The 56,899-nt window shown below is 62.3% G+C and carries 54 protein-coding genes and 1 riboswitch (2 of these 55 cut by a window edge); of the genes, 24 read left to right on the top strand and 30 right to left on the bottom strand.

The window, feature by feature from the left end; genetic code table 11:
* On the top strand, window positions 1-1,604 hold part of the coding region annotated (locus tag QN224_RS04290) for a sensor domain-containing phosphodiesterase (RefSeq protein ID WP_283975663.1) (this coding region is incomplete at its 5' end). The annotated region extends 1,144 nt beyond the left edge of the window; 1,604 of 2,748 annotated nt are visible.
* Between the two features lie 107 nt (window positions 1,605-1,711).
* Here the strand turns inward: QN224_RS04290 and QN224_RS04285 are convergent.
* Window positions 1,712-2,770 (bottom strand): putative zinc-binding metallopeptidase, encoded by a 1,059-nt coding sequence (locus QN224_RS04285; RefSeq protein ID WP_283975662.1) that lies wholly within the window; start codon window positions 2,768-2,770, stop codon window positions 1,712-1,714.
* A 113-nt stretch (window positions 2,771-2,883) separates the two neighbouring features.
* Window positions 2,884-3,489 (bottom strand): YqgE/AlgH family protein, encoded by a 606-nt coding sequence (locus QN224_RS04280; RefSeq protein ID WP_283975661.1) that lies wholly within the window; start codon window positions 3,487-3,489, stop codon window positions 2,884-2,886.
* A gap of 165 nt (window positions 3,490-3,654) precedes the next feature.
* On the opposite strand from QN224_RS04280, the gene QN224_RS04275 reads away from it, so the two are divergent.
* On the top strand, window positions 3,655-4,503 hold the full coding sequence (locus tag QN224_RS04275; RefSeq protein WP_283975660.1) for a protein-disulfide reductase DsbD domain-containing protein: 849 nt from the start codon (window positions 3,655-3,657) through the stop codon (window positions 4,501-4,503).
* A gap of 73 nt (window positions 4,504-4,576) precedes the next feature.
* Window positions 4,577-5,062, top strand: a complete 486-nt coding sequence (locus QN224_RS04270; protein ID WP_173510606.1) for a peroxiredoxin — start codon at window positions 4,577-4,579, stop codon at window positions 5,060-5,062.
* A gap of 164 nt (window positions 5,063-5,226) precedes the next feature.
* Here the strand turns inward: QN224_RS04270 and rnhA are convergent, their stop codons facing one another.
* The 11 genes from rnhA to coxB form a co-directional block, all read right to left on the bottom strand.
* A complete protein-coding gene (gene rnhA / locus QN224_RS04265; RefSeq protein ID WP_173510607.1) occupies window positions 5,227-5,688 on the bottom strand; it encodes a ribonuclease HI in 462 nt (153 codons plus the stop codon).
* The gene (locus tag QN224_RS04260) at window positions 5,685-6,665 is read right to left on the bottom strand and encodes a homoserine kinase (RefSeq protein ID WP_283975659.1); all 981 of its coding nucleotides are present in this window, start codon (window positions 6,663-6,665) and stop codon (window positions 5,685-5,687) included. Before QN224_RS04260 ends, rnhA begins: the two co-directional genes overlap by 4 nt.
* Window positions 6,666-6,744: 79 nt before the next feature.
* Window positions 6,745-7,752: a 4-hydroxy-3-methylbut-2-enyl diphosphate reductase gene (gene ispH, locus QN224_RS04255; RefSeq protein WP_283975658.1), complete on the bottom strand. Its 1,008-nt coding sequence runs from the start codon at window positions 7,750-7,752 to the stop codon at window positions 6,745-6,747.
* Window positions 7,753-7,966: 214 nt separating this feature from the next.
* Window positions 7,967-8,743 (bottom strand): SURF1 family protein, encoded by a 777-nt coding sequence (locus QN224_RS04250; protein WP_283975657.1) that lies wholly within the window; start codon window positions 8,741-8,743, stop codon window positions 7,967-7,969.
* Window positions 8,736-9,119, bottom strand: coding sequence for a DUF983 domain-containing protein (locus QN224_RS04245; RefSeq protein ID WP_283975656.1), 384 nt, complete (start codon window positions 9,117-9,119; stop codon window positions 8,736-8,738). Before QN224_RS04245 ends, QN224_RS04250 begins: the two co-directional genes overlap by 8 nt.
* Before the next feature lie 77 nt (window positions 9,120-9,196).
* Window positions 9,197-10,075: a cytochrome c oxidase subunit 3 gene (locus tag QN224_RS04240; RefSeq protein WP_269277348.1), complete on the bottom strand. Its 879-nt coding sequence runs from the start codon at window positions 10,073-10,075 to the stop codon at window positions 9,197-9,199.
* Window positions 10,076-10,139: 64 nt separating this feature from the next.
* Entirely contained in the window at window positions 10,140-10,745 is a 606-nt protein-coding gene (locus QN224_RS04235) for a cytochrome c oxidase assembly protein (RefSeq protein WP_283975655.1), read from the bottom strand.
* Between the two features lie 11 nt (window positions 10,746-10,756).
* Window positions 10,757-10,897, bottom strand: coding sequence for a hypothetical protein (locus QN224_RS04230; RefSeq protein ID WP_283975654.1), 141 nt, complete (start codon window positions 10,895-10,897; stop codon window positions 10,757-10,759).
* A complete protein-coding gene (locus QN224_RS04225; RefSeq protein ID WP_173510615.1) occupies window positions 10,897-11,853 on the bottom strand; it encodes a heme o synthase in 957 nt (318 codons plus the stop codon). Before QN224_RS04225 ends, QN224_RS04230 begins: the two co-directional genes overlap by 1 nt.
* Before the next feature lie 98 nt (window positions 11,854-11,951).
* A complete protein-coding gene (gene ctaD / locus QN224_RS04220; protein ID WP_173510616.1) occupies window positions 11,952-13,640 on the bottom strand; it encodes a cytochrome c oxidase subunit I in 1,689 nt (562 codons plus the stop codon).
* A 20-nt stretch (window positions 13,641-13,660) separates the two neighbouring features.
* Window positions 13,661-14,545, bottom strand: a complete 885-nt coding sequence (coxB, locus tag QN224_RS04215; protein WP_269277363.1) for a cytochrome c oxidase subunit II — start codon at window positions 14,543-14,545, stop codon at window positions 13,661-13,663.
* Window positions 14,546-14,900: 355 nt separating this feature from the next.
* Here coxB and QN224_RS04210 point away from each other — a divergent pair, with 355 nt between their 5' ends.
* The gene (locus QN224_RS04210; RefSeq protein ID WP_269284319.1) at window positions 14,901-15,431 is read left to right on the top strand and encodes an invasion associated locus B family protein; all 531 of its coding nucleotides are present in this window, start codon (window positions 14,901-14,903) and stop codon (window positions 15,429-15,431) included.
* Window positions 15,432-15,504: 73 nt separating this feature from the next.
* Here the strand turns inward: QN224_RS04210 and ribB are convergent, their stop codons facing one another.
* The 3 genes from ribB to QN224_RS04195 form a co-directional block, all read right to left on the bottom strand.
* Window positions 15,505-16,605 (bottom strand): 3,4-dihydroxy-2-butanone-4-phosphate synthase, encoded by a 1,101-nt coding sequence (gene ribB / locus QN224_RS04205; protein WP_283975653.1) that lies wholly within the window; start codon window positions 16,603-16,605, stop codon window positions 15,505-15,507.
* A gap of 18 nt (window positions 16,606-16,623) precedes the next feature.
* Entirely contained in the window at window positions 16,624-17,721 is a 1,098-nt protein-coding gene (gene aroC / locus QN224_RS04200) for a chorismate synthase (RefSeq protein ID WP_283975652.1), read from the bottom strand.
* A 229-nt stretch (window positions 17,722-17,950) separates the two neighbouring features.
* The gene (locus QN224_RS04195) at window positions 17,951-20,659 is read right to left on the bottom strand and encodes an EAL domain-containing protein (RefSeq protein ID WP_283975651.1); all 2,709 of its coding nucleotides are present in this window, start codon (window positions 20,657-20,659) and stop codon (window positions 17,951-17,953) included.
* Window positions 20,660-20,945: 286 nt separating this feature from the next.
* On the opposite strand from QN224_RS04195, the gene QN224_RS04190 reads away from it, so the two are divergent.
* Window positions 20,946-21,206, top strand: coding sequence for a DUF1344 domain-containing protein (locus tag QN224_RS04190; protein ID WP_173510621.1), 261 nt, complete (start codon window positions 20,946-20,948; stop codon window positions 21,204-21,206).
* A 133-nt stretch (window positions 21,207-21,339) separates the two neighbouring features.
* Here QN224_RS04190 and QN224_RS04185 read toward each other — a convergent pair whose 3' ends face one another.
* The 4 genes from QN224_RS04185 to QN224_RS04170 form a co-directional block, all read right to left on the bottom strand.
* A complete protein-coding gene (locus QN224_RS04185) occupies window positions 21,340-21,924 on the bottom strand; it encodes a histidine phosphatase family protein (protein ID WP_283975650.1) in 585 nt (194 codons plus the stop codon).
* 52 nt (window positions 21,925-21,976) lie between these two features.
* The gene (gene fabI, locus QN224_RS04180; RefSeq protein WP_283975649.1) at window positions 21,977-22,795 is read right to left on the bottom strand and encodes an enoyl-ACP reductase FabI; all 819 of its coding nucleotides are present in this window, start codon (window positions 22,793-22,795) and stop codon (window positions 21,977-21,979) included.
* A 201-nt stretch (window positions 22,796-22,996) separates the two neighbouring features.
* On the bottom strand, window positions 22,997-24,055 hold the full coding sequence (locus QN224_RS04175; protein ID WP_283975648.1) for a DnaJ C-terminal domain-containing protein: 1,059 nt from the start codon (window positions 24,053-24,055) through the stop codon (window positions 22,997-22,999).
* Between the two features lie 214 nt (window positions 24,056-24,269).
* Complete coding sequence (locus tag QN224_RS04170; RefSeq protein ID WP_173510625.1) at window positions 24,270-24,722, bottom strand: RT0821/Lpp0805 family surface protein; 453 nt, start codon at window positions 24,720-24,722, stop codon at window positions 24,270-24,272.
* Between the two features lie 141 nt (window positions 24,723-24,863).
* Here QN224_RS04170 and pdxH point away from each other — a divergent pair, with 141 nt between their 5' ends.
* A complete protein-coding gene (gene pdxH / locus QN224_RS04165) occupies window positions 24,864-25,484 on the top strand; it encodes a pyridoxamine 5'-phosphate oxidase (protein WP_283975647.1) in 621 nt (206 codons plus the stop codon).
* 12 nt (window positions 25,485-25,496) lie between these two features.
* Here the strand turns inward: pdxH and QN224_RS04160 are convergent, their stop codons facing one another.
* Window positions 25,497-26,552 carry a polysaccharide deacetylase family protein gene (locus QN224_RS04160; protein ID WP_283975646.1) on the bottom strand — a complete coding sequence of 352 codons (1,056 nt, stop codon included), beginning with the start codon at window positions 26,550-26,552 and terminating at the stop codon, window positions 25,497-25,499.
* 207 nt (window positions 26,553-26,759) lie between these two features.
* On the opposite strand from QN224_RS04160, the gene QN224_RS04155 reads away from it, so the two are divergent.
* A complete protein-coding gene (locus QN224_RS04155; protein WP_283975645.1) occupies window positions 26,760-27,986 on the top strand; it encodes a D-alanyl-D-alanine carboxypeptidase family protein in 1,227 nt (408 codons plus the stop codon).
* A 144-nt stretch (window positions 27,987-28,130) separates the two neighbouring features.
* Here QN224_RS04155 and QN224_RS04150 read toward each other — a convergent pair whose 3' ends face one another.
* From QN224_RS04150 to QN224_RS04140, 3 genes are all read right to left on the bottom strand, one after another.
* Window positions 28,131-28,634, bottom strand: a complete 504-nt coding sequence (locus QN224_RS04150) for a GNAT family N-acetyltransferase (RefSeq protein ID WP_283975644.1) — start codon at window positions 28,632-28,634, stop codon at window positions 28,131-28,133.
* Window positions 28,635-28,683: 49 nt separating this feature from the next.
* Complete coding sequence (gene tldD / locus QN224_RS04145) at window positions 28,684-30,099, bottom strand: metalloprotease TldD (protein WP_283975643.1); 1,416 nt, start codon at window positions 30,097-30,099, stop codon at window positions 28,684-28,686.
* Between the two features lie 179 nt (window positions 30,100-30,278).
* Window positions 30,279-31,478, bottom strand: a complete 1,200-nt coding sequence (locus QN224_RS04140; protein WP_283975642.1) for a winged helix-turn-helix domain-containing protein — start codon at window positions 31,476-31,478, stop codon at window positions 30,279-30,281.
* Between the two features lie 120 nt (window positions 31,479-31,598).
* Here QN224_RS04140 and QN224_RS04135 point away from each other — a divergent pair, with 120 nt between their 5' ends.
* Genes QN224_RS04135 through QN224_RS04115 form a run of 5 tightly spaced genes read left to right on the top strand, consistent with a single transcriptional unit; the run spans window position 31,599 to window position 36,155 of the window.
* Entirely contained in the window at window positions 31,599-32,279 is a 681-nt protein-coding gene (locus QN224_RS04135) for an energy-coupling factor ABC transporter ATP-binding protein (RefSeq protein ID WP_283975641.1), read from the top strand.
* Window positions 32,273-32,878, top strand: coding sequence for a CbiQ family ECF transporter T component (locus tag QN224_RS04130; protein WP_283975640.1), 606 nt, complete (start codon window positions 32,273-32,275; stop codon window positions 32,876-32,878). The genes QN224_RS04135 and QN224_RS04130 overlap by 7 nt, the downstream gene beginning before the upstream one ends.
* Before the next feature lie 32 nt (window positions 32,879-32,910).
* Window positions 32,911-33,474, top strand: coding sequence for a biotin transporter BioY (locus QN224_RS04125; protein ID WP_283975639.1), 564 nt, complete (start codon window positions 32,911-32,913; stop codon window positions 33,472-33,474).
* A gap of 4 nt (window positions 33,475-33,478) precedes the next feature.
* Window positions 33,479-34,978 carry a class I adenylate-forming enzyme family protein gene (locus QN224_RS04120; protein ID WP_283975638.1) on the top strand — a complete coding sequence of 500 codons (1,500 nt, stop codon included), beginning with the start codon at window positions 33,479-33,481 and terminating at the stop codon, window positions 34,976-34,978.
* On the top strand, window positions 34,962-36,155 hold the full coding sequence (locus tag QN224_RS04115; protein ID WP_283975637.1) for a thiolase family protein: 1,194 nt from the start codon (window positions 34,962-34,964) through the stop codon (window positions 36,153-36,155). Before QN224_RS04120 ends, QN224_RS04115 begins: the two co-directional genes overlap by 17 nt.
* On the opposite strand, the gene QN224_RS04110 is transcribed toward QN224_RS04115, so the two are convergent.
* Window positions 36,143-36,544 carry a thioesterase family protein gene (locus QN224_RS04110; RefSeq protein WP_173510637.1) on the bottom strand — a complete coding sequence of 134 codons (402 nt, stop codon included), beginning with the start codon at window positions 36,542-36,544 and terminating at the stop codon, window positions 36,143-36,145. The two genes, QN224_RS04115 and QN224_RS04110, sit on opposite strands and share 13 nt — an antisense overlap.
* Before the next feature lie 14 nt (window positions 36,545-36,558).
* On the opposite strand from QN224_RS04110, the gene QN224_RS04105 reads away from it, so the two are divergent.
* The 7 genes from QN224_RS04105 to QN224_RS04075 all read left to right on the top strand — a co-directional run bounded on the left by QN224_RS04105 (window position 36,559) and on the right by QN224_RS04075 (window position 44,043).
* Entirely contained in the window at window positions 36,559-37,527 is a 969-nt protein-coding gene (locus QN224_RS04105; RefSeq protein ID WP_283975636.1) for a zinc-dependent alcohol dehydrogenase family protein, read from the top strand.
* 62 nt (window positions 37,528-37,589) lie between these two features.
* Entirely contained in the window at window positions 37,590-38,519 is a 930-nt protein-coding gene (locus tag QN224_RS04100; RefSeq protein ID WP_173510639.1) for a histone deacetylase family protein, read from the top strand.
* Between the two features lie 3 nt (window positions 38,520-38,522).
* Window positions 38,523-38,774, top strand: coding sequence for an exodeoxyribonuclease VII small subunit (locus QN224_RS04095; RefSeq protein WP_173510640.1), 252 nt, complete (start codon window positions 38,523-38,525; stop codon window positions 38,772-38,774).
* Between the two features lie 205 nt (window positions 38,775-38,979).
* Entirely contained in the window at window positions 38,980-39,903 is a 924-nt protein-coding gene (locus tag QN224_RS04090; protein ID WP_283975635.1) for a pirin family protein, read from the top strand.
* 158 nt (window positions 39,904-40,061) lie between these two features.
* The gene (gene dxs / locus QN224_RS04085; protein ID WP_283976092.1) at window positions 40,062-41,975 is read left to right on the top strand and encodes a 1-deoxy-D-xylulose-5-phosphate synthase; all 1,914 of its coding nucleotides are present in this window, start codon (window positions 40,062-40,064) and stop codon (window positions 41,973-41,975) included.
* Between the two features lie 59 nt (window positions 41,976-42,034).
* Window positions 42,035-42,790 carry a TlyA family RNA methyltransferase gene (locus tag QN224_RS04080; protein ID WP_283975634.1) on the top strand — a complete coding sequence of 252 codons (756 nt, stop codon included), beginning with the start codon at window positions 42,035-42,037 and terminating at the stop codon, window positions 42,788-42,790.
* On the top strand, window positions 42,787-44,043 hold the full coding sequence (locus QN224_RS04075) for a class I SAM-dependent RNA methyltransferase (RefSeq protein ID WP_283975633.1): 1,257 nt from the start codon (window positions 42,787-42,789) through the stop codon (window positions 44,041-44,043). Before QN224_RS04080 ends, QN224_RS04075 begins: the two co-directional genes overlap by 4 nt.
* Before the next feature lie 48 nt (window positions 44,044-44,091).
* Here the strand turns inward: QN224_RS04075 and mcpU are convergent, their stop codons facing one another.
* From mcpU to QN224_RS04060, 3 genes are all read right to left on the bottom strand, one after another.
* Complete coding sequence (mcpU, locus tag QN224_RS04070; protein ID WP_283975632.1) at window positions 44,092-46,233, bottom strand: methyl-accepting chemotaxis protein McpU; 2,142 nt, start codon at window positions 46,231-46,233, stop codon at window positions 44,092-44,094.
* Window positions 46,234-46,593: 360 nt separating this feature from the next.
* Complete coding sequence (locus QN224_RS04065; protein WP_283975631.1) at window positions 46,594-47,340, bottom strand: crotonase/enoyl-CoA hydratase family protein; 747 nt, start codon at window positions 47,338-47,340, stop codon at window positions 46,594-46,596.
* A 10-nt stretch (window positions 47,341-47,350) separates the two neighbouring features.
* Window positions 47,351-49,132 carry an acyl-CoA dehydrogenase gene (locus QN224_RS04060; RefSeq protein ID WP_283975630.1) on the bottom strand — a complete coding sequence of 594 codons (1,782 nt, stop codon included), beginning with the start codon at window positions 49,130-49,132 and terminating at the stop codon, window positions 47,351-47,353.
* A 234-nt stretch (window positions 49,133-49,366) separates the two neighbouring features.
* Here QN224_RS04060 and QN224_RS04055 point away from each other — a divergent pair, with 234 nt between their 5' ends.
* Together QN224_RS04055 and QN224_RS04050 are read left to right on the top strand one after the other, a co-directional pair.
* On the top strand, window positions 49,367-50,356 hold the full coding sequence (locus QN224_RS04055; RefSeq protein WP_283975629.1) for a transporter: 990 nt from the start codon (window positions 49,367-49,369) through the stop codon (window positions 50,354-50,356).
* Between the two features lie 184 nt (window positions 50,357-50,540).
* Window positions 50,541-51,605, top strand: coding sequence for a glycoside hydrolase family 25 protein (locus QN224_RS04050; RefSeq protein WP_283975628.1), 1,065 nt, complete (start codon window positions 50,541-50,543; stop codon window positions 51,603-51,605).
* Between the two features lie 29 nt (window positions 51,606-51,634).
* On the opposite strand, the gene QN224_RS04045 is transcribed toward QN224_RS04050, so the two are convergent.
* Entirely contained in the window at window positions 51,635-52,735 is a 1,101-nt protein-coding gene (locus QN224_RS04045) for a hybrid-cluster NAD(P)-dependent oxidoreductase (protein WP_283975627.1), read from the bottom strand.
* Window positions 52,732-53,976 (bottom strand): aromatic ring-hydroxylating dioxygenase subunit alpha, encoded by a 1,245-nt coding sequence (locus QN224_RS04040; RefSeq protein WP_283975626.1) that lies wholly within the window; start codon window positions 53,974-53,976, stop codon window positions 52,732-52,734. The genes QN224_RS04045 and QN224_RS04040 overlap by 4 nt, the downstream gene beginning before the upstream one ends.
* 107 nt (window positions 53,977-54,083) lie before the next feature.
* Window positions 54,084-54,285: riboswitch (cobalamin riboswitch) on the bottom strand.
* 307 nt (window positions 54,286-54,592) lie between these two features.
* Between QN224_RS04040 and QN224_RS04035 the strand changes: the two genes are divergently transcribed.
* The 3 genes from QN224_RS04035 to QN224_RS04025 all read left to right on the top strand — a co-directional run.
* On the top strand, window positions 54,593-55,192 hold the full coding sequence (locus tag QN224_RS04035) for a DUF6656 family protein (protein WP_283975625.1): 600 nt from the start codon (window positions 54,593-54,595) through the stop codon (window positions 55,190-55,192).
* Window positions 55,193-55,394: 202 nt separating this feature from the next.
* Window positions 55,395-56,369, top strand: coding sequence for an L-threonylcarbamoyladenylate synthase (locus QN224_RS04030; RefSeq protein WP_283975624.1), 975 nt, complete (start codon window positions 55,395-55,397; stop codon window positions 56,367-56,369).
* A 28-nt stretch (window positions 56,370-56,397) separates the two neighbouring features.
* Window positions 56,398-56,899 carry the 5' end (the start) of an FAD-binding oxidoreductase gene (locus tag QN224_RS04025; RefSeq protein WP_283975623.1) on the top strand. 938 nt of this gene lie beyond the right edge of the window, so 502 of the gene's 1,440 nt are visible here — the first part of the coding sequence; it begins with the start codon at window positions 56,398-56,400; its stop codon lies beyond the right edge, outside the window.

The following is a 56,899-nucleotide window of genomic DNA, read 5'->3' as shown; positions in this document are numbered from 1 at the left end:
CCGACATCTCGCACCAGCTCGGTCTTTCGCTTGGAACGATGAACGGCCCCGTCCGAAATTGGGTGCCGCGCCTCCACCCGGACGATCGCGACCGCTTCCGCGCAACGCTCGACGTGCTGCTGGAGCATAGGCGCGGCCGGCTGAACCACGAATTTCGCGTACGCGCCGAAGATGGCCACTATCATTGGCTGTCGATCCGCGCCCGCCCGGTGCTCGGCGCGAACGGCGAGATCATCCGCTGCGTCGGCACCATCGTCGACATCACCGAGCAGCGCAATTCGGTCGAGCGGCTGCTGCACAACGCGCTCCACGACAATTTGACCGGCCTTCCGAACAGGCAGGTGTTCCTCGATCGCTTGCAGGCGATCCTGCTGATGGCCGATGGCTCCAGTTCCGTGCGGCCGACGGTTCTTGCGATCGACATCGATCGCTACAAGCAGGTCAACGACATGCTCGGCATCGCAGCCGGCGACAATATTCTCATCGCGTTGACGCGCCGCCTGCGCCGCCTGCTGCGCCCGCAGGACACTCTGGCGCGCCTCGGCGGTGATCAGTTCGGCCTGATCCTTCTGTCAGAGCGCGACCCGGCGAAAATCGCCGATTTCGCCGATGCAGTCAGCAAGGCGATCATGGTCCCGCTCAACTACGGCAATCGCGAGATCAATCTCACGGCCTCGATCGGCCTCGTTTCCTGGCTCGACCAGGAGCAGAGCGCCGCCGGCTTGCTCGATGACGCGGAGCTTGCGATGTTTCGCGCCAAGAAGGCGGGCGGCAACCGCGTCGAGCCGTTCCGGCCCGCTTTCCGGACATCGGGATCGGACCGGCTACAGCTCGAAGCGGATCTCAAGCGAGCGATCGAACGCAAGGAACTTTCGCTTGTCTACCAGCCGATCGTCCGCCTCAACGACGCCGAGATCGCCGGCTTCGAGGCGCTGATGCGCTGGGACCATCCGAAGCGCGGCAACGTCTCGCCGACGGAATTCATTCCGATCGCCGAGAATTCCGACCTGATCAATCAGCTTGGCATGTTCGCCTTCGACAAGGCGACCAGCGATCTCACCGACTGGCAGATACAAACGGGCGACCTACCGATCTTCGTGGCGATCAATCTTTCGAGCGCACAGCTTCTTAACAACGAACTCTATGACGACATCCGGGCGGTTCTCAACAAGAACCGCTGCGACCCGGCGAAGGTCAAGATGGAGCTGACGGAATCGCTGGTGATGGAAAACCCCGAACAGGCGCGGCTCGTCCTCGAAAAACTCAAGGAAGCGGGTCTGCGGCTGGCGCTCGACGATTTCGGTACTGGCCACTCGTCGCTGTCCTACTTGACGCGCTTTCCATTCGACACGATCAAGATCGACAAGGCACTGGTTCGCGACCCGAGCGACAAACGCGGCATCCTCCTGCGCTCCGTGATTACGATGGCCCGCGAACTCGATATGCGAGTGGTCGCCGAAGGCATCGAATCGGAAGAGGATGCGATCCAGCTCGCACAGATGGGTTGCGACTATGGCCAGAGCTTCCTCTTCGGGCCGCCGGTCGGATCGGAATCGATCCTGCGCCTGCTGAAGGAGCGATTTCCGCTGATGAAGCGGGCTTGAGCCCGGCGCTTTTACATGGAATCACGGAAAGCGGATAAGATGCTCTAGAATCAAAGTGCTAGAGCGTCCTTTGTGCCTTCATTTGAACGCACGGCGCTCCAGGCGCGTCACCTTGTGTGTATCAACTTCCCGATGAAACCGAGCTTTTCGATCACCGGCGGCGACAGCACGAAAGGATAGCTGTCCGGCTGCCCCATGCTGCGTTGAATGCTGTTCAGTGCAACGCTGAGCGGTATCCAAGCATCGACAAGTGCCTGCGCGTCCTGCGCCGCATAGGGGTCGAAGTCCACTTCGGCTGCCATCCCTCGATGGTTCGGATCGGTCGAGAGACCGAAGGCCCGTGCCGTTTCCAGCGTATCCACGACGTGGAAATAATGCGCCCAGCATTCCGCGAAATCTTCGGCTGGATGGCAGCTTGCATAGGTGGAAATGAAGCGGTCCTGCCAGTCCGGGGGCGGACCGTGCTCATAGTTTCGCCGCAGCGCCTCCGCATAGTCCTGGCGCTCGTCGCCGAACAGTGCTCGCGCCTCCGCCACCAGCGCCTGGTCGCCGCGAACAAGCTGAGCCCAGTAGAAGTGTCCGATCTCGTGGCGGAAGTGCCCAAGCAAGGTCCGGTAGGGCTCGTTCATGGACACCCGGATACTTTCACGTGTCTCGTCATCGGCCTCAGCGGCGCGCAACCTGATCACGCCGTTCTCGTAGCCGGTCATCGCCGGGACGATGTTTCCGGCGCCATCAAGCTCGTCGGCGAGAAAATCGAAAACGAGACCGGCTTCCGGATCCTCACTGCGATCCGGATGCGGCAAGTTCAACCGGATCAGCGAATAGAAGAGGTGCCGCTGCGCCTGCCCTATGCGCTGCCATCGCCGCAGCCCTTCGGGCCTGTCGGTCACGGGCACGATCCGGTTGTGACGACATGCTGCGCAATAGGGGCCCGCCTCCGCGTCGGTCAGCATCCAGTTGCAAACATCGGTTGCCGCATTGGCACAGAAACGCAGGCTCCTACCCGGCAGCGCAGCACTTTGCCAGAGTCCGCCGTCGGCCGGCGCCACAGTGTACATTGCGCTCTTTTCGGGGAGGAAGCCGAGTTGGCCGCCGCAGGCGACACAGACACGGTTGTCGAAATAGACCGGCTGGCCACAATTGCTACACTGGAAGAGCTTCATTGAGACACCGGCTGCACGGTTAACGACGCTTGCGCCATAAGCGAAAGCTGCACTCGATAACGAAACAAGGCTGTAGCGTTTCCCCGAGGCCGGCAGTGCGACCAGTTTCACCGTCAGGCGTGGCCGGCATCCGTGGAAAGCATGGCGGAGTTGACGCCCATCAGCTCAAGCGCCCGGTCATACTTCTCGTCCAAGGCGCGGTCGAAGATGAGCTCCTCGCGCGCAGGGCAAGTCAGCCAGCCGTTCTGAGCGATTTCGCTTTCGAGTTGACCGGGACCCCATCCCGCATAACCGAGCAGCATCGTCGCCTTGAGCGGTCCTTCGCCGCGCGAAATGGCCCTGACGATATCGAGCGTCGCCGTCAGGCAGATGTCGTCGCTGACGGGAATGCTGGAGTCGCTGAGATAATCGTCGGAATGCAACACGAAGCCTCGTCCGGTCTCGACGGGACCGCCTGCCTGTATCTGAAAGTCCCGTGTCGTTGGGGGCAGACGGATCGCCTCCTCCTCATCGAGAATCTGCAGGTGCAACAGGACATCCGGGAAGGTCAGCTGCTGGGGGCGGTTGAGGACGAAGCCCATAGCCCCATCCTCTGAATGGGCGCAGACAAAGATGACGGTGCGGGCAAAATTGGAATCGAACATACTGGGCATGGCGATCAGGAATTGACCGTCAAGGAACCCACGTTCGCGTGTCTTATGCAGCACCGTTGTCGCCATAATGGAGATAGCCTACCAATTCGCCGCGAAATGAAAAGCGCCTCTACGTGGCGGCTGCGAAAATTTGCACGCACGACGCTCAAGCGTACCGATCAAGCGATTATGATCGTCGGCATACGCCCGGGCGACTGGCGACATGGGTCGAAGAACTATAATGCTAAGCCCATGACCAAGCGCCCTACACTAGAGAAGATGGCCCAACGCATCGCCACGGCAAGCCTGCTGCTCTTATTTTTTCTTCCAGCCAAAACCTATGCGGCCGCCAGCGACTGGGTAACATCGGCCGGCGGCACGATCCGTCTCGTCGCCGCTCAGCCCAAAGCGGACGGCACAATTCCGGCCATCCTCGAGGTCAGGCTCAAGCCCGGCTGGAAGACTTATTGGCGGGATCCGGGCGCAAGCGGCATACCACCGCAGATTGCGATAGACCCCTCTTCCGGCGTCGTTCTCGAGGCTATCCGTTTCCCCGCGCCGCAGATGTTCGGTGAAGGACCGGCGCGCTATGTCGGCTATGACACGCCGGTCGCCTTCCCGCTGGTGCTGAAGAGGACGCGCAACGATGGCGATCTCGCCATCCGGGCCTCCGTGTTCCTGGGCATCTGCGAGGACATCTGCATCCCGGTCCAGGGCGAACTGGACCTCGTGTTGAAGAAAGGCGAGTTCGACAATCCGCTCGATGGAGCACGCATCGCCGATGCTGTCGCCGCTTTGCCGCAAGCCCCATCAGCCGATTTCAAGGTCACGGCGGCGAGCTTTGACGCAGAGGCTGGAGCGATCCGGCTCCGCCTTCAATTGCCTCCGGGGGCAAGCGCGGACCGGCCGGATTTCTTTCTTGCCGGCCCCTCCGGCGTGAGCTTCGGCGAGCCGGTTTTCGGCGCCGAAACGGGCGCTCACCTTACGGCGGATATTTCGGTAAAGCTCTCCGGCAAGGACAAGAGCATCAAGGGAAAGCCGATCGCCCTCACCGTGCGCGCCGGCAGCCGGAGCATGGAAACGACCCTTGCCTTTGATTGATGGCGACCTATAGTCCCTCACGCGTTCGGTCGCTCCCATCGCACCGAACCTCGCTTACATCAGGGAGAGAACCGTGACTATTTCCGTCGGAGACAAGCTGCCCACCGCAACCTTCAAGGAAAAGACTGCCGACGGCCCGGTCGAGGTGACGACGGACGAGTTGTTCAAAGGCAAGCGCGTCGTTCTTTTTGCCGTGCCGGGTGCCTTCACGCCGACCTGCTCGCTCAATCACCTTCCCGGCTATCTCGAAAACCGCGATGCAATCCTTGCCCGCGGCGTCGACGACATTGCCGTGGTCGCGGTCAACGACCTGCATGTCATGGGCGCCTGGGCAACCTCGTCCGGTGGCATGGGCAAAATCCATTTCCTTTCGGACTGGAACGCCGCCTTCACGAAGGCGCTCGGCATGGATATCGACCTGTCGGCCGGGACGCTCGGCATCCGCTCCAAGCGCTATTCGATGCTCGTCGAAGACGGCGTGGTAAAGGCGCTGAACGTCGAGGAAACCCCGGGCCAGGCGACGGTTTCGGGCGCCGCCACGATGCTGGAACAGCTTTGATCTAAAGCGCGGCACGTCCAAAAGATCCCTCATCCGCCTGCGGGCACCTTCTCCCCGCAAGCGGGGCGAAGGGTCAAGCGGCACCCTCCCAGTCCCTTCTCCCACGTGTGGGGAGAGGGCTAGGGTGAGGGGCAATTTCCTGCCCGGGCCAGTACGGCCCGTTTCTACTGCACCGCATCCGGGCGGCGCGACTTCTTGAACGGTTCCATGCCCTTGCGCGCGAGTTCGTCCGCGCGTTCGTTCTCCGGGTGTCCCGCATGACCCTTGACCCAGTGCCAGGTCACCTTGTGGCGGCCCCTCGCCTCATCCAGAGCCTGCCAAAGTTCGCCATTCTTCACCGGTTTCCTGTCTCCGGTCTTCCAGCCGTTGCGCTTCCAGCCATGAATCCATTTGGAAATGCCATCCATGACGTATTTGCTGTCCGTGTGAAGGTCGACCTCGCAGGGTTGCTTCAGCGCGTTCAATGCCGATATCGCGGCGAGCAGCTCCATGCGGTTGTTCGTCGTCTCGGCCTCTCCGCCGGACATTTCCTTCTCGACGTCGCCGTAGCGAAGCACGGCGCCCCAGCCGCCTGGGCCGGGATTTCCAGAACAGGCACCGTCGGTAAAGATATCGACGTGCTTCATGCCGATGCCCCTTCGCGCGTGAGGCCGTATTCGGCGCTCGACAGGATGGTGCGATGGAAGCGGATCTTGGTCAGATATTCGAGCGGGTCCTTCTTCACCACGAGCGCACCGGCTGGTGTCATCAGCCAATCATAGAGACGCGTCAGGAAGAAGCGTAAGGCCGACCCGCGCGCAAGCAGCGGCAGGGCGGCAACTTCTTCCGCCGTCAGCCTTCGTACGCTCTGGTAGCCCGCCAGCAGCGCCATGCCCTTGGTAATGTTGTAGGAGCCGTTCTTCTCGAAGCACCAGGAATTCAAGCAGACGGCGACGTCATAGGCGAGGAAATCATTGCAGGCGAAATAGAAGTCGATGAGACCCGACAGACGATCGCCAAGGAAGAAGACGTTGTCCGGGAAGAGATCCGCATGAATGACGCCCCCCGGCAGGTCCTTCGGCCAATGTGCCTCCAGATAGCTCAACTCCGTGGCGATCTCGTCCTTCAAGCCGGCCTGCACCTCATCGGCACGGGCCTCCGAATTCTGCCAGAGCGGACGCCAGCCACCGACCGATAGCGCGTTGGCGCGCTTCAAGGGAAAATCCTGGCCGGCAACATGCATGGCGGCGAGCGCACGGCCGACCTCGCGGCAATGCCGCGCCTCTGGCTTTCTCAGCCACATGCCTTCGAGGAAGGAAATCACCGCAGCCGGACGGCCGGACAATTCTCCCAAAAGCTTGCCGTCCGCGCGCGGCAGCGGCAGCGGGCAGGACAGCCCCCTTTCGGCCAGATGATGCATCAGGCCCAGGAAGAACGGCAGGTCGTCCGCGTTCACGCGCTTTTCATATAGCGTCAGAATATAGGAGCCCTTGGTCGTGTGGAGAAGGAAGTTCGAATTTTCGACGCCTTCCGCAATGCCCTTGTAAGAGGTCAGGGCTCCCACGTCATAGGCCGCCAGAAAACGGATCAGATCGTCTTCCGTGATGTCGGTATAAACTGCCAAGGCTCGCCACTTTCAGAAACGCAAGTCGGGTAGGATGCAGCGGGCTGCGGCGCGAGACCGCACACCTTCCTGATCCGGTTTATCCGTTGACGAAAGCCATGTCGGCGGCGGTCAGTTCGACGTGGCGCAGCTCGCGGTTGACGAGGAAGTTCTCGTTTTCCTCGACCGTGTCAGCGAGCTCCACCCTCGCGTCATAACGCTCGCGGAACGCCTCGATGATTTCGTTGACGATGACTTCCGGCGCAGACGCGCCGGCGGACAGGCCGACTGTAGAGATATCCCCGATCGCTTCCCAGTCGATTTCCGACGCGCGCTGGACCAGCGCGGATTTTTTTGCCCCGGCCCTGAGCGCCACTTCGACGAGGCGCTTGGAATTGGATGAATTCGGGGCGCCGACGATCAGGAACAGGTCGCAGCCCGGCGCCGCCTGCTTGACCGCCTCCTGACGGTTCGTGGTCGCGTAGCAGATCGAATCGGCAGCCGGCGCCGTCAGATTGGGGAAGCGCTCGTGCAGCCGCTTGATAACGCCGGCGGTGTCGTCCACCGACAGCGTCGTCTGGGTCACGAATCCGAGATTATCGGGGTCCGGCGGCACGTAGACATCAGCGTCTTCGACGGTCTCGACAAGGGAGACGGCGCCTTCGGGCAGTTGCCCCATGGTGCCGATGACCTCCGGGTGCCCGGCATGGCCGATGAGCACGACATGGCGTCCCAGCCGATGGTGACGCATCGCCTGCTTGTGCACCTTCGAGACAAGCGGGCAGGTGGCATCGAGATAAAAGAGATTGCGCTCGTCCGCATCCGCCGGCACGGACTTCGGAACGCCATGGGCCGAAAAGACGACCGGCTGCTTGCGATGCTCGGGCGGGATCTCGTCAAGTTCCTCCACGAAGATCGCACCCTTGGCTTCGAGCCCTTCGACAACATAGCGGTTGTGCACGATCTCATGGCGGACGTAGACAGGCGCGCCGAACTCCTTCAACGCCAGCACGACGATCTGGATCGCCCTATCAACGCCGGCGCAGAAGCCGCGCGGACCGCAGAGGCGAATGGTAATCGGAGATTTTGCTGCCGCGGATGAGGCCATGAGTCACGAATCGGTAGGACAAACAGGAGCGCGAATATCGCCGGGCAAGCCCCGCCTCAAGACTTGCGGGGCTCGACCGACCATGGGCCATATATAGCGGCAACGACCGCACACACAAGGAAGAACACGTACAGCCAAGCAAGGCCGCGTCCGGCGGGAGGCGGACCGTGGGATCGGTCACGTGAAGGCTTGCATGCACCGGTGATGCCTCGGCTCAGACGTGCGGAGCAGAGTTTTCCCGGGCGGGCTGCCGTCTGCGCCGATAGAGGTAGACCCCGCTCACGGCCACGAGCGCGGCCGCGAGGCCGTACCAGGTAAGGGCATATTGCAGGTGGTTGTTCGGCAGATCGAATTGCGTGACGCCGCCGATCGGCAGACCGCCGGGATTTGCGGAGGCATCCGCGTCCACGAAGAAGGGAACGATCCGCTCGGTCGCAATGCCCGCCGCGTCCGCCATGGCATCGAGATCTTTCCAGTAGAAGATGTTCTTGGCGATGTCGTTGTCGGGAACGAGCGAGGAAGGCTTCTCGAGAAGTCTCGGGCGGGCGAGTCCATTCACCGTTACCGTTCCGGCAACCTGCCCCTCAGGACGTGTCGATGCGTCCTTCTTCTCGAACGGCACGAAGCCGCGATTGACGAACAGGGCACGGCCGTCATCGAGTATCAGCGGAGTGAAGACATAATAGCCGGTGCGGCCTTCGTGGGTCGCAAAGAAGTGACGCTCCTTGCCGTGGTCGTAGACCCCCGACACGCGCACCGTGCGATAGTCGATATCGTCGCCGGCGGCGGCCATCGTCTCGATTTCCTTGAGCGAGACCGGGGGCGCAATGCGCCGCTCAGCGATCGCGCCCAGCAACCCTTCCTTCCATTGAAGCCGCTGCATCTGCCATGTGCCGAGCGACACAAGTACGCCGAGGGCCGCGACCACCAGGAGAAGGCCGGCAATCCCGCCGAGGCGGCCGCGAGGCACCCGCTTGCATTCTTCAACCACGGTCAATTTCACCCGGACGTGCGCTGTTGCGGTATTGCAGATTGATCAGCACGCCCTTCAGTATCCGTGTCAACGCAAGGCTAAGCACCGTCGCGAGCGGTATCCAGAGCAGGAAGTGGAGCCAAAGCGGCGGGTTGATGTTGACCTCCATCCACAGCGCCGCTCCGACGACGATGAAGCCGACGATCAGAATCACGAAGACGACAGGCCCGTCGCCGGAATCGGCGAAGCGATAGTCGAGTTCGCAACTGCTGCAGGCCGGGCGCAGCTTCAGGAAACCGTCGAAGAGCTGACCTTGGCCGCAGCGCGGGCAGTGCCCCTTGATGCCGGTCATGATCGGATCGACCGGCGGATAGAGCGCCTTGTCGTCAGTCATTGTTCAAACCTCCAAATGCAAGGGGCGGCCGCATTTTCCGCAGGCCGCCCCCGAACTCAATGTACCCTCGCCGGCCCTTAGCCGTGGGCGACCGGCGCACCCCAGCTGCCCCAGATGTAGATGGAGAAGAAGAGGAACAGCCAGACCACGTCAACGAAGTGCCAGTACCAAGCGGCGGCTTCGAAGCCGAAATGCTGCTTCGGGGTGAAGTCGCCACGCATTGCCCGCAACAGGCAGACCAGCAGGAAGATCGTTCCGACGAACACGTGGAAACCGTGGAAGCCCGTGGCCATGAAGAAGGTTGCGCCGTAGATGGAGTCCCGGAAGGCAAACGGCGCATGCGCATATTCATAGCCCTGGACGAAGGAGAACAGGACGCCGAGCAGAACCGTCAGCGTCAGGCCGTAGACCAGACCCTTGCGGTCATTGTGAAGCAGCGCATGGTGTGCCCAGGTCACGGTCGTGCCGGACAAAAGCAGGATGACGGTGTTGTAGAGCGGCAGGTGCCACGGATCGAGGACCTCGATACCCTTCGGCGGCCAGACGCCGCCGGTGTAGGTCGTGCGCGCCGCCTGGATCGCCTCGCCTGCAAAGAGGCTCGCATCGAAGAAGGCCCAGAACCAGGCCACGAAGAACATCACCTCCGAAGCGATGAACATGATCATGCCATAGCGCAGGTGCAACGACACGACGCGGGTATGATGTCCTTCATTTGCTTCCTTGATCGTGTCCGACCACCAGCCGAACATGGTGTAGAGCACGAGCGCCAGGCCGATGAAGAAGACCCAGGGATTGGCAAGTTCCGCACCGAACAGCTTGAACGAACCACCGGAGGCGTAACGCATGAAGCCTACGCCGCCGACAGCCATGACGAAGGCGCCGATGGAGGCGAGCAGCGGCCACGGGCTCGGGTCGATGATGTGGTAGTCGTGATTCTTCTGATGCGCATCGGCCATGTCAGTAATCCCCGATAGGTCTTTCTCTTGTCGCCCGCCCGGCATAGCCGAAACAGGCGCTCTGTCAAAGTTTGTTCTCAGCTTCGCCCGTCTTAGCCTTCATTCCGGCGACCGGCTTGGACGGTTCGCGGGGGTAGAAGGTGTAGGACAGCGTAAGTGTCTTGATGCCCTTGGTCTCGACCGACTTGACGATCTCCGGGTCCACGAAGAAGACGACTGGCATCTCCATCTCTTCGCCGGGTTGCAGGGTCGTTTCCGTGAAGCAGAAGCATTGCACCTTGTTGAAATAGGCGCCGGCCGCCATCGGCGTCACGTTGAAGGTCGCCTGACCGGTCGTCGGCTTGGACGATAGATTTTTCGCCCGGTAGGTGACCTGCACGGTCTCGCCGATCCTGACATCGATGTCGCGCTGCACGGGCTTGAATTCCCAAGGCAGGCCCGACGACGTGTTGGCGTCGAAGGTAACCTTGACCTTCTCGTGGAGGATGACGTCCGAAGCTTGCTCGACGCGCTGCGTCGTGCCGTTATAGCCCGTCACCCGGCAGAACATGTCGTAGAGCGGCACCGCGGCATAGGCCATGCCCACCATGCCCGCCACGAAGGCGATGCATGTGCCGACGATCACGCCGTTTGCGCGCTCTTTCCGGGTGGGTTGCGGGGCGTTGGTCATGCGTGGCCTTCTCAATGAACCATGCCGTTGCCGAACTTGATCAGCGTAATGACATAGAAAAGCGCGACGAGACCGGCGAGCACCAGACCAAGAGCGATGTTGCGGCCGCGCCGCGATTTGCGCTGTGCTTCGCTGAGTTTAACGGTTTCCATCAGGCGATACCTCCGGCGTTGAGCCAGATCTGGGCGATCATGTGATCGACCACCAGGGCCGAGAAGATCGCAAAGAGATAGGCAATCGAAAAGGCGAAGAGTTTCTTGGCCGGGACCATTCTCTCATCTCCTTCGGGCATGCGCAGGACAGCGATTGAGTACCAGACGAAGCCCAGGCCCATGGCAGTGGCGAACGCCCCATAGCCGAGGCTCGCAAAGCCGAGGAAGGTGGGACAGATGCCGATAAGAGCGGTCAATACGGCGTAGATAACGATCTGCTTCTTCGTCGTCGCCTCACCGCAGACATTGGGCATCATCGGCACGCCGACGGCACCGTAGTCACGCATCTTGAACAAGGCCAGCGCCCAGAAATGGGCCGGCGTCCAGAGAAAGGTGATGAGGAAAAGCACGATGCTTTCGATCGATACGCCGCCCGTCACGCACGCCCACCCGATCATTGGCGGGAAGGCGCCGGCGGCGCCGCCGATAACGATGTTCTGCGGCGTCGAGCGCTTCAGCCACATGGTGTAGATGACGGCATAGAAGAAAATCGTAAAGGCGAGCAACCCGGCTGCGAGCCAATTGACGGCGAGTCCGAGGATGATCACGGAAAATGCTGATAGCGTCAGGCCGAAGGCGAGCGCCTCCTCAGGCAGGATCTTGCCGGCGGGAATGGGACGCTTGGCCGTGCGACTCATCACGGCATCGATATCGGCATCGTACCACATGTTCAGCGCACCGGAGGCCCCGGCGCCGACGGCGATGCACAGGATGGCGATGAAGCCGATGAACGGATTAATTTGTCCTGGCGCAAGGACGAGCCCGGCAAAGGCTGTAAAGACGACGAGAGACATGACGCGCGGTTTCAGAAGCTCGAAATAATCGCGCGCAGAGGCCTCGGACAGGCGCGGTGCGCCTTCCATGCCGACTGCTTCGTGATTGTCCATGAGCGTCATGTCTCGTCCTTGAAACTGCTGCGGCGGTGACAGCCGCATTCTGCCGGCGGGCCGGCGGTGTGAAGCCGCCGGAACCGGCGGCTTCTGTTCGTTCCCCGTCACTTGATCCGCGGGAGTTGTTCCCACTGGTGGAACGGCGGCGGCGACGAGAGCTGCCATTCGAGCGTGTTCGCGCCCTCGCCCCACGGATTGTCGCCGGCAACGCGCTTGCGCGCGAAGGCTTCGAAGACGCCGAAGAGGAAGATGAGCACGCCGACAGCGGCGATGTAGGAGCCGTAGGACGATACCATGTTCCAGCCGGCGTAAGCATCCGGATAGTCGATGTAGCGGCGCGGCATGCCTGCGAGACCGAGGAAGTGCTGCGGGAAGAAGACCAGGTTCACGCCGATGAACATGACCCAGAAATGCAGCTTGCCGACGAATTCCGAGTACATGTAGCCGGTCATCTTCGGGAACCAGTAGTACCAGGCAGCGAAGATCGCGAATACGGCGCCGAGCGACAGAACGTAGTGGAAGTGAGCGACCACGTAGTAGGTGTCATGCAGCGCACGATCGAGACCGGCATTGGCGAGCTGAACGCCCGTGACGCCGCCGACGGTAAAGAGGAAGATGAAGCCGATCGCCCAGACCATTGGCGTCGTGAAGCGGATCGAACCGCCCCACATCGTCGCAATCCAGGAGAAGATCTTCACGCCCGTCGGGACCGCGATGACCATCGTCGCGAAGACGAAGTAACGCTGCGTGTCGAGCGACATGCCGACCGTATACATGTGGTGCGCCCACACGATGAAGCCGACAGCGCCGATCGCGACCATGGCGTAGGCCATGCCGAGATAGCCGAAGATCGGCTTGCGCGAGAAAGTCGAGACGATGTGGCTGACGATGCCGAAGCCCGGCAGAATCAGGATGTACACTTCCGGATGACCGAAGAACCAGAACAGGTGCTGGAACAGGATCGGGTCACCGCCGCCTTCCGGCGCGAAGAATGCCGTGCCGAAGTTGCGGTCGGTGAGCAGCATGGTGATGCCGCCTGCCAGAACCGGCAGCGAGAGCAGGAGCAGAAAGGCGGTGATCAGGACCGACCAGGCGAAGAGCGGCATCTTGTGCAGCGTCATGCCCGGAGCGCGCATGTTAAGGATGGTGGTGATGAAGTTGATCGCACCGAGGATCGACGACGCGCCGGCGATATGAAGGCCGAGGATCGCGAGGTCCATCGCGGGTCCAGGCATGCCGGAGGTCGAGAACGGCGGATAGATCGTCCAGCCACCGCCGGCACCGTAGGCACCGGCCGGCCCCTCCACGAACATCGAAAGCAGGACAAGCAGGAACGCCGGCACGATCAGCCAGAACGAGATGTTGTTCATGCGCGGGAAGGCCATGTCCGGCGCGCCGATCATGATCGGCACCATCCAGTTGGCGAAGCCGCCGATCAGCGCCGGCATGACCATGAAGAAGATCATGATCAGCGCATGCGCGGTCGTGAACACGTTGAACATGTGCTTGCCGCCGTCGATGGCAGCATCGCCCTCAAAGCCGTAGACCATCTGGGCCAGGCCATGGAAAATCTGGATGCCCGGCTCCTGCAGCTCGGCGCGCATGAAGATCGACAACGTGCCGCCGATAATGCCAGCGACGATCGCGAACAGCAGGTAGAGCGTACCGATGTCCTTATGGTTGGTCGACAGGAACCAGCGCTGGAAGAAGCTCAGAGGCTTGTGCGCATGGTCTGCATGGGCATGATCGGAATGATCATGCCGGTGATCGTGATGAACGGCTGTTCCAGCCATGGGTCAAGCTCCCCTTCCGATTACTGTGCGGCGTTTGCGGCGACGTCAACGGTCTTGGCCGTGCCGTCGATGGACGCCATGAGCGCCTTGTTCGCTTCGCCGATATTAGTTGCAGCGGCGGCGAGCCAGGCGTCGTATTTATCCTGCGCGACAACGCGAATGGCGATCGGCATGTAGGCGTGATCCTTGCCGCAGAGCTCGGAACACTGACCATAATAGAGGCCTTCGCGGTCAGCCTTGAACCAGGTTTCGTTGAGCCGACCAGGGACGGCGTCGATCTTCACACCGAAAGCCGGCATGGCAAAGGCATGGATAACGTCGGCAGCCGTCACGAGCATGCGGACTGTCTTGCCGACGGGCACGACCACTTCGTTGTCGACGGCGAGAAGGCGCGGGTACTGGGCCTTGTCTTCCTTGCCGAGGCTCGCGCGATCCTCTTCCTTCATCAGCAGGCTGTCGAAGGAAAGCGGATTTTCACCGACCTCATATTCGTACGACCAATACCACTGGTTGCCGGTCGCCTTGACCGTCAGATCCGGGTTCTGCGGCGGCGTCAGCTGCGCGGTCAGAAGCTGGAAGGACGGAATAGCGAGGAAAAGCAGAACGATAACCGGACCGACGGTCCAGAGAACTTCGATCGCGGTGTTGTGGCTGGTTCTCGAAGGAACCGGATTGGCGCCTTCGCGGAATTTGACCACAACGACAATCAGCAGGAGGAGAACGAAGAGCGTGATCGGGATGATGAACCACAGTGTGTAACGTTCAAACCACGTGATTTCTTCCATGATGCCGGTCGCGGCCGTCTGAAGACTCGTCTGCCATTCGACAGGCTTGTCAGCAAAGGCGCTCGAAGCAAAAAGCAGACAGGCAAGCGCTGCCAGAACTGCATAAGCCTTGTTTTTCACAATGTGTCTCCCCAATGCGCTTGATCAGGATCAAACCGAAACGCAGAATCCCTGCGATACTGCAGCGCTTCAAACCACAGTTTGACCAGCGCCGCAACATCTGTCCAACCAACCCCGTGCGGCATTTTTGCACAAAGGCAGCTTTTCACATGGGCGCCCCTCGCGCCCGCCGTCAAATTGGGTTAGGCCTGTCGCGGCTCGTGGAACCGCCAGTCCGCCGCCGACCGATCCGGAGCCTCCCCAGGGCAGAGGCCCCATTTCCGCCATACGGCGCTGGAATGTAGCCAGCAGGGCTTTTCATTTATCTTCGCGCGCATCAAGAATAGCCCTGATGATTCGACGTTTTGAGGTTTACATGGGCCTGTCCCTCTTCTCCCGGCTGCCGGTTCTGGCCGCGCTCGGAATTGCCACCTTCATGTTCCCTGCCGTAAGCCTGGCCCAGCAATCCGGCGGAACGCCTGGAACGGTGAAATCAAACCACGGCGCCTGGTCGATCGTCTGCGATCAGCCGGCTGGAGCCTCTGCTGAGCAATGCGCGCTTATGCAGAACGTTATCGCCGAGGACAGGCCGGAAGTCGGCCTTTCGGTCGTGGTTCTGAAAACCGCCGACCGCAAGGCGAAGATCCTCCGCGTTCTCGCGCCGCTCGGCGTGCTTCTACCGAACGGTCTCGGTCTCAATGTCGATGGCAAGGATATCGGTCGCGCCTATTTCGTGCGCTGCTTCTCCGACGGCTGCTACGCTGAAGTCGTGCTCGAGGACGAACTGCTGAAGACCTTCCGCGCCGGCGCGACTGCAACCTTCATCGTTTTCCAGTCGCCGGAAGAAGGCATCGGGATCCCGGTCGACCTCAAGGGTTTTGGCGAGGGTTACGACGCCCTGCCCTGATCGGGGCAGCATCGAAGATTAAAAAGCCGCGCTTTGCAGCGCGGCTTTTTTGCGGTGGTATAACGACTGTTCGTTACAGAATATCGGTTGCGGCAATCTTGATGCCGAAACCTTCGAGGCCGACATAATGGCGCTCGCGCGAGGAGATGAGGCGGATCGAGGTAATGCCGAGATCCTTCAGGATCTGTGCGCCGAGACCGATTTCCAACCATTCGCTTTCGCGCGCCTGGGCTTCCGAGTGATCCTCGCGATCGTGCTTGCCCTTCCGCGCCGTTTGCGAAACGCCGACGCCGACGGAACCTTCACGCAGATAGACGATGACGCCCCTTCCCTCCCCGGCGATGCGCTTCATGATCGCATCGACCTGACGGTCCCTGCCGAAAACATCCGCACCCACATTCTCAAGATGCAGACGAACGGGGATGTCGACGCCGTCGCGAATGTCGCCGAAGACGACGGCAAGGTGCTGCATCGGATCCCAGGGCAGCGAATAGGTGTGGCCCTTCGCCTTGCCGTAAGGCGTATCGATCTCGAAGCAATTGCCCTGCTCGATCAGCGTCTCCTTGCGCTGGCGGTAGGCGATCAGATCCGCGACCGACACCTGCTTGAGGCCATGGTTCTCGGCGAAGCTTTCGACCTGTGGGCCGCGCATCACGGTGCCGTCGTCATTGACGAGTTCGCAGATGACGCCGACCGGGGGGAGGCTCGCGAGCTTACAGAGGTCCACGGCCGCCTCCGTGTGACCCGAACGCATCAGCACGCCGCCCTCGCGGGCCACCAACGGGAAGATATGGCCCGGGCGGACGAAATCTGCTGGTCCGATATTCGGATTGGCCAGATTCCGGACGGTCAACGTCCGGTCGTCGGCTGAGATGCCGGTGGTGGTTCCATGCCTGAAATCCACCGAAACGGTGAACGCCGTCGTATGGGCGGAGTCATTCTCCGCCACCATCGCATTCAGATTGAGGCGCTTTGCCTCTTCGCGTGGCATCGGCGCACAGACGATGCCGGAGGTGTGGCGGACGATGAAGGCCATCTTCTCGGGCGTGCAATGCACGGCTGCGACGATAAGGTCGCCCTCGTTCTCACGGCCGCCGTCATCGGTGACGACGACGATCTCGCCGGCCTCGAAGGCGCGAATGGCGTCAACGACGCGCTTCTGGTCATAGGACATCAAGATAATCCCCGCAAACTACTTCAGCCGTCCAGTCTGGCCCCGATCGCGCAGATAATGGTCGGCAATCGTGCAGGCAAGCATTGCCTCGCCGATCGGCACGGCGCGGATGCCGACGCAAGGATCGTGGCGGCCCTTGGTGCGGACATCCACTTCATTGCCGTCGCTATCGATCGAGCGGCGTTCGGTCAGGATCGATGACGTCGGCTTGATCGCGAAGCGTGCAACGATCGGCTGACCCGTCGCGATGCCTCCCAGGATGCCGCCGGCATTGTTGGACAGGAAAACCGGCTCGCCGCCGGGTCCGATGCGCATCTCGTCGGCGTTCTCCTCGCCGCTGATCTCCGCCGCACCGAAACCGTTACCGATCTCCACGCCCTTGACCGCGTTGATCGACATCAGGTTGGAGGCGATGTCCTGATCGAGCTTGCCGTAGATCGGTGCGCCGATACCCGCGGGCACGCCCTCGGCAACCACTTCGACGACCGCGCCGATCGACGAACCGGCCTTGCGGATACCGTCGAGATATTCTTCCCAGACGGGAACGATCGCCGGGTCCGGGGCGAAGAACGGGTTGTTGTTCACCTCGGCCCAGTCCCAGTTGGCCCGACCAACCCTGTGCTTGCCGATCTGGACGAGCGCCCCGCGCACGACCAGGCCGGGCACCACTTTGCGGGCGATGCCGCCGGCCGCAACGCGCGCCGCCGTTTCGCGCGCCGAAGAGCGACCGCCGCCGCGATAGTCGCGAATACCGTATTTGACATCATATGTATAATCAGCGTGGCCCGGACGGTAACGCTTGGCGATATCCGAATAGTCCTTGGAACGCTGGTCGGTGTTCTCGATCATCATCGAAATCGGCGTGCCGGTCGAGATCATCGTCTCGCCGTCCTCGTCGAACATCACCCCGGACAGAATCTTGACCAGGTCGTCCTCGCGGCGCTGGGTCACGAAGCGGGATTGGCCAGGCTTGCGCTTGTCGAGCCAGGCCTGGATTTCGGCCAGCGTGAAGCGAATGCCGGGCGGGCATCCGTCGACAACGCAGCCGAGCGCCGGCCCATGGCTTTCGCCCCAGGTGGTGACGCGGAAGAGGTGACCGAAGCTATTGTGCGACATGACGAGAACCGAATGCTGACAACCACACGCGGGAAAACAGACGCGCGCGCCCTCTCTTACTGCATGTTTCGCTAAATCGGAACCGATTTAAGGTTAGGAACATGCAGCAAATCAAAGTGCTACAGCGACCTTTTGTGCGTCTGAAAAAGGGCCACGGCGCTGTAGTGGAAGGCCGCCAAAGGGAAAGGACTTCCACTATAGCGCAGATGTGCTTTTGTCCTTGAATCGATCATGAAGCGAGGCGAAACCCGCGCTCTGTCGCGAAGGCGAGGAAGCTTTCGCTGCTCAACGGCTTCGAAAAGGCGTAGCCCTGCAGAAGGTCACAACCGAGAATGCCGAGCATTTCCGCATGCGCCATGGTTTCCACGCCTTCGGCGACGGTCTCGATGCCAAGAGAGCGGCCGATCTCGATGATCGAGCGCACGAGCGCCTGCTCGGTTCGGGCGCCAAGCACAGGGGCGACCAGCTGGCGATCGATCTTCAGCCGCTTCGGCTTGATTTTCAGCAGACTGACGATCGAGGTGTGGCCGGTGCCGAAATCGTCGATCTCGATATCGATACCGAGTTTCTTGATCCCTTCGATATTGGCCGTGACGATGTCGTCGCTTTCGTCGAGGAAGATGGACTCCACCAGTTCGAACGAAATCTGGCCGGGCATGATGCTCAGCCCCTCGAGCGAGGCGAGCAGATCCCTTTCCTGCAGGCGCTTGGCCGAGACGTTGACAGAAATCTTCGGCACCCGGAGACCGGCCGCGGCCCAGCGCATCCGGTCGGCAAGGGCCTTTTGCAGGACCAGACGATCGAGCGTGGCGGTCACGTTCAGCTCTTCGGCAATCCTCAGGAACCGGTCCGGGGTCAGGATTCCCTCGCGCGGATGCTGCCAACGGATCAGCGCCTCGACGCCGGAGAGCGCGAGCGTCGAGGCGTCGAACTGCGGCTGGTACCATGGCACGAACTGATCGCGTTCGATCCCTTCCAGTATTTCGTCGGCGATCCGCTTGTTGGTCACCACTTCGGCCTGCAGCGCCTGCGTAAAGCACTGGTAGTGGTTGCGTCCACTTTCCTTGGCTCGATAGAGCGCGATGTCGGCATTGACGAGCAGCTTGCGCGCATCGGCCGTGGAGCGACGCGCCACGGCAACGCCGATGCTGACGCCGAAGCGACAGGGGAACCCGTCGTAATCGACCGGTTGGCGCATCTGGGCAATGATGCGGTCGCATAGTGCGGCCAGCGCGGCATCGTCCGGTGCTTCGGAAATCACGACGACGAATTCGTCTCCGCCGATGCGCGCCACGATGTCACCTGCCGAGATGTTCAAGCGCAGGATCTCGGAGGCATGAACAAGCATGGCGTCGCCCGCCGCATGGCCAAGCGTGTCGTTGATCTGCTTAAAACGGTCGAGATCGATATGGAGGATGGCAACGCGTTCGGGCTTTTCGACGCTTGCCGCGAAGAGTTGCTCCAGCGTCTCGTCGAGCATTCGTCGATTGCCGAGCCCCGTCAGTGGATCATGCAGGGCATTGTGCTCGATGCGGTCCTTCGCGTGGGCGAGTTCGGCATTCTTCATGTCGGCCACTGCCTTGGCCGCCCTAAGCTGCTCAGTCATCAGCACATCGTCGGTGACGTCCCAGCTTATACCGGTGATTTTCGCCCGGCCGTCGGCCCCCTCGTGGCCCGAGCCCACATGGCGCAGGTGGCGGATGGAGCCATCCTTCATCACGACTCGGTATTGCGAGCGATATTCAAGCCCTTCGTCCAGGCTGCGGAACAAGGCGGCGGAGACAGCAGCGATGTCGTCAGGATGCACGGTCGCACGCCATTTCTCATGAGTTGGATCGCCACCGGTCAGTCCATGCAGGTGGAACATCCGGTCGTCCCAGGTTCGTTCTTGCGTGGCAATGTCGATTTCCCAGATCCCGATCTTCGACGCATCCAGGGCCAGGTTGAGACGATGCGACAGGGCCATCACTTCGCTTTCGCGCGCCTTCAGCTTGGCTATGTTGCGCTGACGCTCGTTCATGAGGCCGCCGGTGACAAGAATGGGCACTACGACGACCATGACAGCGGCAATGGTCGCAAGCCTGATTTCGCCGCTGTTCTCCGGTTCCTGGGACCAGCCGGTTGCGGGAGCCGCGGCCAACTCCCACACGCCGCCGGGCAGTTGCAGCTCGCGGACGACCGGAGACCTCTGGAAAACCCCGGTTTCGTCGAGGAAAGGTTCCATCACATTGTCGCTGACCGAGATGTCGCGAATGGCCAGGTCAACAGGGACGCGCCTATGGTTGCCGACTGCCTCCGGCATTTCCATGCCTTCCTCATGCAGGCGCGCCGACCGATAAAGCGCCTCTTCGTCGAGGACAGCCTCGACGAAGCCCCAGAACGAGGCTCGTCCACCGACATTCGAGAAGACGGGCACGAAGACATCGAACCCGGTTCGGCCGTTTGGCAGGCTGACCGGTCCGACGACCACCGGTTTTGCCATCGAGGACGCACGATCGAGTGCCACGCGCATCGCGCGGAATCGGCCAAGATCCGTGCCGACGAACGATTGTTGGCGATCCTGCGAAAAGGTCATCGTGACGACGCCCGCCGGCGCCGCGGAAACGCGAACCAGCTGCGGGTTTTGCAAGAGCAGCTTCGCCGCCAGTTTGCTGAAATCGCTCGACGTCGTCTCCGGCTGGACGGCGAGCCCGTTGGCCAGCCCATTGAGCGCGGCGATATTGGTGTTGAATTCCGCGCGAAAACGGCCGGCGATCAGATTCAATTCGTTTTCGACGTCGATCTTCAGGTCTTCGCGAAAGTTCTCGCGGTTCTGCCGCTCATAGATATTGCCGCCGATGAAGACGACCGCGCCCGCGATCACCGCCGGAACGAGCGATGGCTTCGCAAAGTTGGCAATCGCACGGATGCGGCGGCGCAGAGCGACGATAATCTTCAATTGTTTTCCCCAATCCCCGGTGCACGGTAGCCTTGGAATCTTAAGATTGGCTTTCGAAAAAAATTTCCTTGGAAAACGTGGCCGAGACGGCAGTCGGCCCGGCGGCCAATCGGCTCCGCCGGCTTGAAATTGTCCGCTCCGGCGTCCACTCTTCGCTCGCCGGCCGCGCAGTTCACTACCGCCAACATGCGCGCTAAAGCTACGGTACAAGGCAACTTTTGCCACAATCGGGGATCAAATGGTGATGACAAAAATATTCGCGGAATCATTGAGGAGGGCAGGAAGAATGCGATTTGTCATTGCCGCGCTCATGGCCACTGCAGGCTTGCTTTCGCCGCTTTCCGTGCATGCCGAAAGCGCCGACGTGGAAGCGGTGATCACCAGTGTCGACACCGATCGCCTTAGCCTCTCGCTGGACGATGGCAAGAGCTACCAGGCGCCCGAGGAGTTCAACTTCGAAGGTCTCGAGGCAGGCGTAAAAGTGCTCGTCTTCTACACCGAGATTGACGGCAAACGCGTCATCAACGATCTGGAAATCGTCCAGTGAGCAATCCTGCCCGCACAAGCGCGGGCCTTTCGGCGGCACGGCTGGCGTCGCCTTGAGGCGTGGAGTAGATCCACGTTTTTGGATTAGGCAATTCCGGGCGGAAAAACCGTTGCACACATTTTCCGGAATTGCTTTAGACCCAGCCGATCGCGCCGTCGGCTACCCTCAGCAGACGGTCCTGCGGAATGGCCGAAGTTGCCGCTTCGTCGGCACTCATTTCCCCAAGAAGCTTGAACAACGCGCGAATGACGCCGCCATGGCTGACGCAGACGGTCGGCTGCGTCACGTCGTTCAACCAGGCGCCCACGCGCCATGACAGAATCTCGTAGCTTTCGGCATATTGGCCGGGCGGGATAAAATCCCATTTGGCAACGCGCCTTTCGGCGATCCGCTGGGGTACCTGGCGCTTCAATTCGGGCAGGGTGTAGCCTTCCCAGTCACCGAAGGAGACTTCCCTCAGCCTGTCGTCGATGCGATAGGAAGCCGGATCGAGCCCCATGGCATATCTGAGGCGTTCCATGGTCTCGCGTGTGCGGCCGAGCGGGCTGGCGACGAAATCGAAACCATTGACTTCAGGCCCGAGGATCTCCCTCAGAGCCAAGCCGTTCTCGGTCGCCTGCCGGCGACCGGTTTCGTTGAGGGGAATGTCCTTTTGTCCCTGAAGGCGGCTTTCGGCATTCCAATCCGTTTGCCCATGCCGAACCATGTAGATGAGCACAGCGTTCACTCCGGGCGAGCTGTCACCACCGCCGTCACATCAACAAAGGAAATCAGTCCTTGAGAACGGAAATGTCCGGTGCATCGACAGCCTTCATGCCGACCGTATGATAGCCGGAATCGACGTGGTGCACTTCGCCGGTGACGCCGCTCGACAGATCGGAGAGCAGATAGAGGGCCGAATTGCCGACTTCCTCTATCGAGACCGTACGCTTCAGCGGCGCATTGTACTCGTTCCACTTGAGAATGTAGCGGAAGTCGCCGATGCCGGATGCGGCAAGCGTCTTGATCGGGCCGGCCGAGATCGCGTTGACGCGTATCCCCCGACTGCCGACATCCACTGCAAGATAACGCACGCTCGCCTCGAGCGCCGCCTTGGCAACGCCCATGACGTTGTAATGCGGCATGACCTTTTCGGCGCCGTAATAGGTGAGCGTCAGCATCGAGCCGCCATCGTTCATGATGCGCTCGGCACGTGCGGCGACGGCCGTGAAGGAGTAGACGGAAATATCCATCGTACGCGCGAAGTTGTCGCGGCTCGTATCAAGGTAACGGCCCGTCAATTCATCCTTGTCGGAGAAGGCGATGGCATGCACGACGAAGTCGATCTTGCCCCACTTCTCTTCGAGCGTCGAGAAAACGGCATCGATCGTTGCAAGGTCGGTCACATCGCAGTGGCCAGCCATGAAGGCACCAAGTTCCTGCGCTAGAGGTTCGACACGCTTCTTGAGCGCGTCGCCTTGCCAGGTCAGTGCGATTTCAGCACCCGCTTCCGAGCAAGCCTTCGCGATGCCCCATGCAATCGAGCGGTTGTTTGCGACGCCCATGATGACGCCGCGCTTGCCATTCATCAGACCCGATGCCTGAGCCATGGAATGTCCCCAATACTGTCTGCCTGCACCGGCCGCCGCCGGTGCGAGAGTTCATGAATCTCAACGACGCCGCACCAGCGCCTGTGCGGTGCGGCAAATTGTCGAGCATTGCCTATGGCATAGCCGTCACAGCGGTTCAAGCGCAGTGCAGATCAGGAACTGTTAGTCCCCGTAATATTGGTTCAGCTTGTCAGAAAACCGTCACAGATAAAGGCCGTGGCGCAACGACCGCATCAAATCCGTTATCTTGTCGTCCGGCTTTTCGCGAAGCATCAGCCGTAGTTCGACAAGCAGATCTCCGGCCTCTCCATCCGCACCGCGCAACCCCGCGCCGGCAATCCGGATCAACTTGTCCGACCCCGACCAGGCGGGAACGGTGACCGCCACCGGCCCGTTAGGCGTTTCGATGGCAGTTTCACAGCCCAATACGGCATCTTGAAGGTCGAGTGGCAAGGTGGTCACGAGGTTGAGACCTTGCGTGCGAAAGGCCCCTTCCTGGTTGACCCGCAATGTCGCGACGACATCGCCGCGCGCCATGCCCGTCACGCGGTAGCCCTGTTCCTTCAGCCGGATGCTCTGGCCATCGACCGCACCCGACGGAATGGAAAGCTTCGCGGTCTCGCCATCCGGAAGCTCGACCGACACCCGGGCGCGATTGATGATCTGCTCGATGCTGACATCGACGTCGATCGCCAGGTCCGGAACCTTCTCCGCGGTCTTTGCGACGCGGCCACGAATTCGCCGCACGATCGCGGCGACCAGGTCCGCCGCCGGTGCAGCGGAGCGCCGGACGACCAACGGGTCAAGCCTCGACGATTCCTCCCGTTTCGGTTCAGCGGCCGCCTCCGGCCTCACCGCCGCCGGCGGTTCGCCCTTGTCGGCCGGGCGCGCGGACGCCGGCTTCGGCTTCGAGGAAGCAGAGGCAGCCTGCGGTTCAACGCCGAAGATACGCGAAATCGCTTCTTCCGCCGTTTCGGCATCGATCGGCTCCTCGGCAGGCTCCGGTCCACGCATCTTCTGCTTCATCGCTTCCATACGGCGCAGCTCGGCCTCACGGCGAACGCGATCGTAACGGCTTCTCAGCACGGGATCGCGCAGGAGCTCGTAAGCCTTGCCCGCCTCGGCAAAGCGCTGCGTCGCCAAGGGATCGTCCTGGTTGTGGTCGGGATGGACGGCCTTGGCTACGGATCGCCAAGCGGCCTTGATCTCATCCAGCCCGGCATTGCGGCGCACGCCGAGAATTGCATAGGGATCACGCATGGTTTGTCACCATCTTCTCCGACCGGCAGCCTCTCCCGGTGTTCGCCTCGTAGCTCGCCCCCGGGCGAAGGCCGGGCTTGCGGCTTTCTTCTCCCGGCGATGATCTGGAGAAGTTGCTAAATATCGGTTAGTCGGCGGATGCAGGATTGGCGCGAGCGGACTGGTCGCGGTTGTTTTTCCGCGGCTTTGAAGCAACGTGGTTAATCGAGGATTTTCAGCCCCGCGGGCCGAAACTCGTCAGGTACCATTCGCCGTTGCCGAGCTGGCAGGCGCTGCCGTCGAACTTGGCTATACCTTCATAGGAGTGGCGTGTCGTCGTGAAGCGCCGGCAGAGCATGCCGCTTGCACGGTCTTCCTGGATGGCACTGATGACGCCTGCACTGCCGGACCTCGCGTTTGCCCACGGGATAGGGTTGTCGCCACCTTGGCTGATATCGGCGGAGGAAACGGCGTTGCGCACTGCGAGTGCGTCGGAGAGGCCGTCCGAGGTCTTCGCGACCGGTACGGTTCCCGTCGACACCCGGTCGACGCTTGGGCCGCCAAAAAGATCGAGACCCGCGCCCATGCACCCCGGCAGAGCGAGAATTGCCAGGCAGAACACTCCGCTGCGCAGCAATGCGAAGGAAAAACCCTTCTTGCCATCGATCCACTTTGCTATGTCTTGCACGGCAATCCTGTCAGACTCGCTAGAGCTGCACGTTTTCCGAGGAAGTCCACAGGCAGGCTCTGACATTTTTCGATGCGGAAACACCGATCGGGCTCATCCCGAAGCGTTCCCGCGCCAGATATCACGGCATTGGAAGGCATTATGACCGCGAATGAGTTAATAACCGGTGACTTCACCGAAGCGAATGAGCCCTTTTCCCTTTTCGGCACATGGTTGAAGGACGCCGAAGAGAACGAGATCAACGACCCTAACGCCGTGGCGCTTGCGACCGTCGATCCGGATGGGCTGCCCAATGTGCGCATGGTGCTGCTCAAGGGATTCGATGAACGCGGCTTTGTGTTCTACACGAATTTCGAAAGTCAGAAAGGCCGTGAAATTCTCGCGTCGCGAAAAGCCGCCATGTGCTTTCACTGGAAATCGCTACGCCGGCAGGTGCGAATCCGCGGTCCGGTCGAAATCGTCTCCGACGACGAAGCGGACGAATATTTCAAGAGCCGGCCGCGCGGCAGCCGCATCGGTGCCTGGGCCTCCAAGCAATCGCGTCCGCTTGAAAGCCGCTTCGCTCTGGAAAAGGCGGTCGCCGAATACACGGCGCGCCACGCCATCGGCGAGATTCCCCGCCCGGAACACTGGTCCGGTTTCCGCATTCTCCCCACTTCGATCGAATTCTGGCACGACCGGCCGTTCCGGCTGCATGACCGCGTGGAGTTCCGTCGCCAGAAGCCGGAGGGTGGTTGGGCAAAGGTTCGGATGTATCCCTGATCAGCCTGCAGGCTATCGCGCCATCAACTGGAACGGGACACCGGAAGCAAGCGTCGAAACGTGGCGGGCATTCTGAAAATGGCCGTTGAGCGAGATTCTCGGCAGGGCGTAAGGGTTTGAAACGGCGTCGGCCGAAAGGGTGGCGGGTCGCGTCGTCACCGCCACCGTGAAGCCGAGCCGCTCGGCCAGGCGGTGGTCGCGCTCCGAAACCGCGGGTCCGTCCCCATAGGGATAGGCAAGGGTTCCCGGCCAGCGGCCGGCGATGGCCTCGACGCGTGCGGCAGATTCCGACATCTCCCGCTGCGCCTCGGCGTCGCTCAGGCGCGCGAGTGCACGATGACTGATCGTATGTGCGCCGAGGCTTGCGAGGGGGCTTTCAAGCAATGAACGCAGCCCCGTCGCATCGAGCGTCAGGCGCGCGGTAATCGCAAGCGGATCAATGCCCTGAACCCGCGCCAGCGCATTCAGTCTGCCAATGGAATCTGCCTCGTCGCGGCCCCGAACATAGGTGGCGACGCGGTCGAAGACGGCCTGCTTTTCGGCAGTGCTTGCGGCCCTCATGATCTCCATGCCTGAGCCGAAGTCAAAGCGGAAGTCGCTTGCGGCCGAAAGCATGTCGGCAAGCGTTTCCCACCACAGCGTGTGGGTGCGATCGACGTAGCCGCCTGTGACGAAGACGGTGAACGGCACGCCGTGCTGTTCGAAAACCGGCAGCGCGTAGTCGAGATTGTTGCGATAGCCGTCATCAAGCGTGAAGCAGGCGACAGGTCGCGCATCGTGAAGAGCCAGGCATCCCGGCAGATCTTCCAACGCGACGAAGCGATAACCGTCGCGCTTCAGCGCAAGGATCGCTTCCTCTAGAAACGTCGGCGTAATTTCCAGGTGGGCGTTGGGATCGAAGGCTCGCTGAAGCTTGGGGCGAACGTGATGCAGGGTGAAGATCGCGCCGTATCCGCGCGCCCCGTTCATCAACCCCGAGCGCGCGATGAGTTGCGCGATCTCGAGCCCGCCGCCGATCGCGACGCGCCTCACTCGGTTTCTCACCACCCGCGCGATGCCCTGCTTCATCCGGTTTCGTCACCCTGTCCTGCGACGGGAAACTAATGCCGGCCGGTTAAACCTTGCTGAATCCGGTCAGCCTGCGCGCGGATTTACGGCCGACAATTTCCGGTTTTGGACAGCGATTATCGGCCTCGATGTTGCAACAAAGCTGCTACCCTGTCACAAAGCGGAACAATATTGCTAACGATCGTGCTTTTGGTGAGGGGGGATCCGATGAAGAGCTTCCGATTTGCCCTGGCGGCGGTCGCCGCTTTTGTGCTCAGCACCGCGCAAGCGGTGGCGGGTAGCGCGTCCCTCGTTCTAGACGCGCGGACAGGCAGGATTCTTGCTGCCGAGAATGCCGACACGCTCAACCATCCCGCGTCGCTGACGAAGATGATGACGCTCTATTTAACCTTCGAGGCGTTGCATCGGGGTCAGATCGGCTGGAACACCAGGTTGGTGATGTCGCCAACGGCCGCGCGCAAACCGCCGACGAAGCTCGGCGTCAGGGCCGGCGACACGATCACCGTTCAGGAGGCCGTCAACGGCATGATCGTCCGCTCGGCCAACGATGCGGCCGCGGCGGTCGCCGAAGCGCTCGGCGGGTCGGAGGCCGGCTTTGCGCAGATGATGAACGCAAAAGCGCGTCGCCTGGGCATGACCCGCACGTATTTCGTCAACGCCTCCGGTCTGCCGGCACGCGAGCAGGTCACGACAGCGCGCGACATGGCGCGGCTCGCCATCGCACTCATGAGAGATTTCCCGGGTGAGTATCGAATGTTCGCGGCCCAGGGGTTCACCTTTCGCGGCCGCACAATCCGCGGCCACAACAATCTGATGTATCGCTACTCGGGCATGGATGGGATCAAGACCGGCTACACCAATGCGTCGGGCTACAACATCGTAAGTGCCGTAAGAGATGGCAATCGCCGCATCGTCGGCGTGGTGCTCGGCGGGCGGTCGGCTAGAGGCCGTGACGACAAGATGGCTTCCCTGCTCGATCAGCATTTGGGCAGGACGGGATCCACTGGCGGCCGTTTGGTCGCCGCTACCACTTCGCGCGGCATCTTCGACATAGCGGGGTTGCCCGGTGTCCGGCTGTCCTACGCCGATACGCTGCGAACGCACGAAACCGCCCCCGAAACGGCGATGCCGTCCGATCGTCCCACTGCCGTCGATGGCGGTGCAGCAACACCAAGCGCCAGCGGATATTGGCAGATTCAGATTTCCACGGCCACAACCGCGGAAGGCGCCAGGAAGATCCTGGTCGAAGCGCAGTCGGCCGGCGGCGCGGCGCTGCTCGGCGCCTCGCCTCATACGGAAGTTTCGGGCGACGGCAACGCCAGGCGCTATCGCGCGCGCTTTATCGGCTTCGCCAGCCGCGAGGCGGCCACTTCGGCCTGCACGATTCTCAAGAAGCGATCCTACGATTGCACGCTGCTTCCCGACCGGGGTTAGTTTGTCCCGCGAGCTTCTACAGCGCGCGTCTTATCAGCCGCACAAAGAACGCTGTAGCGCTTTGAATTTGCGGCATGTTTTTCCTTTGGCCAATCGATTACGATTCAAGGAAACATGCAGCGAGGATATTTTCCCGCGCGCAAGCTACGCGGCGGGTGCAAGCCGTCGAACATAGAATTTGGTGTCGACACCCATGAGCGGAAAGCCAATTGGCAGGTCATCCTTGCTGATCTCGGCAAACCCGTTCTTCTCGTAGAAACGATGCGCGGCAAGGAACTTGTCGGTCGTGCCGAGAAAGACGGCCGCGATTCTCCGGTGCTCGGCATGGGCAAGCAGTCTCTCGAGCAGCCGCGCTGCCACGCCATGACCGCGGCCACGAAAATCGGGAGCGACGAACATCTTACGGAGAGCCGCTTGAGATCCGCCGATATCCTTGAGACCAAGGGTACCAACGACCCGGTCGCCGATGGTGGCAACCCAGAAATCTCCGTTCCCGCTTTGATAGAAGTCGGCGATCGAGCGAAGATCCGGTTGATCGTCGATGGTGATGGCAATGCCGAATTCCTCGCGCTGGATCGGCAAAATGACGTCGATGACGCCCTCCTCGTCCGCCGCTGCAAAGCGCCGGATTTCCACCTCTCCCGTCATGGCACCCTTTCCTCCACGGACCTCGGCTCCGCTCAGTCGGCCGTGGGCCTTATGCCTGCGTACCGCCGACGGTGATCTGATCCATTCTGAGATGCGGTTGGCCAACACCGACCGGCACCCACTGGCCGGCCTTACCGCAGTTGCCGATGCCGGTATCGAGCTTGCTGTCATTGCCGACCATCGTCACTCGCTTCATCGCGTCCGGTCCATTGCCGATCAGCATCGCCCCCTTTACGGGCGCACCGACCTTGCCGTTCTCGATCAGATAGGCTTCGGTGCAGCCGAACACGAACTTGCCGGAGGTGATGTCCACCTGGCCGCCGCCAAAGGAGACGGCGTAGATGCCCCTCTTGACCGAACCGATGATCTCCTCGGGCGTGCGATCTCCGGAAAGCATGTAGGTGTTGGTCATGCGGGGCATCGGAATATGCGCGTAGCCCTGCCGGCGGCCGTTGCCGGTGGGCTTCATGCCCATCAGCCGTGCATTCTGCCGGTCCTGCATGTACCCGACCAATTTGCCGTCCTCGATCAGGACGTTGTAGCCTGACGGAGTGCCCTCATCGTCGACCGAGATCGAGCCGCGCCGCGCCTCGATCGTGCCGTCATCGACAACGGTGACCCCTTTGGCCGCCACCTGCTCGCCGAGGAGGCCTGCGAAGGCGGACGTCTTCTTGCGATTGAAATCGCCCTCGAGCCCGTGACCGACCGCTTCATGCAGCATCACGCCGGGCCAGCCGGAGGCGAGCACGACGTCCATCGTGCCCGCCGGAGCGTCGATGGCTTCGAGATTGACGAGCGCCTGCCGTAGCGCTTCGTCGGCGCCGCGCTTCCAGTTCTCTTCCGTGACGAAGTCGCCGAACCCGCGCCGTCCGCCGATGCCGAACGATCCGGTTTCCTGCCGGTCGCCATCGCCGACGACGACCGAGATGTTGATGCGGGTCATCGGTCTCACGTCATGGACTCGGTGACCGTCGGAACGCAAGATATCGACCACCTGCCAGCTGGCGGATATCGAGGCGGTCACCTGCCGCACCTTGGGATCCCTGGCGCGCAGATAAGCGTCGACCTCCTGCAGCAAGGCAACCTTGGCCTCGAACGTCGGTTCGCCGATCGGGTTCTCGTCGCCGTAGAGCTTGTTGTTGGTGCGCTGGGGGGCTGCGGCATAGGAACCGGCATAGCCGCGCGTCACCTGACCGACGGCGTCGGCGGCCCTGCGCAGGGCGGCAAGCGACAGTTCTCCGGCATGCGCGTAGCCGACCGATTCGCCCGCCACAGCGCGCAGGCCGAAGCCCTGGTCGGTGTTGAAGCTGCCACCCTTGAGGCGGCCGTTGTCGAAGGAAAGCACCTCGGCTTGCGCGTGCTCGAGAAAGAGCTCGCCGTCGTCGGCGCCAGCAAGCGTCTCGGACAGAACCTTACGGACCATCGCCTCGTCCGCATCGAAGAGGCTTATCAGATCGGTGTTCATGGTCGTCCGCTCCCGCTGGTTCAAGGTCCCACTGCATGTTTCCTTAAATCGTAGCCGATTTAAGGATAAAAACATGCAGCAATTCAAAGTGCTACAGCGTCCTTTGCGCGTCTGATAAGACGCGCGGGCGCTGTATGCCTTCCATTTAGGAAGCACGGGGCCGCAAGCCAAGGAAATTTTCAGGAAACGGAAGCATTCCAGCCGTCGAGAAGCTTGACCTCTTCGACGCCGGTAAAGCGGGCGATGCGGTCGAGCTCGGCAGCCAGCTTTTCCATGCGGCCGGACGAGGCCCTGACGCCCGGCTCCAGCCAGAGGCGGCGGACATCGAGCCGTCCAAGCTTTCGGTCTGCTTTCATATCGATGCGGCCGATCAGCCGATCGCCTTCGATCAACGGAAAGACGTAGTAGCCGTATTCGCGCTTCGCCTCCGGCACAAAAACCTCGATCCGATAAAAGAAGCCGAAAAGTCGCTCCGTTCGATTGCGATCACGCAGCAAGGGATCGAACGGGCTGAGAACGCGGATGCGCGCCGGCGGCTCGGCCATGTCGCCGAAGCCGTCGGGGAAGCCGGAAAAGGCATAGGACGGGCGGGGCTTACCGCCGTTGGCGGATTCGACCAGAACGTCGCAAAGCTCGTCCCGATGTGCGGCAACCCATGCTTTCGCCTCATCCGGCGACACCAGGTCCCAGAAGGCGGCGATTTCTCCATGGGTCGCGAAGCCCAGCCGGTCGAGAGCGCTGCGGCAAGCCCAGTCGACGAATTCCTCGTGGCTCACCTCTCCTTCGTAATGATGCGGGGGAATGACGCGTTCCGTGAGGTCATAAACCTTCTGGAAATTCTCTCGCCGGGCAATCGCCAGCTTGCCTTGGCGCCAGAGCACCTCGAGCGCCGTCTTCGACGGGTGCCAGTTCCACCAGCCGCCGGATTCGTGACCGTCCGCCTTGAGATCGCGGGCCATCACCGCACCGTTGCTGACGATCCGTTCGTAGGTCTCTTCGCAACCGTCGTCAAACCCCTCGCCCCGCCATTTGCGCCAGCGATCGCGCAGCGTTTCGCTCTCCCACTTGAAGCGATGTTTCCAGTAGACGAAGAAGGTGCTCGGAATGATCGAGGCATCATGCGTCCAGTGTTCGAAAAGCTCCCGATCCTTCTCCAGCAACTCGGTCAGATGTTCGCGGCGGTAGGTCTGGTTGCGCGAAAAGAGAATCTGGTGATGGGCCCGCTCGACCGTTGCGATGCTGTCGACCTGGACGAAGCCGAGGTCGCTGATGAGTTTCAGCAGGCCGTCCTTGCCGAGCGCGCGATGCGGCGCGGCGGTGAGGCCCTGTTTCGCGAGGAAGATGCGCCGGGCATCGCGATTGGAAAGGCGAATCGTCATGGCAGGAGAGTAGGCTTTTATTCCCATTTTTCAAATACGGTTGTGCGAATGGCCGGCTGCATTGCCCTTCCCGATCGACTTGCCCTATAGAGCCACCACGCAAACTGCGAGGGACAAGGCTTGGATATTCGCTTTACCGATTGCTCGGTCAGCTTCGGCGAACGGGTCGCGCTTCATCCTCTGACACTCGCCCTTGACGAACGACGTATCGGCATTATCGGCCTCAACGGCTCCGGCAAGACCACCTTCGCGCGGCTGATCAACGGGCTCGTCAAGCCGAGCAAAGGCCGCGTGACGGTGAACGGGCTCGATACGGTCAAGGACGACAGGGCCGTCCTCTCCGAGGCTGGCTTCATCTTCCAGAACCCGCAGCACCAGTTGATCATGCCGATCGTCTCGGACGATATCGCATTCGGGCTGAAGAATCGCGGCCTGCCTGCACAGGAGATCGCCGCGCGGACCGAGGCGGCGCTGACGCGCTTCGGAGTGACGCACCTTGCCAGGCGCCGTGTACATGAGCTTTCGGGCGGGGAAACGCAGCTCGTCGCCATGGCCAGCGTCGTCGTCACCGGTCCGAAGATCCTGATCCTCGACGAACCGACCAACCAGCTCGACCTCCGCAACCGCCGCATGGTCGCCAACACGATCGATGCACTCGACGAGGACACGATCGTCATCACCCATGACCTCGAGCTCGTCGAAGGCGTCGAGAGGCTGTTGCTCTTCCACGAGGGACGGCTGCTTGCCGACGGACCGCCCGCCGAAACGATCAAGCGTTATCACGAGGTGGCGCAATGCTGACGAGCCTCTATGTGGAGGGCAGAAGCTGGTTTCACGGCCTGCCGGTGCGGGCGAAGCTTCTTGCTCTTCTGGTTCTCAGCCTCGCGCTCTTCGCGACACAATCGCTCTATCTGCTCGCACCCGCCTTCCTGCTCTGCGGGTGGCTCTACTTCTCGCTCGGACTGACGTTCCGCCAGGCGCTCGCGCGCGTCGGTTTCGTCTTCTTCACCATACTCGTCCTGGCCGCTATCAACCTTTTTCTTCTTCCTGTCCCCGAGGTCGCCGCGCTGCTGCTGCGGCTGTTGGCGCTCGTGCTTTTCGCCGCTGCGGTTACCGCGACGACGACGATCGGCGCCTTCATGGACGAGATCACTTTCCTCCTGAAGCCGTTCGAGCGCCTCGGCCTACTGCGTGCTGCCGACGTCAGCCTTGCGCTCGGCCTCGTATTGCGCTTCGTTCCGGATATCTTCGCCCGCTACGAGGCAATCCGCGAAGCGCATCGCGCGCGCGGGCTGCCGATACGGCCGCTGACGATTATCGGACCGCTCATCATCCTGACGCTCAAAGATGCGGATACGATTGCCGCAGCCATTGACGCTCGCGGATTTCGCCGGCATTGAATTCGCGCTTTCTAATAAAAGGGTAAGACCGTATGAACACCAGAGATCTCGTCCTCATCGCGCTCTTTGCCGCGATCGTTGTCGTACTCGGCCTCATTCCGCCGATCACGCTCGGCTTCATCCCTGTTCCAATCACGGCGCAATCGATGGGCGTGATGCTTGCCGGCTGCATCATTGGCGCAAAACGCGGTGCGCTCGCTTTCCTGCTGTTCGTCCTCCTCGTCGCCATTGGCCTGCCGGTGCTTTCCGGCGGGCGCGGCGGCCTGGCGGTTCTTGCCGGCCCCTCTGGCGGCTTCATCCTCGGCTGGGCGGTCGCGGCGCTTGTCACCGGCCTCCTCGCCGAACGCTTCGTTCATGAAGGCCAGCGGGAAATCCGCCAATTCGTCGGGTTCTTCCTGGCTTCGGTCGTCGGCGGCATTGTCGTCCTCTACGCGATCGGCGTGCCGTGGCTGTCTGCCGTTTCCGGAACGCCGCTTCTTACCGCGGCGACTGGCTCGCTCGTCTTCATCCCGGGCGATCTGCTGAAAGCCGCCATCGCCACGCTCGCCGCACGCGCCGTATACGCCGGCTATCCGCTGCTGCCGGCCCGCGCCTGAAGCGATGCCGCTCGCCGAAGCAATCATGCGTCATGCGGTGAGCCGCCCGCACGACCCGGCCTTCCGCATCGAAGGCCGGATTTTTACTTTCGGACAACTTGCCGCCGACGCAACCAGCATTCTCGGCGTGATCGAACAGTGGATGGCCGCCAAGGCGGGCGGTAGTATTCTGAGGGACCGGGCGCGACTGATCGCAATCCAAAGCGGCAACCACCCGCTCTTTCCGGCTGCCTTCATCGCCGCGACCGCAGGCGGCAATTGCGCCGCGCTCATCGATCCGCATCTGCCAACGGCGACGCGCAGGCGGATGGTAGAGCAACTGCGGCCCGATATCGTCATTCATACGGAGGGCGATGCGCTGCGGCTCGAACGGCCGGCGACTGGCGAAACCGCACTCTTCGAGACCGCGACCGAGGGCTTCCGCCCCATTCCTGTTGGCAAAGAAGGCGAACCTTTCCTCGTCGTTTTCACGTCCGGCACGACGGGAGAGCCGAAGGCGATCATCCGCGATCGCCGCTCCTGGCGTCTCAGTCTCGAAACAGGACAATGCTTTTTTGGCATCGGAGCGGAGACGACGACCTATGCGCCCGGTCCGCTCGCGCATGGACTGACGCTTTACGCTCTTGCGGAAACCCTGAAGGCAGGCGCGGAATTCGTCGGGGCCTGGCATTTCGACCCACGGCAGGCAATGGCGACCATCGCGGCCGGGAAGGTCAAGCGGCTCGTGCTGGTGCCAACAATGTTGCGACGGCTCTGCGAACAGGCCGAGGGCACCACCCTGCCCTCCGTCGAAGCGATCACCGTTGCCGGAGCCAAGCTCACGCCTGCGGACCGGAAGGCGGCGAGCCTTGCCTTTCCCGCGGCACGGGTGATCGAATATTACGGCGCTTCCGAACTGGGCTTCATCAGCGTCGCCGATGCGTCAGACAGTCTCGCCCCGACTGCGGTCGGCAAGGCGTTCCCCGGCGTTCGTCTCGCGATCCTCGATGAGGCAGGAAACGATCTTCCCGCGGGAGAGATCGGTACGATCTCCGTCGAGAGCGTGCTCATCTCCGATGGCTATATTGCCGGCGGCGACGGCGCGGGCTTTTCCCGGAGCGGCAATCTCGCAACGGTCGGCGATCTCGGTTTCCTTGATCCCGACGGCACGCTGCATCTCATCGGCCGCGCCGGCGGCATGGTGCTTTCCGGTGGTAACAACATTTATCCGTCCGAGGTCGAGGCCGCGATCACGGCCGTCAGCGAAGTCCGCGCCGTCTCGGTCCTGGGTCTCGATCACCCCGACCTTGGCGCTGAGCTCGCGGCGGTCATCCAGCCGCGCGGAGATGCATTCGACCATGGGGCGCTGCCGCGCCATCTTGATGCCGCCCTGCCGCGCTACAAGCATCCGCGCAAGATCTGGCTCTGCCGTGACATGCCGATGACGGCCTCCGGCAAGATTGCCACCAAGGAGCTCCGGCAATGGATCGCGGAGGGGAACGGTGCCCTTGAACGCCTCGTCTGATCCGGCACGCATACCCGTCATTATCGCCGCCCTGCGCACGCCGATCGGCCGCGTGAACGGCAGTCTGGCCAAGATTGAACCGGCCACGCTTGCCGCGCCGCTGATTGCCCGGATCATCGCGGACACGGGCATCGACGGCGATGAAATAGACGACGTGCTCATCGGCAACGCCGCCAACAGCGCGGGCAACCTCGCGCGACTTGCCGCGCTCGAAGCCGGCCTGCCCGTCGCCATTCCTGGCGTGACGGTCGACCGGCAATGCGGCTCGGGGCTGGAAGCCGTTACACTCGCGGCGCGGCAAATTCAGGCCGGCGCAGGACGGTTCTATCTTGCCGGCGGCAGTGAAAGCGCCAGCCGCGCCCACATCCGCCTTCGCCCGCCGCTTGTACCCGACGAGGAGCTGCAGCCAGTGAAGCGCGCGCGGATGGCGCCCGATTCCATCGGCGACCCGGATATGGGCGTTGCTGCCGAGAATGTCGCCACCGCCTGCGGCATCTCCCGCGAAAGGCAAGACCGGTTCGCACTGGAAAGCCACCGGCGCGCCGTTGCGGCCGCGACGGCCGGCAGGTTCCGGCGCGAGATCGTGCCGGTGTCGACGCCGTCGGGTCTCGTCTCGAGCGATGAATGCCCCCGGGCTAACGCGGCCGCCGAGACGCTTGCCCGGCTGAAGCCGGTTTTCGTCAAGGACGGCACCGTGACCGCCGGCAATGCATGCCCGATCAATGACGGAGCTGCCATGGTACTGCTGACGAACCTCGCCGAGGCACGCCGGCTTGAGGTTCCCTTTGCCCTGGAATTCGTCGACGCGGCGGCGGCGGGCGTGCATCCTGGCCTGCTCGGGCTCGGTCCCGTCCCGGCCATGGCGAAACTTCGTGCGCGCAACCCGGCGCTCGACCTCGATGACATCGACTTCATCGAATTCAACGAGGCTTTCGCCTCACAGGTTCTGGGAAGTCTCGACCAGCTCGATATCGCACCGGCCCGCGTCAATCGCGACGGCGGCGCGATCGCGCTCGGACATCCCTACGGCGCGTCGGGGGCGATCCTCATCGTCCGGCTGTTTTCGCAGATGCTTGCGGCCCCATCCCAAACCGAGGGCCTGGCAATGATGGGCGTCGGCGGCGGCATGGGCGTGGTTGCTCACTTCCGCAGCCTTCGGCTGGATCAGAGGAGATAGCCGGTCAGCCATTCGCGTGTGGCGGCAGGCAGCGGCACCGGCGCATGGCGGGCGGGATCGACCGCCACCCAGACGATTTCGACCTCGGCGACGAGCTGGCCGCCAGCCTCCACACGTACCGCAAAACTCACCGAACTGCCGCCGATCTTCGAGACGTTGACGATGAAACGGGCGGGTTCGTCATAGCGCAGGCCACGATGAAAGAGGCAGGCCGATCGGCGCACGAGATAGGCGGGCTCGTTCCTGACGGTCGGCCGATGGCGCCAGAGGCCGGACAAGGCGGCTTCGGCATGCGCGTAGTAGGCCGCATTGTGCATATGGCCGTGCATGTCTATATCGCGAAACGGAATGCGGATTTCCGTAACATTTTCCCGTTGCGTGCCGTCCATGCGAGGCCCTCACGATGCGTTCTTCCTTGGTTAGACAGTTTGGCGATCCCGGACAAGTCATCGCTCTCGTAGATGTCGATCGTGCCACGCCGGGTCCCGGGGAAGTCGAGATCGCGGTCTCGTTTTCGGCCATCAACCCCTCGGACCTGATCCCCGTGACCGGCGCCTACAGCGCGCGCACGGTCCTGCCCTTCGTTCCCGGTTTCGAGGGCGTCGGGGTAATCAGCCGCGTCGGTACTGGCGTACAAGGCCTGCAACCTGGAGATCGGGTCATCCCCATCGGCGCAAGCGGCCTGTGGCAGCAGTTTATCGTCCGCCCGGCCGAATGGTGCTTTTCCGTGCCGGACGACATCGACGACGCACAGGCTGCCACGAGCTACGTCAACCCGCTGACGGCAGTGAGGCTCGTCGAGCAGTTGCGGGAACATTTCGGCTCTCTCAAGGGCCGCAGCGTCGGCGTCACCGCGGCGGGCTCCGCGATTGGCGGAATGCTGCTGCGTCTGCTCGCTCTCGAAGACATGACGACGACCGCCATCGTCCGAAGCGAAAAGAGCGTGAGCCGCCTCGGCGATGCGCACCGGATCGTCGTCGCAGACGGCAACAGCCCTCCGCCACGGCTCGCTTTTGACGCCGTGCTCGATGCCGTCGGCGGGACCTTGGCGGGCGAACTGATCACGCGTTCCGTCCAATCCGGCGGGATCTTCCTGCAGTACGGTGCTCTAAGCGGCGTGCCAGTGCCGCAAGCGGCGATCAGTGGCCGCCCCGACGTCCGTTTCGCCTTCCTGTGGCTTAGAACCTGGGTGTATTCGGCCGGCCGCGATGCGCTCGAGGCTGCCTTTGCGCGAAGCTTTGCGGGCTTGCGCGACGGGTTATTTGCGAGCCCGATCGCCGCCACCTATCCCCTGAGCCATCTCGCCGAAGCACTGGCGCACCAAGCGAACCCGCTCCGCGCCGGCAAGATCCTGCTGGATCCGCGTTGTTGAAAATCGGCACTTTCACGATCCGCACCATGGACCTCGGGCAGTTCGCGCACTAGTTTTCCGGCATGACCACGTTTCTCTACGAAAACCCGGTCTTTCTGGAGCACAAGGTTCCCGAGGGGCATCCCGAGCGGCCGGACCGGCTGAGGGCGCTGAACCTTGCGCTCGATCATCCGAATTTTGCCGAGCTCAAACGGGTCGAGGCGTCCAAGGGCAGCGAGGACCTCGTCCTGCTCGCCCATCCGGAACAGCACCTGAGGTCGATCGTCCGGGAGATTCCCGAGGAGGACATAAACCAGCTCGAGGCTGACACATACGCGAGCCCGCAGAGCCTTGTCGCGGCGCTGACAGCTATTGGCGGTGCCGCCGCGGCGGTGGACGCTGTTTTCGCCGGCGATGCGGACAATGCGTTCGTCGCCGCGCGCCCGCCGGGACACCACGCCGAGAAGAACAAGGCGATGGGTTTCTGCTTCTTCAACACGGTCGCGATTGCCGCCCGTCATGCGCAGAAGGCACATGGGGCCGAGCGCATTGCGATCGTCGATTGGGACGTCCACCACGGCAATGGTACGCAGGACATTTTCTGGGACGACCCGTCGGTTCTCTTCTGCTCGACCCATCAGATGCCTCTCTATCCCGGCACCGGCGCGAAGGACGAGACGGGCATAAAGCACAACATCGTCAACGCCCCACTCTCGCCCAACAGCGGCAGCGAGCATTTCCGCGACGCGTTCCGGACGCGGATACTGAATGCACTTGATGATTTCCGTCCCGACTTCGTGCTGATTTCCGCCGGCTTCGATGCCCATCACCGCGATCCGCTGGCTCAGATCAACCTTATGGCGGAGGATTTCGACTGGGCAACGGGTCGCCTCATGGAAATCGCCGGCAGAAGCGCCGGCAACCGTGTCGTCAGCCTGCTCGAGGGCGGCTATGACCTGCAGGGGCTCGCCGAATCGGCGGGTATGCATATTCTGAGATTGATGAGAGGGTAATTGATGACCACCACCGCGCAACAGGACGTTTCCACCCTCTCCTTCGAGCAGGCCGTCGAAGAGCTGGAGCGTATCGTCTCGGCGCTTGAACGTGGCGACGTCGCGCTCGACAAGTCGATCGAGATCTATGAACGCGGCGAGGCGCTGAAGAAGCATTGCGAGATGCTCTTGAAGGCCGCCGAGGACCGCATCGAGAAAATCCGCCTCGACCGCGCCGGCAAGCCGCAGGGTGTGGAACCGCTCGACGCCGGATAGTGAACAACGGGACGTTTCCGGTTTGCTGCCCACATCCGGCCAGCCGGCCACCTCCTCCCCGCAAGCGGGCTAAGCTGCTCCCTTGGCGTTTCGACCTGTGAGAAACGCCCAGGATCGCGAAACGCTGCGTCTCCCGATTGTCGCTACCGGACCGGCAGCATTGAGGATAGTCTCGACCTGTACGCCACCAACCGGAGTGATCGCCATGTCCTTCTTTCCTGGTCCAGATCCGCTCGCCGGCGACAAGCCGGCCTGCGACGCCATCGAGCATCTCATCATTCCACGTACCAGCGACATCGGCGGTCTTCAGGTTCGTCGGGCGCTGCCGACCGCAAGGCGCCGCCTCGTCGGTCCGTTCATCTTCTTCGACCGGATGGGGCCGGCGCTGCTTCGGGCCGGTCAGGCGATCGACGTTCGCCCGCATCCGCATATCGGCCTTTCGACCGTGACCTACCTCTTCGACGGCGAGATCAAGCATCGCGACAGCCTCGGTACGGAAATGGTGATCCGCCCCGGAGACGTGAACCTGATGACTGCCGGCCGCGGCATCGTGCACTCCGAACGCTCCCCGGAGAACCAGCGCGGCCATGAACGATCGCTGTCCGGGCTGCAAACCTGGCTGGCACTCCCCGACGACAAGGAAGAGATCGACCCGATCTTCACGCACACCGAAGAACGCTTGCTGCCGCACCTTGCCGATGGCGGCGTACGCGCACGCGTGGTCCTCGGCCGCTTCGAGGGCGCGGCGTCACCCGTCTCCATCTTCACCGACACGATCTATGTGGATCTCGCGATCGAACCGGGCAAGAGCGCGCCCTTTGCGGCCAATTGGGAAGAGCGGGCGCTCTACATCCTTTCCGGCGAAGCGATCATCGCTGGAGATCACTTTGCCGACAACCAGTTGCTCGTCTTCCGCCCCGGTGATGAAATCACCGTGACCGCCGGCCCCGCTGGCTGTCACGTCATGCTGTTCGGCGGCGCCGCTCTCGGCTCGCCGCGCCACATCTGGTGGAACTTCGTTTCCTCGTCCAAGGAGCGGATTGACAAGGCAAAGGAAGAGTGGCGCACCGGTCGCTTCGACATCGTCCCGGGGGACGAGGAAGAGTTCATACCTTTGCCCGAAAGTTAAATTTCGCGAAGCTCTTGGTTGAAGTCGCAGGAAAGCCTAATTTTGCATTCAACGGCGATTGCGTCTAAAGATCCTTTTCGACAAACACCATCAACAGTTCGCGCGCCTTCCGCGGCGCGCATGAGGCATGCAGCGTGACACAACTGCCAACCAATCCTATGCCGGCGACGCCCTTGCTTGATCAGGTTAAGTTCCCCGACGATCTCAAGAAGATCGACGAGAAGGATCTGCCGCAACTGGCAAGGGAATTGCGCGCGGAAATGATCGATGCGGTGTCGCGTACCGGGGGTCATCTCGGCGCCGGCCTCGGTGTCGTTGAACTGACCATCGCGATTCACAAGATTTTCGACACGCCGCATGATCGGCTGATCTTCGACGTCGGCCATCAGTGCTATCCGCACAAGATCCTGACTGGACGGCGCGACCGTATCCGCACGCTGCGCCAGGAAGGCGGCCTTTCCGGCTTCACGCGGCGCGCCGAAAGCGAGTACGACCCCTTCGGCGCGGCCCATTCCTCGACGTCGATCTCCGCGGGGCTTGGCATGGCGGTCGCCGCCGATCTCGACGGCAAGACCCGTAACGTGATTGCCGTGATCGGCGACGGCGCGCTCTCCGCCGGCATGGCTTACGAAGCGCTGAACAATGCCGGCGCGCTGGATGCACGCCTCATCGTCATCCTCAACGACAACGACATGTCGATCGCGCCTCCGACCGGCGCCATGAGCGCCTATCTCGCGCGGCTTGCCTCGGGGCGCACCTATATGGGCATCCGCGAGGTTGGCAAGAAGCTGACAGCCTATCTCGGCAAGTCGGTCGACAGGGCGCTCACCCGTGCCGTCGAGCATGCTCGCGGCTATGTCACCGGAGGCACGCTCTTCGAGGAGATGGGTTTCTACCATATCGGCCCGATCGACGGTCATTCCTTCGACCATCTGCTGCCCGTGCTGCGCAATGTCAGGGATAATGCCAAGGGACCGGTGCTGATCCATGTGGTGACGCAGAAGGGCAAGGGTTATCCGCCGGCGGAAGCTGCAGCCGACAAATATCACGGCGTCAACAAGTTCGACGTCATCACCGGCGCGCAGGCGAAGGCGAAGCCCAATGCGCCGGCCTATACCTCGGTGTTCGCGGAGGCGCTCGTCCAGGAAGCGAGCCTTGATGACAAGATCGTCGCCATTACCGCCGCCATGCCGACCGGCACCGGTCTCGACAGGTTCGCGTCCGTCCACCCCTCGCGCTGCTTCGATGTCGGCATCGCAGAGCAGCACGCCGTGACCTTCGCGGCGGGGCTTGCGGCGGAGGGCTACAAGCCCTTCGCGGCGCTCTATTCCACGTTCCTGCAGCGCGCCTACGACCAGGTCGTCCATGACGTGGCAATCCAGGGACTGCCCGTCCGCTTCCCCATCGATCGCGCCGGCTTTGTCGGCGCCGACGGACCGACGCACGCCGGCTCCTTCGATACGACCTACCTCGCCACTCTGCCGGGCTTCGTGGTGATGGCGGCCGCCGACGAGGCGGAACTGAAACATATGGTACGCACCGCTGCCGCCTATGACGAAGGCCCGATTTCCTTCCGCTATCCGCGCGGCGAAGGTGTCGGCGTCGAACTCCCGGAACGCGGCGAGATCCTGCAAATCGGCAAGGGCCGTATCGTCAAGCAAGGATCGAAGGTTGCCCTGCTTTCGTTCGGCACTCGTCTTGCCGACTGTCTGACGGCGGCGGAGGACCTGGATGCCGCCGGTCTCTCGACGACCGTTGCCGATGCCCGCTTCGCAAAGCCCCTCGACCACGATCTCATCCGCCAGCTTGCGCGGCATCATGAAGTGCTGATCACCATCGAAGAGGGCGCCGTCGGCGGGTTTGGAAGTCACGTGCTGCAGTTCCTTGCGATGGACGGCCTGCTCGATGGCGGGCTCAAGGTGCGGCCACTGGTGATGCCGGACATCTGGATGGAACAGGCGAAACCCGAAGCCATGTATGCCGCGGCCGGACTTGATCGGGCCGGCATCGTCTCGACCGTCTTCAAGACACTTGGCCAGAAACAAGCGGTCGGCCTCGGAGCGGCAGGCTGAGACTTTCTCGGTCTTTACCCCCAAACCGAAGAGACGACGCCAAGGCGCGATGAGACAGCATGTCCGAAGAAGCCAAGATATCCCTCCGCCTTGACCAGTTGCTGCTCAACAGCGGCCTCGTTGCCAGCCGCGCTCGTGCGCGCGATGCCATCCAGCGCGGTACCGTCAAGGTCGATGGCCGCACCGTCACCAAGCCCGCCGCCACCTTCGTCGAAGGCGTCGCCATTACTATAGACGATCCGGCGCAGGCCTATGTTTCCAGAGCGGCGCTGAAGCTCGTCGCCGCCCTCGACCACTTCGGCCTCGACCCGTCCGGGCAGACCTGCATCGATATCGGCGCCTCGACCGGCGGCTTCACCGAGGTTCTGCTAAAGCGCGGTGCCAGCCATGTCATCGCCGTCGACGTCGGCCATGGACAGATGCATCCGCGCATCGCAGCAGATCCGCGCGTCACCAATATCGAAGGGCTGAACGCCCGGGCCATGACCGTGGATGACGTCGGGGATCATGCGATCACCTTCGCCGTTTCCGACGTCTCCTTCATCTCGTTGAAGCTGGCGCTCCCGCCTGCGCTTCGTATGGCCGAACCCGGCGCGCACTGCGTTCTGCTCGTCAAGCCGCAATTCGAGGCCGGGCGCGAGGCGATCAGCAAGGCCGGGCTGCTCAAGGATCCAGAGAGCGCCCCGGCCGTGGCTGAGGAATTGGAACGCTGGCTTGTGGAGGACATGGGCTGGCAGAGCCTCGGCCTCATCCCCTCACCCATCGCCGGTGGCGACGGCAACGCCGAATTCCTTCTTGCCGGGGTGAAGCCATGAGCACGCAAACGGTCACGATCACCCGTCTCGGCGCACAGGGCGACGGCATCGCGCAGACCGAAGCCGGGCCGATCTTTGCGCCGTTCACGCTGCCTGGCGAAAGCGTTGCGCTTGCCGTCAACAAGGCGCACGGCACGCTGATCTCGGTGAGGGATGCCTCCCCCAACCGGGCCGAGCCGAAGTGTCGTCACTTCGGCCCTGACGGGGTCAACGGCACCTGCGGCGGCTGTACGCTCCAGCACGCATCCGACGATCTTTATCATGCCTTCAAACGCAATCTCGTCATCGATGCCCTGAAGTCGAAGGGGTTGACGCCGGAGGTGGCGCCGCTGGTCATCGCCCATCCGGGCGAGCGCCGGCGCGTCGTCTTCACTGCGCGGCGAACCGAAAAAGAACTGCTGCTCGGCTTCAACCAGGCAGAAAGCCATCACATCGTGGCGGTCACCGAATGTCCCATCACGAGCCCGGGCATCGTCTCCCGGCTCGCGACCATTCGCAAGATCGCGGCCGCAATGGCGTCGAATGCCGAGCCGTTCCGCATCACGGTGCTTGAAACCAATTCCGGCCTCGATCTCGCCTTTGAGGGCAACAAGTTCGGCGACAGAGAGCGTCGCCTGACAGTCGAGGCTGTGTTGGCCGAGCGGGGCATTGCGCGCGTCAGTCTCAATGGCGAGATCATCGTCGAGCCCATAAAGCCGGTACTACACTTTGGCAGCATTGCCGTGTCACCGCCGCCCGGAAGTTTTACCCAAGCGACGCGGCCTGCCGAAGAAGCGATGGCACAGCTGGTGCTCGAGCATGTCGGCAAGGCCAAACACGTCGCCGATCTTTTCTCCGGCATCGGCACCTTCGCTCTGAGGATCGCGCAGAGGGCGCGCGTGCATGCCGTCGAGGGCGACGACAAGGCGTTGAAAGCGCTCGATTTTGCCGCACGCAACACGCAAGGCCTGAAGCCGGTGACGATCGAGAAGCGCGACCTTTTCCGCCGACCGATGATGGCACAGGAATTGAAGGCTTATGACGCAGTCGTCTTCGATCCGCCGCGCGCCGGCGCCGAGGCTCAATGCTATGAACTCGCCCGCTCTAGCGTGAAAAAGATTGCGGCCGTTTCGTGCAACCCTGTCACCCTTGCCCGCGATCTGGCAATCCTCACCGCCGCGGGCTATCGGATCACGTCGGTGACGCCGATCGACCAGTTTCTCTGGTCGGCGCATGTGGAAGCGGTCGCGACCCTCGAAAAACCCCAGAAATAACGAAGGCCCGGCGGATGCCGGGCCTCTTTTGGTTCATGTCTAGCCTGATCAGGCTGCCCGGCGCCGGTAGCTTGCGGCGCTCGGATGATCCGCCTGCGTCTCGCCAAGATTGAACTGGGCGAGCAATGCGTTGAGCGCGGCCGCCTCCTGGGCGAGGCCGTGGCTTGCCGCCGTCTGTTCCTCGACCATCGCCGCGTTCTGTTGCGTGCCCTGGTCCATGGTGTTGACGGCAGTGTTGATTTCCTGAAGACCCGTCGACTGCTCGCGCGTCGCGGTCACGATCGCGCTTACATGCTTGTTGATCTCCTGCACCTCACCGACGATCGCTTCCAGCGCCCGGCCGGTGTCGCCGACCAGCGTCACGCCCGAGCGTACCTGGTCGCCTGATGTCGTGATCAGCGCCTTGATTTCCTTCGCAGCGTTGGCTGAACGCTGGGCAAGTTCGCGCACTTCCTGAGCGACCACGGCGAAGCCCTTGCCGGCCTCGCCCGCACGGGCCGCCTCGACGCCGGCATTGAGCGCCAGGAGGTTCGTCTGGAAGGCAATGTCGTCGATGACGCCGATGATGTTGGAGATTTCGCCGGACGACTTCTCAATCGCGTGCATGGCCTGAACGGCATTCTGCACGACTTCTCCGGACTTCTCGGCACCGGCGCGGGTGCGGGCGACGAGCGCGCCGACCTCTTCCGCCCGGTGAGCGGAATCCTTGACGGTCGTAGTGATCTCCTCGAGCGCCGCAGCCGTCTCTTCGACAGACGCTGCCTGCTGCTCCGTGCGACGGGCAAGATCGTCGGCGGCCGAACGGATCTCGCTGGCGCCGGCATCAATCGCTCGGGCGTTGACGCCAACCGCTCGGAGCGTGTCGTGCAGCTTGGCGACCGAATTGTTGAAATCGGCCCTCAGGCGATCGAGACGATCGGCAAAGGGGCTGTCGATGCGGAAGGCGAGATCGCCGTTGGCGAGCCGGTCGAGGCCGGTCGCAAGCGCGTCGATCGCGTGCTGTACTTCCGCCGCATCGCGCGCCTTCTGGGCCTCGCGGTCCAGACGCTCGCGCTCGGTGAGCGACCGCGTGGCGTCCGCTTCATCCTCGAGCCGCGCCCGCTCGACGGCATTGGTGCGGAAGACGGCAACGGCCGCTGCCATCGAGCCGATCTGGTCACGACGCCCCTCGCAGGGGATTTCGACGTCGATATTGCCGGCTGCGAGCTTTTCCATGGTGCCGGTCATTTCGGTGATCGGCCGGATGACGAGGCGGCTGAGCAGCGTCGCGAGGAAAGCGATCATGACACCAACGGCGAGGATCGTCGCTACGGTAGCGGCGACGCGGAACTGGCTGATTGCCGAGTAGGCGACGTCCGCGTCCACGACGAAGCCGACATACCACTCGACCGAGGGAAGCCCCTTGACCGGGACGAAGCTGACCAGCATCGGCTTGCCGTCGAGCTCGGTGTTCATGATGCCGCTGCCGATCTTCGGCGCGTCGACGGGAAAAGCATCAGCAAGCGTCTTCGTTACCAGCTTGGCATTCGGATGGACAAGGATCTGGCCGTCCTTGTTGGCGAGGAACGCGAAGCCTTCGCCACCGACGTCGATCGCATTGACCATGGAAACCAGGGTCTTCAGCGAGAAGTCGCTACCGGCGACGCCATAGAGCTTGCCCTCATGCTTGACCGGCACCGCCGCGCTGATGATCAGATCGCCGCTAGAGGCGTCGATGTAAGGTTCGGTGAGCACGCGGGCATCGGCCTTTACGGCCTGCTGATACCACGGACGCTGCCGCGGATCGTAGCCTTCCGGCATCGGCGTTTCGGGCCAGGTGATGAACTTGCCGCTTTCGTTGCCGACATAGGTGGAGATGAACTCGGCGGTGAGAACATCGTTCTTCAGAACCGGCTGGACACCGGCGTCGTCACCAACGCGGCTGACAGCGTCGGCGACCATGGCGGTCAGCGTCACGCGGCCGTTCAGCCAATTGGCGACGCTCTGAGCCGCCTGATTGCCGGACGAGGCAATGTCCTCCTCGACTGCCTTCGTCGTCGTGGCACGCTGAAGGCTGTCGATGTAGACGGAAAAGCCTGCAAAGGCGCCGACGACAACACAGGACGCGGCAACGAGAATGCGCGTCATGAGATTCGATCGTTTGGACAAGAGAGGGCTCCCCTGGAGTAGCCGGCATCCTTCGCCGGACATGAGCTCGTGAGATTTCCCCGCGCATGGCGGATCGGTCGCGGCACGCGACAAACGAAACTGCGGGAAATGATGGACATGCCGTGAAGGCAAGACCGGCCATGCCTCATGCGGCCGGGGCCGCCCGCACGACAAGCGCCTGCCTGTTCTGATGAACGCGCAAAGGACGCTCGGCGCTCTGGTTCCGGAACATCCTGCCCGCTTTTTCCGTGTTTCCACTTTGAAAGCAGGATGATCCAGGGAAGGCCTACTGCGGCCGCACGCTAACGGCCGCTATTTAAGAACCGATTAAAATTGACATATGCAAGTTCGGGATATCCGCCCGCAACGCGATCTTCCGGAACGCGCTGTCGGCTCGCGGAATTAGCGACGCATGAAGGCTTCGAAGGCCGCACGCGCTTCTGCGCTCTTCAACTGCGCCGCGAAATGCGCAGCCTCCTCGTCGATCCGTGCGAGCACATCGCTGCGGTCTCCGCGAACAAGGTCACGGGCGATGCGCAGCGCCTCCGGTGGTTTCCTCGCGAGGCGCGCCGCAAGTGAAAGCGTCTCCGCCTCGACCGCATCGACGACCTTCCAGATCAACCCGGCCTGCAAGGCGTCGGCGGCTTCCAGCGGTTCGCCGGCGGCGAGAAGCGCGAAGGCGCGCTGGTGCCCCATAATTCGCGGCGCGATCAGGCTGGATGCCGCTTCAGGCACGAGCGCGAGATCGACGAAGGGCGTCTTGAAAACCGAGCGCGCGGAAGCAACCGTCAGGTCGCAATGGAGATGGATGGTCGTGCCGATGCCGATCGCCAGACCGTCGACGCCGGAGACAACCGGCTTTTTCGCGCCTGCAAGCGTCCGCAGGAAATCGAGTACCTCGGTTCCCATAGTCCCGCCCATGGCAAAGGCGAGAAAGTCGGCCATGTCGTTTCCGGCGGAGAAGCATCCTTCGGTGCCGAGGAAGGCGGTGACCCGGACGGCCGGATCGGCTCCCGCTACCGCCAGTGCATTCGTCATCTTGGCGTACATCTCGCGCGTGATGGCGTTCTTCTTTTCCGGCCGGTTGAAGCGGATGACCTGGACGCCGGGATAGGCCTCCGGGCGTTCTACAAGCACGTGATCGGTCATAAGTTCCCCCTCAAACGAGAACGGCCCGCGCGGCCGCAAGACTCTCCGCTCCATTGACGACGCGATCCTTGAGCGCGGCTGTTTCGGCGAGCAGGTTTTCCGCCGTGAAACGGCAAAGCGCGATGCGCGCGTCCTCTTTTCCGTCTCCGGCTTCGGCCATGCCGCCCTTGGCGAGATAGGTACCGGTCAACACCAGTCCGAAAAGACGCTGATAGGCGGTTGCGCCCGAGAGCGCTTCGGTGAGCTTTCCGCCGCCCAGCGCAGCCAACAGCCATTCGGTCGCGTCGGAGAGATCGGCGATCGCAGCATCGAGCCGCGCCGCCGTTTCGCCGAAGCCCTTCCTGTTCGTGGACCTGACTGCGGCGGCGATCTCACTAAGTTCGGCAATGAAGCCGCGCACATGGGCGCCGTCGGCCAAAGGCAGTTTGCGGGTGACGAGATCGATCGCCTGGATACCGTTGGTGCCTTCATAGATCGGCGCTATGCGCGCGTCGCGCAGGTAGCGTGCGGCCCCCGTCTCCTCGATGAAGCCCATGCCGCCATGCACTTGGATGCCCACGGAGGCGACATCGACTCCGGCATCGGTTGCAAAGGACTTTGCGATCGGCGTCAGCAGGCTGGAACGCTCCTGCCAATGACGGGCTTTCTCGCCCTCGCTGGCATGCGCCATGTCGACCGCGTGGGCGCAGGCATAGGCGATCGCCCGGGACCCTTGAGTCAGCGCCTTCATCGTCAAAAGCATCCGGGCGACGTCCGGATGCTCGATGATCGGGCTCATGCCCTCGCCGTTCCATCCCGGCGCCCTGCCCTGCGTGCGCTCCTTCGCATAGGCGATCGCCTTCTGGGTGGCCGCATCAGCGATCGCGACACCCTGCATACCCACGGCAAGCCGGGCATTGTTCATCATCGTAAACATGCAGGCGAGACCACGGTTTTCCTCGCCGACCAGATAACCGATCGCACCTTTTTCATCGCCGAACTTGCCGTCACCGTAGATCATCGTGCAGGTGGGCGAGCCGTGGATGCCGAGCTTGTGCTCGAGTGAGTGGCAGAAAAGATCGTTGCGGGGGCCGAGCGAGCCGTCGGCGTTGACGAGGAACTTCGGCACGAGAAACAGCGAAATGCCCTTCGTGCCCGCAGGTGCGTCCGGCAGGCGCGCCAGCACGAGATGGACGATGTTATCGGTAAGGTCGTGCTCGCCCCAAGTGATGAAAATCTTCTGGCCGAAGATGCGATAGCTGCCGTCATCGTGGCGTTCGGCCCGGGTCTTGAGCACTCCCAGGTCGGAACCGGCGTGCGGCTCCGTCAGGTTCATCGTGGCTGTCCACTCACCCGAAACCATCTTGGCGAGGTACGTTGCCTTCAGCGCGTCGGAGCCGTGTCTTTCCAGGGCTTCGATGGCGCCCATGGTCAGCGTCGGGCCAAGCGCGAAAGCCATCGAACCGGCATTCCACATCTCCATCGCGGCCACGTGCAGCATGTGCGGCAGATTTTGCCCACCGAAGGCCTCCGGAGCCGTCAAACCGTTCCAGCCGCCGCCGATCCAACCGTGATAGAGATCGCGCCACCCTTCCGGCGTCCTGACTGCGCCATCGACGAGTCGTGCGCCTTGCCGGTCACCGACATCGCCGAGCGGGGCCACCTCTTCCGTCGCAAAGCGCCCGGCTTCCGCAAGGATCGCATCGACCAAATCCTCACCAAGTTCACCAAAAGCACCGGCGTCCAGGGCCTCGGCCATGCCGGCCACGTGCTTCAATGTGAATGCGATCTCGTCGACCGGCGCTTTGTACATGCTCATCCTCCCCGTGCAGCCGAAACCATCGTCGAACAGCGCTGCGCGTCCTTCGTCGAACGGAAGACTATTGATTTTTACGTAAACGTCAACGTCAATCGCACTCGGTTCGAACTGCGGAGGATTGTAACAAAACTGTCATCGAGAGCGATTAGAAGCCGAGTCGTTGGAGCGGGATGCAGGCGGAAAATCGCTCACACTTTTCCATGATCCCGCTCCAGCCAAGGCGCTGCGATGAACCTGATTTCTCCCGAGATACCGGGCCTCGTCTGGGCCTACCGCTTCATACCGGGAGAAAGCCGATGCCAACGCATTGCCACCGACTCGTCGATCGACACCCTTTCTGACGGTGACGGCTGGATATGGCTGCATCTCGCGCTCAGCGATGCGCGCACGCCCGCCCTGATCGAGCGCATCAGCAACCTTCCGCAGTCGGCTATTGCCACGCTGACCAGTCACGACACACAGGCCGCAATCACCGTTTCCGAGGACGTCGTCCATGGAACGCTGGTGGACTTCGAGCGCACGTTCGACGCGGTCACGAAAACGATCGGCTGGCTGCATTTTGCCGTCAGCGACAAGATCATCATTACGACGCGGCTGCATCCACTGCGCAGCATCGATCGCGTAAAGGCGGCAGTCGAGAAAAGCGCCAGATGCAGCCGGCCGATCGACCTCTTCGAAATGCTCGTCGTCGAGTTCCAGCGCACGTTGATCACGCTCGTGCTGGAACTCACCGAAGAACTGAACGTCATCGAGGATCATGTCTACGGAGAGATCGGGCACAGGCAGCAACCAGGGCTCGCGCCGCTGCGCAGGACCGTGGTGCGGCTGCACCGGCATCTGAGAACCATTCTCGCCCTGCTGCGCCGGGCCGGAGCGTCGGAGGAGGACGAGGTGCCGCCGGGTTTCATCGACGCGGCGGAGCGGCTTTCCGACCGATTGGAGGCGGTTGACCGGGATGTCTTCGCACTCCAGGAACGCGCAAGGCTTCTCCACGAGGAAATCGACAGCAAGATTTCCTCGGAGACCAACCGACATCTCTACATTCTGTCGCTGATGACCGCGTTCCTTTTGCCGCCGACATTGGTGACCGGTTTCTTCGGTATGAACACGGGAGCCCTGCCCTTCGCTGACGGTGGCGGGACGCTCTACGCCGCCTTGATCATCGCGTGTTCCATGGGCCTTGCCTGGCTCATTCTGCGCCGCATAGGCATTTTATAGGTCGCGGCGAAGGGCCGGACGCGACCGGCTCCATCGAACCGCGCCGGTAACGCTACAATCCAGAGCCGAACTTCGCCGCCACGCTTCTGCCTGAAGTCTATGTACAGGAGCGCTCGTCTCGCGCAGGATCAATTCGGGGCTGAGATTTACGACCTTTTAACGCTAATGTCGGCAATCTCAGTGAATGGAAAAGCGGGGACTCTCGATCTCGGGGACGATCTTGCGCCTGGTGGCCCTCTTGGGTCTGACCTTCGCGGCGGCGAATGCACGCGCGAGTGACCTGGAACCTTGGAAGCAGCGGCAGAACGCCATCATTGTCGATGCTTATGAGATGAACAGCATCGACTGGGAAGTGATGCTGAAGGACAAGCGTATTGCCGGGTTCATCGCAAAGGCGTCCGACGGCCTGCCCGAAAGCTTCTCCTGCACCGGAGACCATGGCGGCGACACGGTAGCCCACTGCAAGACGATGTGGCGCAAATACGCCGTCAGCCGCGAACTTTACCAGACCCGCCGAATGATCGCCCGCTCGCATGGCCTGCTCTGGGGCGCCTACCATCTGGCTCGGCCCGGCAATCCTGTCGATCAGGCCAACCACTTCCTCGACTATGCCGATCCCCGCGACGACGAGGTGATGGTCCTCGATATCGAGGGGATCGATCCGGAAAAATACATGTCACTGGAAGATGCCGCCATCTTCGCCGGGCACATCAAGACCCGCACAGGCCGCTATCCGATCCTCTATACCAACCACATCACCGCGAAGCACATCGCCGCCAACCGCCTCAAGCATCGGCTGCTATCTCGCCTTCCGCTCTGGTACGCCCGCTACAAGCCCGACATCCGCAAGGTGTTTCCGATGGGGAACTGGGACAGTTACGCGCTCTGGCAATTCTCGTCGTCGCACAATTGCGGCAAGCGGCGCTGCCCGTACCGAGTGCCCGGCACGCTTAACGATATCGACGTGAACGTCGCCGCCATGCCAGTCTCCGCGCTGAAGGCCGTCTGGGCGCAAGGTGCCCTGCTGCCGGAGAAGGCGCCGGTTTTGACCGTTGTCGCCGCGGCGACGCGCGGCACGGCGCCAGCAGCCAGCGCCAGGGCCGCCGTCTCGTTCGAGCGGCCGGCATTGCTCGTGAGCCGGGCAACGGCCGCGAGCAAGTCGGGCAGCGGGGTCGACATGACCGTTACCGGCTCGATTGCCGTCAAAGCAGCCGAAGCACACCTGCCCCACCAGGCGGAGCGGCGCTAAGGCCCCCTTCCGGGAAGAAGCCGCGGCTTTTACGCCTCGATCTGCACGTCGCCGAGCGGCCGCGAGCAACAGGCAAGGATGTAGCCTTCCTCGATCTCGTCATCGAGAATGCCGCCATTGTGCTTCATCTCGACATCGCCGGCGACCTTCATCACCCGGCATGTACCGCAGATGCCGCCCTCGCAGGCCGCACCGATCCTGACGCCATTGGCGCGCGCGGTCTGCAGGATCGTCTGGCCCGGCACGGCCGTCACGTCCTTGCCGCTCATGGTAAAGCTTACCCGCATCGCCTCGGCCGGAGCGCCCGCCGCAGGTCCGGCGCGAACCGCAAGTTCCTCGGCTGCCGGCGCGGCGGCCGGCTGAAAGCTCTCTTCGTGATAACGCGCCATATCGAAGCCGGTGCCTTTCAGCATCTCCCTGACGCCGCGCATGAAAGGTTCGGGCCCGCAGCAAAACACCGTCCTCTCGAGGAAGTCCGGCGCGAGCAGAGGCAATTTCGTCGCGTCGATGCGGCCGCGCAGTCCGTGCCATCCGTCACGCGCCTCGTGGCCTTCCACGAGAAAGCCGATATTGAGCCGTGGCATCTGGCGGGCGAGAACCTCCAACTCGGAGCGGAACAGGAGATCCTCCGGCCGGCGGGCGCAGGAAATGAAGGTGACGTCCGTGTCGGGCGCGCAGTCGGCCATCCACCGCGTCATCGACATCATCGGCGTCACCCCGGAACCGGCCGAGATAAACAGATATTTCTCGCCCGGATGGCGAACGAAACTGAAATCGCCAAGCGGCCCGAGCGCCTTCAGCCTCATGCCCGGCTTCAGGTTGTCGAACATCCAGCGGGTGCCGATACTGCCCGGCTGCGCCTTGACGGTGACGGCTATCGAGAGCGGTCGCGACGGCGAAGACGACAGCGTGTAGGTGCGCATCGCCGGCTCTTCGCCGACGGGCAGTTCGAGCGTGACGAACTGCCCCGGCAGATAGCGAAACCACGAAGGCTTGTCCGAGCGGAAGGTGAAGGTCATCACATCCGCGGTCTCGACGACGGCCGAAATGCACTCAAGCAGGTGCTGGCGATCGATCCACGGGTGCAGTTCATCGAAGTGGCGGAAGGACAGGGGCATTTCCATGGTCATGCCACCCGCGAGAGAGGAGCGGCGTCGCCCTGCAGACGGTTCTGCATGAAATTGCAGTACCATTCGACGAACTGCATCACGCCGCCCTCGTGCTCCGCCGAATAGGGGCCAGGCTCATAGGCCGGCGAGCGGATGCCGAAGGCATTTTCTTCGACGATCTGCCGGTCCTGGTCGTTGGTCTCCGTCCAGACATGGGTCAAGTCCTCGATCGTGTAATCGACGCCCTCGACCGCGTCCTTGCTGACCAGCCATTTGGTGGTGACCTGCGTCAATTCCGGCCCCAGCGGCAACACGCGGAAGGTGATCGCGTGATCGCCGAGCACATGGTTCCAGGTCGTCGGGTAGTGGAAGAGCAGCAGCGTGCCGATCCCGCGCGTGTTGACGCCCGCCGAAAGCTGTTTGCGGACTGCGGCCTGACCGGACATGGTGTAGCTCTCGGCGCCGTTGATCAGCGGCATTCTTGTCATACGAAACTGGCCGGTCGGCGCAATCCTGAAGGTGCTCGGAAGGCCCGCCGCCTCGCACTTTTCCCAATGGGCGCCGATCTCCGGGTCGTTCATCGCTCCCTGGACGCCTGTCACCGTCGGGGCTTCGGGGTAGGTGCGGCAAAGCTCCGGATGGTTAGCGGCGCAATGGTAGCACTCGCGGTTGTTCTCCCAGACAAGCTTCCAATTGCCCTTCTCGACGATGGTGCTCTCATAGGCGACCTTGGTTTCGCCGAGACGATGCGGTGCGAGATAGCCTGCGGCCATGTCGCGGAACGGCTGGAAATCCATCGGCTTGTCGGCAAGGCTGATGAAGATGTAGCCGCCCACGGTTTCGCAATGGACTGGTTTCAGGCTGTGCTCAGCCGGGTCGAAGCCTTCGGGCATTTGCCGGGCGAAGAGCAGCTTGCCGTCGAGTTCGTAGGTCCATTGGTGATAGGGACAGACGAGCTTGGCTGAAGAGCCCTTGTGTTGCGTGCAGACGCGCGAACCGCGGTGGCGGCAGGAATTGTGGAGCGCCCGGATCGTTCCCTGCCGGTCACGGACGATGACGATCGGATAGTCACCGACCTGAACGGTGAAGTAGTTGCCGGCTCTCGGAATTTCGCAGTCGTGGCCGATGAAGAGCCAGTCCTTGTACCAGATGTGCTCAAGGTCTTGCCGGTAATAATCCGGGTCGGTGTAGAAGGCCCGGTCGAGGCTATAGCCTTCACGGCGGGTTTTCAGCCGGCGCAGCATATCGTTCTGAACGTCCATGTCCTATCCTCGTTCATCAGTTCGGAGAGGCAGGACAGGAACCAGCACCGATAAAGATACCGGCGCATCAACGGTTCCGATCCGGCTGCCCGCCGCAACCAGTTACGGTCGATATTTCGTCCCAAGGCTGGTTTCCGGGCTCTGGAGCGGCCCCGCGAGGGACCAGCCCGGCGCCTTCCCGGACACACCGTCCAGTGGCCTTTTGCCGTGGCTTTCGCTCCACCACCGTTGCGGGGGCAGCGCCGGGATCTGACCGGCTTCCCAATTCTCCGCCTTCCCTGGAGCGGCACCTTGAGTGTTCCTATCTAAGCGCGCGCAGCAGTTCGGCATCTGCCGATTGACGACATCCGATTCCGGAAAGGCGACACGACATTCTCGTGTTCAATCGCGAAGCAACCATAAAGATTGTTCATTAGAAACAATGTGATAGTAGAAAATTTAAGCAACTGGCGATTTTTTTTGGCAGCGCCATCTCCGGCACGAAGTTGACTGGCCATTTTGCGACATTCGTCCCGTGCGAGCACCATCGACGAATGCGTTGAAAAATTATCTGTTAACCCTGAACGGCTAGCATTCCGCAACGGATCAATTCGCGGACAGGATGGCGCCGACGCCGATGGCAAAACTCAGATACTATGACGCCGCCCCGAGAGCCTCGCTGCCAGCGCCCAGGACCACACCACATGCGGAGTTCCTCCGAACCGGACGAATCGACCGCCGACGGCACTGGGTAGCCGAGCAGCGGCGCTACCTGACGCATGAGGAAGTCGCCGAGCGGACCGGGCGGAAACTGGCGGCGGCCGGCGAGACCACCCACAAGCGGATCAACGCTTTCCATGCATCGATCCAGTTTCCGAAGATGGTCTTCCACCGCACGCTCCCGAACAGTCCGCATCTCGGCTACTGCCACGTGACCGCCGCAAAAACGCACCTTCCCCAGTCGCGCGATCTCCCCTGGGCTTTCTATTTTGCGAACTTCTTTTCCGATCTCGGTGACGAGACGCATTTCTTCGATCGGATACAGACAGGCTATTCGCGGATGTATTTCGCCGTGGCCATCGAGCCTGGCGACGAGGAAGGCCGGATGGTCATCAACCGCGATGTCCGCGGTAACGGCCTGATCTTCCGGACGCAGGACCCGAAGATCGCGCTCAAGAACGTCTTGATGCTGGGCGCGCGGGACGATGCGCTGCGCCAGATCATTCGCAGTCTCTGACGCGCAGCCGGTCCTTGTTTGCATGCATGTCGTTGTCCCAAACCGCTGCGCACTTTTAGGCGACATGCGCTCTTTGTTTTCATGCATGTCGTTGTCTCAAAACCGCTGCGCACTTTTGGGCGACATGCATTGACGAAGAAAATCGTTCTGTTTTCCCCACACCTCCTTTAAGGAAGCGACGGAAAGGGCAAACGGAACTGCCATGGCCGAAATCATCGATACACGCACAGAACCGGACCGGGCGATCGAGATAGCCTGCGCCGTTCTTTCCGGGGGCGAGCCTGTCGCGATCCCGACGGAGACGGTCTATGGCCTTGCAGCGGATGCCAGCAACCCCGATGCGATCAGCCGCATTTACGAGATGAAAGGCCGGCCGCGTTTCAATCCGTTGATTTGCCATGTCTCGGATATGACGATGGCTGAAGCTCACGTCACGTTCGACCCGATCTCGCGTCGTCTTGCCGAGGCCTTCTGGCCTGGCCCGCTGACCCTGATCCTGCCGCAACGGCGCGAGAGCGCCGTCCATGCGCTCGCCTCGGCCGGTCTCGAAACGCTCGGCATCCGCATGCCCGACGGCTTCTCGCGCCAGGTGATCGCCCGCTTCGGACGCCCGCTCGCGGCGCCGAGTGCCAACACTTCGGGGAAGATAAGCCCGACCAGCGCAGCCCACGTGCAGGCCGACCTAGGCTCCAGGCTGAAACTCATCCTTGATGCCGGCCCGGCTGAAATCGGCCTCGAGTCGACGATCATCAAGGTTGAAGACGGGGCACTGCGGCTTCTGAGGCCCGGTGGGCTGGACGCCGCGGCGATAGAGAAACTGACGGGACGCGAGGTCCTGCGGCCCGAAAGCGCCGGCTCGACGATCGAGGCGCCGGGCATGCTTGCTTCACATTATGCGCCGGGCGCAGCCGTGAGGCTGAATGCCGAGGACGTTTGTGCCGGAGAAGCGCTGATCCGCTTCGGAGGCAGACCGCTTCCGGGCGAGAGCGGCGCGACGATCGTGCTGGACCTCAGCCCCGGCGGCAATCTTCGCGAGGCGGCCGCCAACCTTTTCGACTACATGAAGCAAGCGGATGCCAGCGGCGCTCGGACGATAGCCTTCGGTCCTGTGCCGGAAGAAGGTCTCGGGGAGGCGATCATCGATCGCCTGCAGCGGGCAGCAGCCCCCAGAGCTTGAACAACTTGCTGAAAATGAGAGCACGATCATGACGACCCCACTTCTTTCTCCGGAATTGATCGCCTCTTTCATCGACATCGTCGGTAGCGCCAATGCGCTGAGCAGCCCGGCGGAAACCGCACCTTACCTTGTCGAATCGCGCGGGCTCTATCACGGCACAACCCCACTCGTCCTCAGGCCCGGTTCCGTCGAGGAAGTCTCGCGCATCATGCGCCTCGCCAGCCAGACCCGCACGGCCATCGTCCCCCAGGGAGGCAATACCGGACATGTGGCCGGCCAGATCCCGCGCGAAGGCAAGGCCGACATGGTCCTCTCGCTTGAGCGGCTGAACCGCATTCGCGACATCGATCCGGTCGGCAATATCATCGTCGCCGATGCGGGCTGCATCCTGGCGGACATCCAGAAAGCGGCTGACGACCACGGGCGCCTTTTCCCGCTGTCGCTCGGTTCCGAAGGCTCGGCCCGCATCGGCGGCAATCTCTCGACCAATGCCGGCGGTACGGCCGTGCTTGCCTATGGCAACATGCGCC

Origin of the sequence: Sinorhizobium sp. 7-81 (genome assembly GCF_030124405.1) — a bacterium.
Lineage (GTDB): Bacteria > Pseudomonadota > Alphaproteobacteria > Rhizobiales > Rhizobiaceae > Sinorhizobium > Sinorhizobium psoraleae.
The sequence above is the reverse complement of the archived record's forward strand: the minus strand, read 5'-3'. Positions and strand labels throughout refer to the sequence as shown.

Excerpts from the sequence above, each read along its gene's own strand:
- QN224_RS04285 (WP_283975662.1), bottom strand. The coding sequence starts at position 2,770 with ATGAAGCTCTTCCAGTGTAGCAATTGTGGCCAGCCGGTCTATTTCGAC.
- QN224_RS04280 (WP_283975661.1), bottom strand. The coding sequence starts at position 3,489 with ATGGCGACAACGGTGCTGCATAAGACACGCGAACGTGGGTTCCTTGAC.
- QN224_RS04275 (WP_283975660.1), top strand. The coding sequence starts at position 3,655 with ATGACCAAGCGCCCTACACTAGAGAAGATGGCCCAACGCATCGCCACG.
- rnhA (WP_173510607.1), bottom strand. The coding sequence starts at position 5,688 with ATGAAGCACGTCGATATCTTTACCGACGGTGCCTGTTCTGGAAATCCC.
- ispH (WP_283975658.1), bottom strand. The coding sequence starts at position 7,752 with ATGGCCTCATCCGCGGCAGCAAAATCTCCGATTACCATTCGCCTCTGC.
- QN224_RS04245 (WP_283975656.1), bottom strand. The coding sequence starts at position 9,119 with ATGACTGACGACAAGGCGCTCTATCCGCCGGTCGATCCGATCATGACC.
- QN224_RS04240 (WP_269277348.1), bottom strand. The coding sequence starts at position 10,075 with ATGGCCGATGCGCATCAGAAGAATCACGACTACCACATCATCGACCCG.
- QN224_RS04235 (WP_283975655.1), bottom strand. The coding sequence starts at position 10,745 with ATGACCAACGCCCCGCAACCCACCCGGAAAGAGCGCGCAAACGGCGTG.
- QN224_RS04230 (WP_283975654.1), bottom strand. The coding sequence starts at position 10,897 with ATGGAAACCGTTAAACTCAGCGAAGCACAGCGCAAATCGCGGCGCGGC.
- QN224_RS04225 (WP_173510615.1), bottom strand. The coding sequence starts at position 11,853 with ATGACGCTCATGGACAATCACGAAGCAGTCGGCATGGAAGGCGCACCG.
- ctaD (WP_173510616.1), bottom strand. The coding sequence starts at position 13,640 with ATGGCTGGAACAGCCGTTCATCACGATCACCGGCATGATCATTCCGAT.
- QN224_RS04210 (WP_269284319.1), top strand. The coding sequence starts at position 14,901 with ATGGGCCTGTCCCTCTTCTCCCGGCTGCCGGTTCTGGCCGCGCTCGGA.
- ribB (WP_283975653.1), bottom strand. The coding sequence starts at position 16,605 with ATGTCCTATGACCAGAAGCGCGTCGTTGACGCCATTCGCGCCTTCGAG.
- aroC (WP_283975652.1), bottom strand. The coding sequence starts at position 17,721 with ATGTCGCACAATAGCTTCGGTCACCTCTTCCGCGTCACCACCTGGGGC.
- QN224_RS04190 (WP_173510621.1), top strand. The coding sequence starts at position 20,946 with ATGCGATTTGTCATTGCCGCGCTCATGGCCACTGCAGGCTTGCTTTCG.
- fabI (WP_283975649.1), bottom strand. The coding sequence starts at position 22,795 with ATGGCTCAGGCATCGGGTCTGATGAATGGCAAGCGCGGCGTCATCATG.
- QN224_RS04175 (WP_283975648.1), bottom strand. The coding sequence starts at position 24,055 with ATGCGTGATCCCTATGCAATTCTCGGCGTGCGCCGCAATGCCGGGCTG.
- pdxH (WP_283975647.1), top strand. The coding sequence starts at position 24,864 with ATGACCGCGAATGAGTTAATAACCGGTGACTTCACCGAAGCGAATGAG.
- QN224_RS04160 (WP_283975646.1), bottom strand. The coding sequence starts at position 26,552 with ATGAAGCAGGGCATCGCGCGGGTGGTGAGAAACCGAGTGAGGCGCGTC.
- QN224_RS04155 (WP_283975645.1), top strand. The coding sequence starts at position 26,760 with ATGAAGAGCTTCCGATTTGCCCTGGCGGCGGTCGCCGCTTTTGTGCTC.
- QN224_RS04150 (WP_283975644.1), bottom strand. The coding sequence starts at position 28,634 with ATGACGGGAGAGGTGGAAATCCGGCGCTTTGCAGCGGCGGACGAGGAG.
- tldD (WP_283975643.1), bottom strand. The coding sequence starts at position 30,099 with ATGAACACCGATCTGATAAGCCTCTTCGATGCGGACGAGGCGATGGTC.
- QN224_RS04140 (WP_283975642.1), bottom strand. The coding sequence starts at position 31,478 with ATGACGATTCGCCTTTCCAATCGCGATGCCCGGCGCATCTTCCTCGCG.
- QN224_RS04130 (WP_283975640.1), top strand. The coding sequence starts at position 32,273 with ATGCTGACGAGCCTCTATGTGGAGGGCAGAAGCTGGTTTCACGGCCTG.
- QN224_RS04125 (WP_283975639.1), top strand. The coding sequence starts at position 32,911 with ATGAACACCAGAGATCTCGTCCTCATCGCGCTCTTTGCCGCGATCGTT.
- QN224_RS04120 (WP_283975638.1), top strand. The coding sequence starts at position 33,479 with ATGCCGCTCGCCGAAGCAATCATGCGTCATGCGGTGAGCCGCCCGCAC.
- QN224_RS04110 (WP_173510637.1), bottom strand. The coding sequence starts at position 36,544 with ATGGACGGCACGCAACGGGAAAATGTTACGGAAATCCGCATTCCGTTT.
- QN224_RS04105 (WP_283975636.1), top strand. The coding sequence starts at position 36,559 with ATGCGTTCTTCCTTGGTTAGACAGTTTGGCGATCCCGGACAAGTCATC.
- QN224_RS04100 (WP_173510639.1), top strand. The coding sequence starts at position 37,590 with ATGACCACGTTTCTCTACGAAAACCCGGTCTTTCTGGAGCACAAGGTT.
- QN224_RS04095 (WP_173510640.1), top strand. The coding sequence starts at position 38,523 with ATGACCACCACCGCGCAACAGGACGTTTCCACCCTCTCCTTCGAGCAG.
- QN224_RS04090 (WP_283975635.1), top strand. The coding sequence starts at position 38,980 with ATGTCCTTCTTTCCTGGTCCAGATCCGCTCGCCGGCGACAAGCCGGCC.
- dxs (WP_283976092.1), top strand. The coding sequence starts at position 40,062 with ATGCCGGCGACGCCCTTGCTTGATCAGGTTAAGTTCCCCGACGATCTC.
- QN224_RS04080 (WP_283975634.1), top strand. The coding sequence starts at position 42,035 with ATGTCCGAAGAAGCCAAGATATCCCTCCGCCTTGACCAGTTGCTGCTC.
- QN224_RS04075 (WP_283975633.1), top strand. The coding sequence starts at position 42,787 with ATGAGCACGCAAACGGTCACGATCACCCGTCTCGGCGCACAGGGCGAC.
- mcpU (WP_283975632.1), bottom strand. The coding sequence starts at position 46,233 with ATGTCCGGCGAAGGATGCCGGCTACTCCAGGGGAGCCCTCTCTTGTCC.
- QN224_RS04065 (WP_283975631.1), bottom strand. The coding sequence starts at position 47,340 with ATGACCGATCACGTGCTTGTAGAACGCCCGGAGGCCTATCCCGGCGTC.
- QN224_RS04060 (WP_283975630.1), bottom strand. The coding sequence starts at position 49,132 with ATGTACAAAGCGCCGGTCGACGAGATCGCATTCACATTGAAGCACGTG.
- QN224_RS04055 (WP_283975629.1), top strand. The coding sequence starts at position 49,367 with ATGAACCTGATTTCTCCCGAGATACCGGGCCTCGTCTGGGCCTACCGC.
- QN224_RS04050 (WP_283975628.1), top strand. The coding sequence starts at position 50,541 with ATGGAAAAGCGGGGACTCTCGATCTCGGGGACGATCTTGCGCCTGGTG.
- QN224_RS04045 (WP_283975627.1), bottom strand. The coding sequence starts at position 52,735 with ATGACCATGGAAATGCCCCTGTCCTTCCGCCACTTCGATGAACTGCAC.
- QN224_RS04040 (WP_283975626.1), bottom strand. The coding sequence starts at position 53,976 with ATGGACGTTCAGAACGATATGCTGCGCCGGCTGAAAACCCGCCGTGAA.
- QN224_RS04035 (WP_283975625.1), top strand. The coding sequence starts at position 54,593 with ATGGCAAAACTCAGATACTATGACGCCGCCCCGAGAGCCTCGCTGCCA.
- QN224_RS04030 (WP_283975624.1), top strand. The coding sequence starts at position 55,395 with ATGGCCGAAATCATCGATACACGCACAGAACCGGACCGGGCGATCGAG.